We start from the raw sequence: 55294 nt of genomic DNA on the forward strand, positions 1-55294 counted from the left end.
CCCCTGTGGGAGATTCTATGGTTGAGGGGAAGCCCTCAAGCCGCTTTTGGTTGGTATTCGCTTTGCCCTTTCAGCAGAGCGAATACGATCCGGGCAAGCTTGCGAGCCAGCATTACCAACGCCTGAGTGGTAGTGAAACCGCGAGCTCTTTGCTTTTCATAGAAGCCTTTCCAAGCAGATGTGCGACTAGCCGACATGGCGGCATTGTGCAAAAGCCGGCGTACTTCCGGGTCGCCTCGTTTACTCAAGCTGCGGCGACCGTCTTTTTGTCCTGATTTCGACACTCGCAAATCCATTCCCAAGAAGGCAATGAAAGCATCTGCGTTTCTGAAGTCGCCCCGCTGAAATGCCGTAAGCAGGCGGGCTCCGGTTAGAAATCCAATGCCCTCAACTTGCAGGCAACGGTTCAACTGACCCAGCAAACCGGCATTCTTCAGATGATCCTTGATCGTCTTCTCAATCAATGTCTCAAGCCTTTGCATGGCTGCAATTTGTTCGGCGAAAGCGGTCTTCAGCAGCGGCTCGTTAGCCCAGCTTTGTACCAGGGCCACTCGAGCCTGAACCAAGGCTGCACGACGGCGGAAAAGGCTCAGCAGCTGGCGATACAGCGGGGATGGCGGGGTCCAGGGGTGAAGCTCATGCCCTTCGTTCTTCAGGTAACGAGCCAGCAACTTGGCGTCCAGCGCGTCGGTTTTGGCGCGGATTTTTACGCCTTCGCGGTAATGATGCAGTTCATAACCGCCCACCATGTAGATCTCGCAGCCAGCCTCATAGGCCAGATCAGCGAATTCCAGGTGATAGATATTGGTCGACTCAATGGCTACAGCGACGGGGCCCGGCAATGCTTTCAACCACTTTTTGATGGCCGCTTTGTTGTTGGGAATCGCCTCCAGTACATCAAGTTCGGCGTGATAGATCACCAACTCGTTCTTGGCGACATCCACGCCCACAATCGGCTTTGTGACAGAAACCGGCATTGCCATTGAAAATTCTCCGGGCTAAGGTTTGAACACTTGAAGGGTTCACCCAGAGGCGCAGGCTTGTTCCTATCGTCGGTTTAGGCCAGATGCATTCTTTATCGGCGCTTGGGTGAAAGGAGGAGGGGCGAAATCTCCCACGGTCTGTACTGCGCCTAACAGTCAGAATCGAGCCTTGTCCCTCCTCCTCCCTTCAAGTCCTACCATACAAGCGAGCCTGCTCGCGATGAGGCCCGCCCAGCCAACCACAAACCCCTTTTTTACACATTCTTTATCCCCCAACCCCTCTCTCGATCTCGTTCCTTTACACCCTCCCTGCCGACAATCACTCCACACACGGCATGACGCCGTACCACGGAGAAATCCCATGAGCCTTCTGGACGGGGTGTCGCTGTTGTTGGCAGCGGCGCTGTTCATTTATCTACTGGTTGCGCTGTTGCGCGCGGATCGGAACTAGGAGTGGTTATGCACGGTTATGACTACGGGCTGATCCTCGCCTTCTTTGCGCTGGTGCTGATCCCCGCACCGTTCCTGGGGCGTTTTTACTACCGGGTGATGGAGGGCCAGCGCACCTGGCTTTCACCTGTTCTTGGCCCGGTTGAGCGTGGTTGCTATCGCTTGGCCGGCGTCGATCCTGCTGTGGAGCAGAGCTGGCAGAAATATACCCTGGCTCTGCTCGCCTTCAACCTGGCCGGTTTTTCATTGTTGTTCGCCATCCTGCTGTTACAGGGGCATTTGCCACTCAACCCCGAAAAAGTGCCGGGTATGGAATGGACTCAGGCATTCAACACGGCGGTGAGTTTCACCACCAATACCAACTGGCAGTCCTACAGCGGTGAAGCGTCGTTGAGCTACCTGAGCCAGATGCTTGGCCTGGCCGTGCAGAACTTTGTCAGCGCTGCCACCGGCCTGGCCGTGCTGGTGGCGCTGTGTCGCGGGATCGGGCGCAAATCCGCCGCGACACTGGGTAACTTCTGGGTCGACATGACCCGCGCCACCCTCTACGGATTGTTACCACTGTGCCTGTTGCTGGCCCTGTTTCTGGTGTGGCAGGGCGTGCCGCAAACCTTCGCGCACTATGTGCACGGGGTGACGATGCAGGGCGCGGACCAGGTGATTCCATTGGGCCCGGCCGCCAGCCAGATCGCGATCAAGCAACTGGGTACCAATGGCGGCGGCTTCTTCGGCGTCAATTCGGCGCATCCCTTCGAGAACCCGACGGCCTGGAGCAACCTGTTCGAAGTCGCGTCAATCATCCTGATTCCTGCGGCGCTGGTGTTCACCTTCGGCCACTACGTCAAGGACCTGCGCCAGAGCCGGGCGATCATCGCCTGCATGCTCGCACTGTTTCTGATCGGCGGCGCCACGTCGTTGTGGGCCGAATCCCAACCCAACCCGGCGCTGAACAATGTGGCCGTGGAGCAGACCGCGCCACTGGAGGGCAAGGAGGCGCGTTTTGGTACCACGGCCACGGTGCTGTGGTCCGTCACCACCACGGCGGCATCCAACGGCTCGGTCAATGGCATGCATGACAGCCTCAACCCGCTCAGCGGCATGGTCTCGCTGGTGAACATGATGGTTGGCGAAGTCATTTTCGGCGGCGTCGGCGCGGGACTCTACGGGATGCTGCTGAACGTGCTGATCGCGGTGTTCCTGGCTGGATTGATGATCGGTCGTACCCCGGAATACCTGGGCAAGAAGCTCGCTGCCAGGGAAGTGCAACTGCTGGTGGTGACCCTGTTGGTCATGCCGGTGAGCGTGCTGGGGCTGGGGGCCATTGCTGCCAGCCTGCCCGGGCCTGCTGCAGCGGTGAGCAACCCTGGCGCCCATGGCTTCAGTCAGTTGTTGTATGCCTACACCTCGGCGGGTGCGAACAACGGTTCGGCCTTCGCCGGTTTTGGTGCCAACACACCCTTCCACAATCTGATGCTGGGCCTGGGCATGTTGATCGGTCGTTTCGGCTACATCCTGCCGGTGCTGGCCTTGGCCGGTAGCCTGGCGCTGAAGAAAACCGCGCCGATCGGCCCGAACAGCTTTCCGACCCACGGCCCGCTGTTCGTGACTCTGCTCACCGTGACCATCCTGTTGGTGGGCGGCCTGACCTTCCTGCCGACCCTGGCCCTTGGGCCGATTGCCGAACACCTGAGCCTGGGTTTCTGAGGATCTGATGATGAATATGCCAATGAGCAAAACCGTCGTCGCCAAGGCGCCGGAGCAACCGAAAACCGCGATCTCGGCCTTGTGGCGGCCAGCGCTGGTGCAAGCCTTCGTCAAGCTCGATCCGCGTCAGTTGCACCGCGCCCCGGTGATGCTGGTGGTGGAGCTGACCGCGATTCTCACCACGGTGTTGTGTTTCGTTCCGGACAGCAGCGTGCCGACTTTTGTCGCCGCGCAAATTGCCCTGTGGCTATGGTTCACGGTGCTGTTCGCCAACTTTGCTGAAGCCCTGGCCGAAGGTCGCGGCAAGGCCCGGGCAGACAGCCTCAAGGCCGGTAGCGAGGGCCTGAGCGCACGCCGCCAGACGGCCAACGGCTTTGAGGTGATACCCGCCACCCGCCTGCGAAAGGGCGACGTGGTGCGTGTCGAGGCAGGGGAGATGATCCCCGGTGACGGCGAAGTGATCGAAGGCATCGCAGCAGTGAACGAGGCGGCGATTACGGGCGAATCGGCCCCGGTCATCCGCGAATCCGGCGGCGATCGTTCAGCCGTCACCGGCAACACGCGCCTGGTTTCCGACTGGCTGCTGGTGCGTGTCACCAGTAACCCCGGCGAATCCACCCTGGACCGCATGATCGCCCTCGTCGAAGGCGCCAAACGCCAGAAGACACCCAACGAAGTGGCGCTGGATATTCTGCTGATCGGCCTGACGCTGATCTTCCTGTTGGTGGTGGTGACGCTGCAGCCGTTCGCGCATTTCGCCAACGGTAATCTGCCGCTGGTGTTTCTGGTGGCGCTGTTGGTGACGTTGATTCCCACCACCATCGGCGGGCTGTTGTCGGCCATCGGCATCGCCGGGATGGATCGACTGGTGCGCCTGAACGTGATCGCCAAGTCCGGCCGCGCCGTGGAAGCGGCGGGGGACGTGCATGTGCTGATGCTGGACAAGACCGGCACCATCACCTTCGGCAATCGTCGCTGTGCCGCGGTTCACGCCGCGCCTGGCGTGAGCGTCGAGGCGTTGAGCGAAGGTGCGCTATTCGCTTCGTTGGCCGACGACACAGCGGAGGGCAAGTCCATCGTCGAGTACCTGCGGGGTTTGCATTCGCAACCCGAGCCGGGCCTCGAACGGCTGACCGCCGTGCCGTTCAGTGCCGAAACCCGATTGTCCGGTGTCGATTATCAGGGCCGGGTGTACCGCAAGGGCGCCGTGGATTCGCTGCTGAGTTTTATCGGCCTGTCGAAAAGCGAACTGCCACCTGCCCTGGCGCGGGAGGTGGACAAGATCGCCCAGAGCGGCGGCACTCCATTGTTGGTGTGCGTCGACGGCAAGCTGCTGGGGGCGATTCATCTGAAGGACGTGGTCAAGCCCGGTATCCGCGAGCGCTTTGCCGAGCTGCGCAAGTTGGGGATTCGCACGGTGATGGTCACCGGCGACAACCCACTGACCGCCGCCGCCATTGCTGCCGAGGCCGGCGTCGATGACGTGCTGGCCGAGGCCACACCGGAGAAAAAACTGGCGCGCATCCGTCATGAGCAGAATGACGGTCGTCTGGTGGCCATGTGTGGTGACGGCGCCAACGATGCGCCGGCCCTGGCCCAGGCTGATGTGGGTATGGCGATGAACGATGGCACACAGGCGGCGCGAGAGGCAGCCAACATGGTCGATCTGGACAGCGATCCGACCAAGTTGCTGGACGTGGTGCAAATCGGCAAGGAACTGCTGGTGACCCGTGGGGCCTTGACGACGTTTTCCATCGCCAACGACATCGCCAAGTATTTCGCCATCCTGCCGGCGCTATTTGCTTCGATTTATCCACAACTGGGTGTGCTGAACGTGATGCACCTGAGCAGCCCGCAAAGCGCGATTCTGTCGGCCATTGTGTTTAACGCGTTGATCATCGTGGTGCTGATCCCGTTGGCGTTGCGTGGCGTGCGGGTGCAGGCCGCCAGCGCGGCGGCGCTGCTGCGGCGCAATCTGTTGATTTATGGGTTGGGCGGGATCGTGGTGCCGTTTGTGGGCATCAAGGCGATAGACCTGTTGCTGACGGCGTTGGGGTTGGTTTGACGTAGTGATCGAGATGCACCGCTGAAACGCCGCACCGCCCCGCTGGATGTAGGAGCTGGCGAAGCCTGCGATCTTTTGATCTTGCTCTTTCGCTTCAGGCTCAATTGGCAAGGAAAGATCGCAGCCTCGTTGCACTCGACAGCTCCTACAGGCCCAGCGGGAACGAGTTCCCTCGCCACAATGTATGCCTGGAAGTTAACTGTTTTTCGGATTCGAGGATTTTTGAGATGTCCACTCTGATACGCCCGGCCCTGAGCCTATTGCTTCTGATGACCCTGATCACCGGCGTTGCGTACCCCTTGCTGGTTACGGGCGTGGCGCAAGTCGCCTTTCCCGCCCAGGCCAACGGCAGCCTGATCGTTGATGCCGACGGCAAGGTTCGCGGCTCCCGCTTGATCGCCCAGGATTTCCAGGGCGATGCCTGGTTCCATCCACGTCCATCGGCGGGTGCTTTCGCTACGGTAGCCAGCGGCGCCAGCAACTTTTCCCCGAGCAATCCGGCCCTGGCCGCACGGGTGATCGAGGACGCCCAGGCATTGCAAGTACCCGATCAAGGCCCGGTGCCGCTGGCGCTGTTGACCACCTCGGGCAGCGGACTGGATCCGCACTTGCCACCGGCAGCGATTGCCTATCAACTGGCGCGTGTCGCCGCCGCACGCCATCTGCCGGTGTCGACCGTGCAGCAACTGCTCGACACTCACATCGAGCAACCGCTGGTGGGGCCGCCGGTGGTGAATGTGCTGGCGTTGAACCTGGCGCTGGAAAAACTGTAGACCCCTGTGGGAGTGGCACTGTGAGAGCAACGTCTGTGGGAGCAAAGCTTGCTCGCGATGAAGATAACGCGGTTCCGCAGTTGAACCGTGTCGTCCTTATCGCGAGCAAGCTTTGCTCCCACAAGGCCTGCTTTTCCACAGGGCTTGCTCCCACAAGGACTCGCTCCCACAGGGCGTTTGATCAACATATGAAAGAGAACCCGAACACATGAGCGACTCCGGCCGCGCCGACGCACTGTTAGCCAAGCTGCCCCGTAACGATCGTGGTCGGCTCAAGGTTTTCCTGGGTGCGTCGCCGGGTGTCGGCAAGACCTACGCCATGCTACAGGCGGCCCACACGCAACTGCGCCAAGGTGTCAGGGTGGTCGCCGGCGTGGTGGAGACTCACGGCCGCAGTGAGACTGAGGCGCTGCTCGGCGGTCTGGTGCAGCAGCCGCTGGTGCGTTCGGAGTATCGCGGTGTGATGCTCGAGGAAATGGACCTTGATGGTTTGCTCGCGACTCGACCGGCCTTGGTGCTGGTGGACGAACTGGCCCACAGCAACGCGCCCGGCAGCCGACACGCCAAACGCTGGCAAGACATTCAGGAGTTGCTGGCCGCCGGCATCGATGTCTACACCACCGTCAACGTCCAGCACCTGGAAAGTCTCAACGATCAGGTGCGCGGTATCACCGGCGTGCAGGTTCGCGAGACGCTGCCCGACTGGGTCCTACAAGAGGCCGATGAACTACTGTTGATTGACCTGCCACCGCGCGAGCTGCTGGAGCGCCTGCGCGATGGCAAGGTGTATGTGCCGGAACAGGCGCGCGCAGCGATCGATGCATTTTTCAGCCAGACCAACCTCACCGCATTGCGTGAGCTGGCCATGCAAACCGCCGCGGCCCAGGTGGACAACGATCTTGCCCAAGGCTATCGGCAACTGGGCCAGGCGGCTCCGGCGGTGCGGGGGCGATTGTTGGTGGGGGTCGACGGTGATGACCAGGCCGAGCGTCTGGTACGCCACGCCAGCCGTGTCGCCCAGCGTCGGCATCTTCCCTGGAGCCTGGTACACGTGGACAACGGCAGCACGCGGGACGAGCCGTCGCGTCAGCGCCTGCAAAATGCCCAGCAACTGGCCGAGCGCCTGGGCGGGGAAGTGGTGCTGCTACGGGCCGGTGAAGTCGCCAGGACCCTGATCCAGCACGCCAGCGAACGTCGCGCCACGCTGGTGCTGGTGGGACAGTCCAGACGGCGTCTGCGCCGGCGGCTGTTCGGTGGTGGCTTGGCTTCGCGTTTGCTGCGCGACGCCATGGGGCTGGAAATCAACGTCCTGGACCGCGATCAACAGCCCCCGGCGGCCCGCGTGCGTTCAAACGCCGTCCTGAGCGGTTTCGACTACGTGCTGGCGCTGTTGGCGACGGCGGCGGCCAGTGCGCTGGCTTGGGGGGTCTCCGGGCTTCTTCCCTTGCCCAACATTTCCCTGGTGTTTCTGATGGCGGTGTTGCTGGTGGCGGTTCGCAGCAGCCTCGGCCCGGCGCTGGCCTGCGCGGCGCTGTCGTTCCTGGCCTATGACTTTCTGTTCATCCCACCGAATTTTTCCTTCACCATCCAGCGTGAAGAAGACGTGCTCACCCTGGTGTTCTTCTTGCTCATGGCCGCCCTGACCGGCAATCTTGCGGCGCGCCAGCGACGTCAGTTGCAGGCGCTGCGCGAGACCCAGCAGGAAACCGGCGAGCTGCTTGACCTGTCCCGTAAATTGACCGCCGCCACCGACCGCCAGGCGGTGATCAGCGCCGCCGCGCAACACCTCAACGGTTGGCACGACCTGCAACTGTGCCTGCTCAACCGTGACGGCCAGGGCGGCTGGAAGGTCGAGACGACTGAACCGTTGACTTTCACCGAAGCTGAACGCGCGGCCGCCGATTGGGCTTGGCAACACGACCAACCGGCCGGCGCCGGCACCGGGACACTGCCGTCTGGACGCTGGTGGTGGTGGCCGTTGTCGACAGAGGAGGGCCCGCTGGCGTTGCTGGGCGTTTGCCCGAAAGAAGGCAAGCCGTTGAGCGGCCAGCGGCGTCGTCTGTTGGCGGCCCTCAGTCAGCCACTGGCGCAGGCCCTGGCTCGGGCGCAACTGGCCCAGGATCTGGAAGCAGCGCGCCTGCACGGCGAAACGGAGCAACTGCGCAGTGCGTTGTTGGCGTCGGTGTCCCACGATTTACGCACGCCGCTGACCTCCATGCGCGGCAGTATCGACAGCCTGTTGGCGTTGGGAGAGGCGATCCCGCTGGCCGATCGCCGCGAACTGCTGGAAGGCACCCGTGATGAAGCTGAGCGCCTGGATCGCTATATCCAGAACTTGCTGGACATGACTCGTCTCGGCCATGGGGCTCTGAAGCTGGCGCGGGACTGGGTATCGCCGGCCGATATCGTCGGCAGCGCGCTGAGCCGGCTGCGGGCGGTGCTGGCACCGTTGACGGTGGGCATCGAAGTGCCTGCCGAGCTGCCGTTGTTGTATGTTCACGCGGCGCTGATCGAACAGGCCTTGGTGAACGTGCTGGAGAACGCCGCACGATTTTCACCGACTCACGGGCGACTGCTGCTGAGCGCAGGGGCGACAGACAGCGAAGTGTTTTTCGCCGTGGCCGACGAGGGGCCCGGGATCCCTGAAGAAGAGCGCGAGAAAATCTTCGACATGTTCTATACCGCTGCGCGCGGGGATCGTGGTGGGCAGGGGACGGGGCTGGGGCTGGCGATCTGTCAGGGGATGGTCGGTGCCCATGGCGGGCGGATCAGCGTGGACACCGGCCTGGACGGACGCGGTACCTGCATCACCCTGCACCTGCCATTACAGACACAACCGGGCCTGGACGATGAAGCCTGAGCGGCGCTGGGTTACTCTCTTTTCATCTGATTGCCTTTCCACCTGATTGCATTGAACGGACTTCATGAGCCAGACCGCGACCCTTTTGGTCATCGATGACGAACCGCAGATCCGCAAATTCCTGCGCATCAGCCTGACCTCCCAAGGCTACAAGGTGCTCGAAGCTGGCACCGGCGCCGAAGGCCTGGCCCAGGCGGCGCTGAACAAGCCCGATTTGCTGGTGCTCGACCTGGGCCTGCCGGACATGGACGGCCAGCAGGTCCTGCGCGAGTTTCGCCAATGGTCCACGGTGCCGGTGCTGGTGCTCTCGGTGCGGGCCAGCGAAGCGCAGAAAGTCGAGGCGCTGGACAACGGCGCCAATGATTACGTCACCAAGCCGTTCGGCATTCAGGAGTTCCTGGCGCGCATTCGTGCCTTGTTGCGTCAGGCCCCGGCAGGCGAGGCGCGGGAAGCGGCGCTAACGTTCGGTCCGCTGACGGTGGACCTGGCTTATCGCCGGGTCCTGCTCGATGGCACCGAAGTGGCCCTGACCCGCAAGGAATACGCCGTGCTGGCGCAACTGGCGCGCCATCCTGGGCGCGTCATTACCCAGCAGCAATTGCTCAAGGATATTTGGGGCCCGACCCACACCGAGGACACCCATTACCTGCGAATCGTGGTCGGTCATCTGCGGCAAAAACTGGCCGACGACCCGACCCGACCCCGGTTCATTGCGACCGAGGCGGGGGTTGGGTATCGGTTGTTGGGGGAGGGTGGGCTTTGAGTTTTATGCTGGCTGAACTGTCGCCATCGCGAGCAGGCTCGCTCCCACAGGGCATTGCTTACCGCAGATCAATGTGGGAGCGAGCCTGCTCGCGATGAGGCCCGCACAGCCACCCGAGACCTTTCAATTCTGCTCATTCTCATACCGGTCCAACGTATCGCTGGCGATCTCCCGCCCAAGGGCGATCAGTTCCGGTGCCTTGTAGAACTCAAAAAACCGACACACCCGTTTCGGCACGTTGATCAGCACATCCGGTGGATACCCGGCGATCTTGTACTGGGCCAGGGACGTCTGCATCACCTCGAAACTCTGGTTGATCAAGTCCAGCAGCGAGGCCGGGCCAACGTTGTCGATGATGAACGAACCGGTCGCTGATTTCGGCGCACCTTCGGACTCCGGCGCGGCGGCCGGTTGCTGGCCCTCGGGCTCGGCGGATTCCAGCCATGGGTTGATTTCGGCGGCTTCGGCCTTTAACGCTTCCTGTTCCAGCAGCAGCAACTGCTCGGCTTGCTTGCGCCGGAACGGCAGGCGCGAGCCCAGGGAACTGACGAGGGTGTCGAAGCGACGTTTGAACGCTGCGGGGCGCTGGATGACCGGCAGTCGGTACTGTTTCTGGTTGGTGGCGTTGAGGTTGACCGCAATGATCAGATCGCAATGGCTCGACACCACTGGCACGATGGGCAACGGATTGAGCAGGCCGCCATCCACCAGCATGCGGTTGCCTTGCATCACCGGGGTGAACAGGCTGGGAATCGCCGCCGAGGCGCGCATTGCCTGATGCAGGCAGCCTTCCTGGAACCAGATTTCCTGCTGATTGGTCAGGTCGGTGGCCACGGCAGTGTAGGGAATACGCAGGTCTTCGATATTGAGTTCGCCGACGATCTTGCGAATCTGCCCGAAGACTTTCTCGCCGCGAATCGCCCCCAGGCGAAAGCTGACGTCCACCAGCCGCAGCACATCCAGGTAATCCAGGCTTTCGATCCAGTTACGGTAGTCATCGAGCTTGCCCGCGGCATAGATCCCGCCCACCACGGCGCCCATGGAGCAACCGGCAATACAGGCGATGTCATAGCCACGGCGTTCGATTTCTTCGATCACCCCGATATGGGCGTAGCCCCGGGCGCCACCCGATCCCAGTACCAATGCGACACGTTTTGTCATGACCCGACCTCTTGTCAAACAGACTTTAACAATGCACTTATCGACGGCTGGGCTCAATCGTTGTGGCACAGGTGTCGTTTTTTGATACGCCGCGCCGGCATTTGCGTATGCTCGCCCACACTTGAATTTACGCGGTCGGGCATTGGCACTTTTTGCGGGCTGGACCGTCTTACTTGCACGACTGTTGACCTGACTTGAGGTGTAATTGATGAAAGCCCGGATTTGTCTGCCCCTGGTGGCATCCTTGATGGTGTTGGCCCTGGCCGGTTGTGCCGGCAAGACCGCTTACCGCGACAGTTGCGGCAGCCAGCTCGACAGTGCCTGGCGTGAACTGGACCTGGCCAAGGCCGAAGGTTTTGCCGGCACTGTGAGTTACTCCAAGGCCTTGTCGCTGTTGACCGGCGCCAAGACTCAGCAGCAGTTCGAGGCATTTGAGGGGTGCACCAAAAAGGCCGAGAAGGCCCGTTTCTACATTCGCGAATCCCGTGCAGGACGATAAAAGCAGCGGCAAGCGCTAAGCTGCAAGCCACAAGAGGGGCATGCGACGCGCCCCTCACGTGAAGCTGTACAGCTTGACCCTCAATGCTGCGTACGGAGTACGTCCCCATGATTGATCGGCTGGTGGCCCGGATACTGGGCCTGGAAGTCCGGCTGCTGGCTTGTCAGGCTCGCCTCAATGCCCATACCGACAGTGAAGCCTTGCATGACCTGCGGACCACGGTTCGCCGTTTGCGCAGCTTGCTTCGTCCGTTGCGCGGGTTGCCCGGTGTCGAGCAACTGGAAACGGCGGCTTCGGCGGTCGGCGCGCTGACTACGCCCCTGCGTGACCGGGAAGTGCTGGCCGCCTACCTTGAGCAGCACGGCAAGATCGAAGCCGCGCGGCGGCGCCAGGTGCAAATGGCCGATGCTTATCCCGCCGTTGCCGGCAGCCCGGAGCTGGCGCAATTGCTGATGGTGCTTGATGCTTTCCCGCGCTTCATTCGCGCGGCGCAACGTCAGGACCTGCTTAAAGGTTTGCGCAAACGCATCGAAAAGCGTCTGGACAAGCAATGGAAAAAACTCGGTGAAGCCTTGGACGATCCGGCCCATGATCGCCATCGTTTGCGGCTGCTGATCAAGCGCGTGCGCTACGCCATCGAAGCCTACCCCGAACTTGACCGCCTGCCCGACGCGGCCATGCCACGGCTCAAGTCCGCCCAAGGCGCACTGGGGGACTGGCACGATTGCTGGCAATGGCTGGCCAGGGCCAAGCAGGAAAGCGACTTGCAATCCTGCGTGCCGGTCTGGCTCAGCACCATGGAAAAGGCCGAGGCCAAGTCCGATAAAGTGCTCGATAAACTCGTTGCCAGTTGCTTCAAAAAATCCTGAGTCCAGCACATACCCCTTGTGGGAGCGAGCCTGCTCGCGATAGCGCCGTGTCAGTCAACAGTTATTCAAGCTGACTCACCGCTATCGCGAGCAGGCTCGCTCCCACAGTAGATTGGCGGGGGTTGGGATGCCGCGGCCTATCTGCCAGTCTCTTTGGCCAGAATGAGCGCTGTGCCACCCGTCTGGGCTGGTTAAGATTCCTGCATCTTTTTCCCATGTTTTTGAGGTTGTCATGCGCTTTTCCGATTTGATCGATGCCGTGCGCCGTCAGCCAGAGGCTGTGACTATTGCGCCTGAATGGGGTCAGGGGCGCGCCAGTTTTGGCGGGCTGGTGGCGGCGCTGCAATATGAAGCGATGCGTGCGCGGATTCCGGCGGATCGCCCGGTGCGTTCGCTGGCGATTACCTTCGTCGGGCCGGTAGAGGCCGACGTGCCCGTCAGTTTCGAAGTCGACGTATTGCGTGAAGGCAAGGCGGTCAGCCAGGTATTGGGGCGAGCGGTACAGAACGGTCAGGTAGTGACCGTGGTACAAGGTAGCTTCGGCGCCTCACGCTCCTCCGTGGTGGCGGTCCAGGCCGACCCCGCGCCTGAGTTCAAAAGCGTGGAGCAATGCCAGGAACTGCCCTACATCAAGGGCGGTACGCCGGAATTCATGCGTCACCTGGCGCTGTGCTGGAGTGTCGGTGGCCTGCCGTTTACGGGCAACAAATCCCGCAGCATGGGGGGCTGGGTGCGCTTGCGTGGTGATGTCAAAGAGGAGCCGCTGAACGAGGGGCACATCCTGGCATTGGTCGATGCCTGGCCTCCGGCGCTGCTACCCCATCTCACCCAAATGGCACCGGGCAGCACGCTCACTTGGACCATTGAATTCGTCCAGCCACTGCTGGAACTCACGACACTGGACTGGTGTAAATACCTGGCCGAGATCGAGCATGCCCAGGACGGCTACGGCCATGTCGCCGCCAGGTTCTGGAGCGCTGATGGTCGCTTGATCGCCATGAGCCGGCAGACGGTGACAATTTTCGGCTAAGGCTCTTCATGACCGTGGCACTGCAACACGAGTGCGGCAATCATGCCGAGAGAGCCGATGGCGACATTGGCCAGGCTCAGGCTGAATACCCCCGATACCATCAGCAAAAACGCGACGATGAACAGCGGTACGGCAATCTGCTGCAACACCGGATTGCTCGGGTGACCATGATGGTCAAGGCAGGTGCGCCATTGCCAGGCCGGGAAGTGGGGGTGACGTTTGCCCATGATGCTGATCCTTGAGTTCGCTAAACCGAATAACCCAAGGGTAGGCCCAGCCGGGCAGCGCGACGAATCGCGGTTGGCTATCGACGTGATAGGTGGCCATAGCCTTTCACCGACGGACTGCTTTTTTTGTGGGGGAGGGGATTTATCCCCGCTGTGGGAGCAAGGCTTGCCCGCGATCCAGGCGCCGTGTTCCCCAGGGAGATCACATCGTCTTCATCGCGGGCAAGCCTTGCTCCCACAGATAAACCCCAGGCCGCAAGCGTTCTGCCAGGCAGCTCAACAGACTGCGGGGCCCTAAAGCTTGAGCTGCCCGATTGCCTTGTTCAACGCACCGGCCAATGTCGCCAGCTCATGGCTGGTGGTGGCCGAGTCCACCGTCTGGCGCACGGTATTTTCAGTGACGTCACGAATGCTCACGACCGCCCGGTTCATTTCTTCGGCAACCTGACTTTGCTGTTCGGCCGCCACAGCGATCTGGGTGTTGCTCTCGCGCATCTGTGCCACCGCCCCGGTGATCTGCTCCAAAGCCTCACCGGCTTCCCGGGCCTGTTGCACGCAATCGTCGGCCTTGTAGGAGCTTTCCTGCATGAAATCCACCGCGTCCCGGGTTCCGGCCTGCAAGGCCGAGACCATGGTGGTGATTTCATCCGTGGAGGTTTGTACCCGCTTGGCCAGGTTGCGTACTTCGTCGGCCACCACCGCAAACCCGCGACCCATTTCCCCGGCTCGCGCCGCCTCAATGGCCGCGTTGAGGGCCAGTAGATTGGTTTGTTCGGCGATGCTGTGGATCACGCTGACCACGCTGTTGATCTTCTGGCTGTCTTCGGCCAGGCGCTGGATCATTTCGGCGGTCTGCTGCACACCGCTGGACAGCCCGGTGATCGACTGTTGCACCCGGCTGACCACTTCGCGGCCATTGCCGGCCAGGGTATCGGCGGTTTTCGACAGGTCGCGGGTGGCGCCGGCATGTTGGGCGATGTGATAAACCGTGGCAGACATCTCGTTGATCGCCGTGGCCGCCTGATCGGTTTCGCTTTGCTGGCCGAGCATCCCGTTGCGAACATCGTTCATGCTCGATGCCAGGCGTGCTGCACCGCTGTCCAGTTGCCGGGCAGTGCTGGCAACGGTGTCAACCACACGTTGATAGCCGGCTTGCATGGCATTGAAGGCCGCCGCCATCTGGCCCACTTCGTCCTTGCAGGCCAAGGGGACGCGGGCGGACAGGTCACCGGTTTTTTCCACGTGCAGCATCACATCCTTCAGGGTGTTGAGCTGGCTGAGCAAAAACCGGATCAGCAGCTGCGATGCGCCCAGCATGGCCAGCATCAACACGAACACCGCCACGGCGTATTGGCTGAAGCGTTCCCTGAACACCTGACTCAGGCTTGCGCCTTGGGCCAGCACGGCGAGCTGTTGGCCGTCACCGGCACGGATCACGTCGGCGCCCAGCAGTGGATTGTCGCCCAACAGGGGGCTGGCCGAGAGCGCTACCCAGCCGTCTGCCTCTGCCAATGAGGGTAATGATTGATCGTTGAACATGGGGATCTGGCCACGCTGGAATGCCAGCAGGTGATCGGCCTTGGGCAATGGCTGCCCGGCAGGCCAGGCAGTGAGCAAGCGTGCCTGGGCCTGGGCGTTCGTCTGGGCCGCATGGTTGCGCGCCTGTTGTTCAAGCTGCACCGCGTAGAGTACGAGCAGCAAGGTTGTGACAAAGGCGACCGCATTGACCGCCCAGAATTTGTATTTCAGTGAGATATTGCTAAGCCAGGCACCCATGGAAGGTCTTCTCTGATAGCGGAAACAGTTTTGGCAAGGTGCCATTATTGTGCCGCTACTCAAGGCCAGGGGTGTTGATATGGGTCAACAGACAACGTCTATCTCCTGTGGGAGCGAGCCTGCTCGCGATGACGGTGGATCAGCTTGCATATAGGCTGGCTGATACACCGCCATCGCGAGCAGGCTCGCTCCCACAGGGTCTTATTGGGTCAGAGGAGGGTGGGCAAGCCGAAGAACGCGCGGGCACAGGCGGTGCTGTGGGCGGCCAGGTCTTCCTGGCTTTCGCCCCGGTGCAAGGCAACTTCGCGCAAGGTTTCTGTCAGGTAGGCCGGTTCGTTGCGACCATTCTTGGGTTTTGGGCGCAGCGTGCGAGGCAACAGGTACGGTGCATCGCTTTCAAGCATCAAGCGAGTGTGAGGAATTTCCCGTACCAATGGATGCAAATGGGTGCCCCGGCGCTCATCGCAAATCCAGCCTGTGATGCCTATATGCAAGTCCAGGTCTAGATAGCTGAACAGGGCTTTTTTTTCACCGGTAAAGCAGTGCACCACCGCTGCGGGCAATTGGTCGCGAAAATTCCGCAGGATTTCCAGCAGGCGCTGATCGGCATCACGTTCGTGAAGGAAGACCGGCAATTGCAACTCCACCGCCAGGGCGAGGTGTTCTTCCAGGACTTTTTCCTGCTGCGGGCGCGGGGAGAAGTCCCGGTTGAAATCCAGCCCGCATTCACCCACTGCGCGGACGCGGTCTTGTTTCAGCAGGTCTTTGAGATGCCGGGCGCTATCGGCGGTCCAGTCGCTGGCGCTATGAGGGTGAATACCGGCGGTGGAAAACAGCCGCTCCCCAGTGTCATCGAGGCGCTGGCACAGCTCAAACGCCTGCTCACTGCCCTCGACACTGGTACCGGTCAGGACCAGTTGGCAGACACCGGCTGCATAGGCGCGCTCAAGCACGGCCTCGTGTTTGTCGGCAAAACTGGGGTTGGTCAGGTTGACGCCGATATCGATGAGTTGCATGGTGCTACCTCGACCCAAAGGCCGCAAAGCATATCAGAGCTGTAGATTTATAAGAAAAGCCAAGAACTACAACGAGTTGAGGCTGTCTGTTGAGGCCGCCAGACCGGTTGGGTTGGTATAAACGCCAGCACTGTGCCAGTCTCTCGCACTTTTCAGCGCCCCAGGTGCTCTGTTTCTGTCGACCCCAGCTTCGATATTTCAAGGCTGCGGGCCGCGGTATCCTTTCGGAGAGTGGATGACACGTCCCCAACTGTTGCTGCTGCTGTGTTGTTCGCTGTTGCTGCCGATGCCGGTCGAGGCGCGGCTGCCCGGCCCGGTACAGGTGGTAGCGCCAACTACGGTGCGCGACCTTGCGCAAATCCGCAGCAGCCGGGTCCTGAAGGTACTGGTCAACCAGAGCCGCAACAGCTCTGGCGAAGTCAAGGGGCAACCCATTGGCGTCGAATATCATCGGTTACGTGCCTTCGAGCAATACCTCAACGGCCACGCTCGGGATGACCAGAAAATCACCCTCAAGATCATTCCCAAGGCCAAGGATCAACTGCTGGGCGCCTTGCAGCGCGGAGAAGGCGATCTGGTCGCGCCCGGCGAGTTGCTCGAGCCCCTGGCTGGCCTTGCGGTCAGCGCCAGCAATCCGATTCGCACCGACGTGCCGTTGCTCCTGGTGGGAGCCAAGGGCCAGCGGCGCTACACACGCGTAGAGCAACTGTCGGGCAAGACCCTGGCCCTGCCCAACGGTAGCGCCGCAGGGGAGGCCCTGAGTCAGATCAACCAGAAGCTGGCACTGCGTAAATTACCACCGGTGAAGATCGAGTGGGTCGACCCGACCCTGGCGGTGGAAGATGTACTGGAAATGGTTCAGGCCGGGATTTTCCACCTGACCATCGTCGAGCAGCCCATCGCCGAACGCTGGAGCAAAATCCTGCCCAAGCTGCGTTTCGACCGGCAGGTGCTCATTGGCGAGCCGGCTGACGAGTATTGGTTTGTTCGTCGTGACGCCGCCATGCTGCGAGCGAGCATCGACCGCTTCCTGACGACCTATAAGGCACCGTCCAATCAGGACGCCGCGTTTCTGCGCATCTATCGCCGCTTGTACCGGGTTCACTATCCGCTGGCCCGTGCCAATCGCCAGCGTCTTGAGAAACTGCGCCCGGTGCTGCAAAAACATGCCACGGCCCAAGGCATGGATTGGCTGAACCTAGCGGCGCTGGCGTTCAAGGAGTCTTCCCTGCAACCCAATGCCCGCAGCGGCAGCGGCCCTACGGGCCTTATGCAGATTACCCCATCAGCCGCCCAGAGGGTCGGGGTGCGCAACATCCAGAACCTGGACGCCAACGTGCAGGCTGGCGCCAAGTACCTGGCCTTGATACGCCGAAAGTTTTTCGCCAGCCCCAAGCTCAACGAGCGCGAGCGAATGGCCTTCGTCCTGGCCGCCTACAACATGGGGCCTGAGCGCGTCCAAGGCATGCGGGCCGAGGCCAGACGGCGGGGGCTCAATCCCAATCAGTGGTTCTTCCAGGTTGAACGCATCGCCATGGAGCAGGTGGGAATGGGCGCAGTAAGCTACGTTAATAGTGTGAACAAATACTATCTGGCGTTTGATCGTGAACGGGAGTCGTTGGAGCCCAGGGAGCAAAAGGTTGTTGTGCGTAAATGATCGAGTAAACTGATTGGTATTACGGATTTTTTCCGCTTTTATCATGCATTTTGTTGATTAATATAGCGGCCAACCCCACTTATCCCAAGGAATGAACCTAATGAGCACTTTCATCAACAAAGTTCTGTTTACCCGAGCTGGCTATGGCCTGACTGTCCTGCGCATTGTTGTCGGGATCATCTTTGCTGCCCACGGCGCACAGAAACTCTTCGGTCTGTTCGGTGGCTACGGCCTGACGGGAACGGCGCAGTGGATGGAAAGCATTGGCCTGACCCCCGGTTACCTGATGGCGACATTGGCCGGCGGAACCGAGTTTTTCGCCGGCTTGGCCTTGATCATCGGCCTGCTGGCCCGTCCAGCGGCGTTGGGACTGGCCTTCCTGTCGCTGGTGGCGATTTTCTCCGTGCACATTGGCAACGGTCTGTTCATGGCCAACAACGGTTATGAGTTTGCCCTGGCTTTGCTGGCAGGCAGCGTTGCTGTGCTGATCGAAGGTGCAGGCAGGCTGTCGGTCGACCAGGCCATCGCCCGCTGATTGCGACCTGAATCATCAGAGGCCCGTCTGGAACGGGCCTTTTTTGTGCGCGCAGATTCTTGACACTGCCCGGTCAGCTTCTCTAGGATGCCGCTCATGCGCCGATTTAAACAGCTACTTGCGGGGCGCCAGGTGACTCATTCAGTCACTGATAGAAGCCGGTCACACGGGGCTTCGAAATACCGCTAAAGCGCTGGTTCGGTGTTGCCTCTCACCTGCCATGCAGACTTTTGAGGCAGAGACACGACACGATGAACGCACCCAGCCCCCTTGTACGTCTTGCGCCGATCACGGCGAACCTTCTGCAACGCAATCCAAAAATCCTTCTGGGCGGTACTCACCAGCCCACGCTATTGCGCTATCTCGACGGCTGGCCGCGACGCAACCACGGGCCGGCGGCGTTCCTTATTCAGTTTGTCGAAGACGGTGAGTCGTTGGCGCGTTTTGCCGACGACAGTTTCGATCTGGCAGTCATCCAGTCGCCCAATGCGGCGGATGCCCCCGAAATGATCCGGCAATTGACCCGCGTGGCTCGGCAGGGGCTGATTACTCGCCGTTGAGGCGAGCAATCCTTGTCAGGGCCCAGCGGGTGAAGCTTTTATAGGTATTCAATGTGGGTGACATATAAAAGCTGTTCCCCGGCGGGCGTTTGAACCTTGATCTCAGCATCCAGCGCTTTACCGATCAACGCCCGCGCCAAGGGCGAGTCGATGCTGATGAGGTTCTTTTTCAGGTCCAGTTCGTCGGGGCCGACGATGCGATAGCGAGACGCTTTGCCGTCCTCATCTTCAACCGTGACCCAAGCGCCGAAATACACTTTGTTCGGGTCGCTGGGTTTTTCACTGACCACCTTGAGGGCTTCCAGGCGCTTGGTGAGGAAACGCACGCGGCTGTCGATCTCCCGCAGCATTTTTTTACCGTAGGTGTACTCGGCATTTTCCGATCGATCCCCTTGGGCCGCTGCCTCGCTGACCGCTTGGGTCACCTGAGGGCGGCGCACATGCCACAGCTCATGAAATTCGGCGCGCATCCGCGCCTCACCCTCGGGGGTGATCAGCGCAGTGCCGGCGGTGCGGGGTGGGCGATAACGGCTCATGGCAACTTCTTGTGGTGGCGAAGCCGGGAGTCTATCAACCCTCGCGCAAGACTGTCAGCGGGCTCGCGTTGAGCGCTCGACGCGTGCCGAACACACCGGCTGCCCCGATCAATAACGCTCCCACCAGCGGCAGTACCAGCAACCATGGATGCGGATGCCAGGGCAGGTCGAACGCGTAACGGTAAAGCACCAGACTCACCAGTTCCGAACCCAGGGCCGCGAGCAAGCCGCTGACCGCTCCCAGCAGCCCGAACTCGATGCGCCGGGCCTTAACCAACAAGGTTCGTTCGGCACCCAGGGCGCGGAGCAGCGCACCCTGGTGGATCCGTTCATCGAGGGTGGCTTGCAGGCCGGAGAACAGCACGGCCATTCCCGCAGCCAGTACAAACAGCAACACATATTCCACGGCCAGGGTGACCTGGGCCAGGATGCTGCGCAACTGCTCGAGCAGGGCTTCGACTTGCAGGATCGTCACCGCTGGGAAGGCCCGGGACAGGTCGACAATCTGCTGGTCGTGGCCCGCCGCCAGATAGAAGCTGGTGAGATAGGTGGCCGGTAGATCCTTCAGCGTGCCGGGTTGGAAGATCATGAAAAAGTTAGGCTGGAAGTTGTCCCAGTTGATTTCTCGCAAGCTGGTGACCTTCGCCTCGCGATTGACGCCGCCCACGTTGAAAACCAGACGGTCCCCCAGCTGGATCTTGAGGTTCTCGGCCACCTTGCCTTCTACCGAAACGCCCGGAATATCGTCCGGCGGTTGCTGCGGCCACCAGGTCCCGGCCGTGACGACGTTGCCCGCCGGCAGGTCCGCAGCCCAGGTCAGGCTCAGGTCGCGCTGCAGGGCCCGGTCACCGGCCGAGTCCTTGGTGACAAACTCCTTGGCCGGCTCGCCGTTGATACTGATCAGGCGTCCGGGTACCACGGGGTAGAGCGGCGCCGATTGCGCCGACAACGCCAGCAGCTTGTCGGTGAAGGCCTGCTTGTCGTTGGGCAGAATGTTCAGGGCGAAATAGTTCGGGGCGTTTTTCGGCAACTGGTTTTGCCAGGTGTCCAGCAACTCGCCGCGCAAGAGAGCGATCAGCGCCATGGACAATAGAATCAGGCCGAATGCCAACGCCTGGCCGGCCGCCGCCAAGGGGTGGCGCAGCAACTGGCCCAGGCCTAGCCGCCAGGGTAACGAGGCGCGGGCCAGCATCCTGCGCAGGCTCTGGAGCAGCAGCAACAGCAGGCCGCCGAGCGCCAGCGCTGCAATCACGCCGCCGCCCAGCAGGGCGAACGTCAGGACCAGGTCCAGGCTCAAGCGCCACATGATCAGGCCAAGGGCACCCAGGGCGGCCCCATAGACCACCCAGGTGCTGGAAGGAATCGGCAGCATGTCCCGGCGCAAAACGCGCAAGGGGGGGACCCGTCCCAACGCGGCCAGTGGGGGCAGGGCGAACCCGGCCAAGGCCACCATCCCGGTGCCGATCCCGGCAACGGCCGGCAGCAGGCCACCCGGTGGGACGGTGGTGGGTAACAGGTCATGTAGCAGTGCAAACAGTCCCAGTTGGGCGACCCAGCCAAGCAGCGCACCACTGAGGCTGGCCAGCAGGCCCAGCACGATCAGTTGCAGGCTGAACAGCACCATGGTTTCCCGACGCGACAAACCCAGGCAGCGCAGCAGGGCGCTGGCATCGAACCGTCGGGTGGCAAAGCGGTTGGCCGAGAGGGCGACGGCGACGCCGGACAGCAGCACCGCCACCAGGCTGGCCATGTTCAGATACCGTTCGGCCTTGCCCAGGGCGCCACCGATCTGCCGGTTGCCATCGCGTGCATCCTGCAGACGCTGATTGGGCTCCAGGCCCGGCTTGATCAGGTCGCGGTAGGTTTGCAACGCTGGCGCCGGGCCGCGCCACAGGTCGCGATAACTGACGCGGCTGCCGGGCTGCACGACGCCGGTAGCGTCCAGGTCCTTGAGGTTGATCATGACCCGGGGCGTGAGGCTATAGAAATTGCCGGCGCGATCCGGTTCGTAGGTCAAGACGCGGCTCAGGCGCAAGGGCTGGTTGCCGACGTCAATGCTGTCGCCTATTTTCAGGTCCAGTGCCGTCAGCAGCCGTGCTTCAACCCAGGCCTCGCCAGGATTTGGTCGCCCGCCGGTTTCTTCCGGGGCGAACGGGGCAGGGGCGCTTTTCAGTTCGCCGCGCAGGGGGTAGATGTCATCGACGGCCTTGACGCTGGAAAGCTGAATGCCATTGTCGGTGGCCACGACGCTGGAGAACTCTACCACCCGGGCATGTTCGAGTCCCAGATCGGTGCCACCGCGAATCTGTTCGGGGCGGGCAGGCGAGCTGCCTTCGAGCAGCAGGTCGGCGCCAAGGAATTCGGTGGCGCGCATAATCATTGCGCCGTTGAGACGGGCTCCGAAGTAGCCGATGGCGGTACTCGCCGCCACCGCCACCAGCAGGGCGAAGAACAACACCCGCAGTTCGCCGGCGCGGGCATCGCGCAGCAATTGACGGACAGCGAGACTGAACAGGCGCAACAGCGGCAAGCGTGCCATCAAGGCTCCAGAGGGGCGACCATCTGGCCGGCTTCAAGTCGAATCAGGCGCCGGCAACGATGGGCCAGGCGTTCGTCATGGGTCACCAGCACCAGGGTCGTGCCGCTTTCCTTGTTCAACTCGAACAGAAGATCGCTGATGCGCTCACCGGTGTGGCTGTCGAGGTTGCCAGTGGGTTCGTCGGCAAACAGCACGTCGGGCTCGGCCGCAAAGGCACGGGCAATCGCTACGCGTTGCTGCTCGCCGCCGGAGAGCTGGCGGGGCGAGTGGGTCAGGCGCTGGCCCAGGCCGACCCGCTGCAGCAATTCCGTAGCGCGTTCGCGGGCATCCTGGCGACCATCAAGCTCCAATGGCAGCATGACGTTCTCCAGCGCATTGAGGCTGTCGAGCAACTGGAACGACTGGAAGACAAAGCCGACATGCTCGGCGCGGATCCGGGCCCGCTGGTCTTCATCCAGAACGCTGAGGGCTTGACCTGCCAGGGTCACTTCACCGCTGCTGGGCAGGTCGAGGCCGGCCAGCAGGCCCAGGAGGGTGGATTTGCCGGAGCCGGATGCGCCGACAATGGCCAGGCTGTCGCCCTTGTTCAGTTCCAGGCTGAGTTCGTGCAGGATAGTCAGTTCACCTTCCGCGCTGGGAACCACTTTGCTAAGGTCCTTCGCGGTGAGAATGCTTGAGCCCATGGAGAATCCGATGCGTGTGTGGTTTTTGAGTGCCGGCCTGGCCTTGATGTGCATGGCCCAGAACGCAGCGGCGGGTACGGTCCTGATCGTTGGCGATAGTATCAGCGCCGCTTTCGGCCTGGATACCCGGCAAGGTTGGGTATCCTTGCTCGAACAACGGCTCAAGGCCGAAGGTTTCGACGACAAAGTGGTCAATGCTTCTATCAGTGGCGACACCAGTGCAGGCGGCCAGGCGCGGCTACCGGCGCTGCTTGCAGCCCATAAGCCGGACCTGGTGATCCTGGAACTGGGTGGCAACGATGGCCTGCGCGGACAGCCACCAACACAATTGCAACAAAACCTTGCAGCGATGATCGACAGCTCCCGCGCCAGCGGTGCCAAGGTGCTGTTGTTGGGCATGCAGTTGCCGCCCAATTATGGGCGGCGCTACACCGATGCCTTCGCCCGGGTCTACAGCACCCTGGCCGAGGAGAAAAACGTGCCGCTGGTGCCATTTTTCCTTCAGGACGTTGGCGGTGTTCCGGGGATGATGCAGGGTGATGGCTTGCACCCGTCCGTCGCGGCCCAGGGCAAGTTGCTGGAAAATGTCTGGCCGACGCTAAAACCGCTGCTGTGACGCTTTTCTACAGGCGGGCTTTCGGCTAATGTGGCGCCCCCGATTTGGAGCCCCCGATGCCGCGTCCCGCCTGGTCCCTTTTTGCCTACCAACTGATCGAGCCTGACGAACAGCTGGACCTGTTCGCCTGCCAGGAAGTGCGGGTGCATCTGGTGACACGGCAACTGGAGCTCGGTGGCTCGGCCGACCGGACCCTGTGCGGCAGCCTGCTGCCGGCCCAGCCGCGCTGGTCGGCTGTTGATCGCAAGATATTCCAGGACCATCGCCTGTGTTCATTGTGCCGGGCGATACTGGAGTCCCAGAAGCGCGGCACCTCGCCGATCTGGCCGGAACTGCGGTTCGAGTTGTAATCCCCCTGATTCCCGGCATGTCCCTTGTGGGAGCGAGCCTGCTCGCGATGGCGGCGACACATTCAATATTAATGCAAGCAGGCCCACCGCTATCGCGAGCAGGCTCGCTCCCACAGGGCTCTATTTCGGTCTCTGGAAATGCTACGCATCGGACGCCTCATTGCCGCCCTCCCCGAAATAACGGGGGCCGGTGTACAATCACAGTCTTCATACCCTCTGTTCGACCTGCAAAGGATTTCCCGGATGTTGCTGCGCTTGCCTGCCGTCACCCGCTGCCTGTCTCTTGCCGCCCTGTGCATGGCTGGTCCCGTTGCCGCCCTGGAGCTGCCTCTGCCACCGCCAGGCGAAGACATTGTCGGCCAGGTGCAGGTCATCAAGGCCAAATACGAAGACACCTTCGCCGACCTCGGCACTACCTACGACCTGGGCTACACCGAGATGGTCGCCGCCAACCCGGGCGTCGATCCCTGGTTGCCGGGTGCGGGCACCGAGGTCGTGCTGCCGACCCGTTTCATCCTGCCGCCTGGCCCGCGCGAAGGCATCGTGATCAACCTCGCCGAGTACCGCCTCTACTACTTCCCCAAGGGCCGGAATGTGGTCTACACCTTCCCGCTGGGCATTGGCCGTGAAGGTTGGGGATCGCCGATCGCCCACACCAGCATCATTGCCAAGACCCCGAATCCGACCTGGACCCCGCCGGCCTCGATCAAGGCTGAGCATGCCGCCGACGGCGATCCGTTGCCGAACGTGGTGCCGGCCGGTCCCGATAATCCCTTGGGTCCGTTCAAGTTCACCCTGGGCACCCCGGGTTACCTGATCCACGGTTCGAACAAGAAGTTCGGCATCGGCATGCGCACCAGCCACGGCTGCTTCCGCATGTTCAACAACAACGTACTGCAGATGGCTGGCATGGTGCCGGTGGGCACCTCGGTGCGAATCATCAACGACCCCTACAAGCTGGGCGTGAGCGGCGGCAAGGTTTATCTGGAAGCCCACACGCCGCTGGACGACAACGGCAACCCGTCGGTGGTGGACAAGCACACTGCGGTGATCAACACGATGCTCAAGCGTGAGGACATCACCAGCAACCTGCGCATGGACTGGGATGTGGTGCGTGATGTGGTGGCTGCCGAAGACGGCCTGCCGGTCGAGATCGCCGTTCCGAATACTTCGGCACCCATGGTTTCCAGCGCGCCGATCGATCTGCAACAGTAAAAGCTGCCATAAAGACCCGCCGGCGTTTCGCGATGTCGGCGGGTTTTTTATCGCCTGGGGAAATGCCGGGCAATAAAAAAGCCGACCCAAAAAATGGGTCGGCTCGATAACAATCCCGGGGGACTATTACTTGCGGCTAGCTTTTTCCAGCATGCGCAGAGCACGCTCGTTAGCTTCGTCAGCAGTCTGTTGTGCTTTTTGAGCAGCAGCCAGAGCTTCATCAGCTTTACGGTAAGCTTCGTCTGCACGAGCTTGGGCGCGAGCTGCTGCGTCTTCGGTAGCAGTCAGACGTGCTTCGGTTTCTTTCGATGCGCTGCTGCAACCGGTAGCCAGAACTGCGGCCAGGGCCAGAGCAGAGAATTTCAGAACGTTGTTCATCGTGTTCCCCTTCAAGGACTTTCTATTAAGTGACTGTCTCCTCACAGCGAGGAGTTAGCCGGCGTACATACTACCCATTACTTGTAGTAAGTAAACTGACGTAGCGCAAGAAGCAAAAAAATTGTAGGCGGTGATTCTTTTTCGAGCAACTTTTTGGGGTGTTGTTTAAAAAATATGCAGCCTCCGGCACCTGGCTTGAGCGCGTCATTGAGCAAAAGTTCCGTGCAGGGGAGAACTTTCCTTAAGCCGTTAACGTCGTTGTTTATTGATTCGCCTACACTTTTGAGCGTTTTTTGCTCAGCGGGGCGGCTATCTTTATTGGTGTTGGCGGTGACTTTAATAACCGGCGCTCGTCTCACGACTCAACAACTGGCGATGTTCAGCTATTGCGCCTTGGCCGACTAGCGCGTGACGGTGGCGCTCAATCGATAAACCCGACAGGGTTTTACCCCCATTGACGGGCGTGCCTTGAGCATTTGCGTCATTGGTGCCTACTATTCACGACGTGCTCGGGGTTGAGCGGTGGGTGTTGGCGCTCGGTGACCAGACAGGCACGGGGTGGCGTAGATGTTCCTTCGCCGGAAAAACATCGGTAAGGTAGGGGTCAGCATTCAGACCCGCGAGGAGTAGTGATGAGCGAGGCGTTGTCCATCCACCATGACCAGGCTGGTCATCAGTTCGAGACCAATGTGGACGGTCATCGTGCCTATCTGACTTATATGGACCTGGGCAAACAGACCCTGGATATCTATCGCACCTTCGTGCCCAACGCCTTGCGCGGACGTGGCATTGCGGCGGCGCTGACCGAAAGGGCGCTGCAATACGCCGACGAAATGGGCTACACGGTGATCCCGTCCTGCTCCTACGTGGAGCGCTACATGGAGCGTCACCAGCGCCACGCGGCCAAGCTCTGACACGATGGATTCTCCAAAAAAACGCCGGGCTGATGAGCCCGGCGTTTTTTTATGCCTTGAAGAAAGTAAAAGATCGCAGGCTTCGCCAGCTCCTACATCCCCGCTCCAAATATGTGTAGGCGCAGTGTAGGAGCTGTCGAGTGCAACGAGGCTGCGATCCTTTCTTCAGCCACGCTGACGTTTAGGCAACACATCCTTGAGCTTGGCATGCATGCTGCGCAGGGTGTTCTCGGTGGCGCTCCAGTCGATGCAGGCGTCGGTGATGGACACGCCGTACTGCAAGTCGGCCAGATCCTTGGGGATTGCCTGGCAGCCCCAATTCAAATGGCTTTCGACCATCAGGCCGATGATCGACTGGTTGCCTTCCAGGATCTGGTTGGCGACGTTCTCCATCACCAGCGGTTGCAGCGCCGGATCCTTGTTGGAGTTGGCGTGGCTGCAGTCGACCATGATATTCGGCTTGATCTTGGCCTTGTTCAGTGCCTGCTCACATAGCGCGACGCTGACCGAATCGTAGTTCGGTTTGCCGTTGCCGCCGCGCAGCACCACATGACCGTAGGCGTTGCCCTTGGTGGTGACGATCGACACGCCACCCTCCTGGTTGATACCCAGGAAACGGTGAGGGCTGGAAACCGACTGCAAGGCGTTGATCGCCACGGTGAGGCCGCCGTCGGTACCATTCTTGAAGCCCACGGCCGAGGACAAACCGGAGGCCATTTCACGGTGAGTCTGGGATTCGGTGGTCCGTGCGCCGATGGCCGACCAACTGATCAGGTCCTGCAAGTATTGCGGGGAGATCGGGTCCAGGGCTTCGGTGGCTGTAGGCAGGCCCATTTCGGCCAGGTCCAGCAGCAACTGGCGACCGATGTGCAGGCCATCCTGGATCTTGAAGGAGTCGTCCAGGTACGGATCGTTGATCAGGCCTTTCCAGCCGACGGTGGTGCGTGGCTTTTCGAAATACACCCGCATCACCAGGTAGAGGGTGTCGGAGACTTCCGCCGCCAGCACTTTCAGGCGCTCGGCATATTCGTGGGCGGCCTTGATGTCATGGATCGAGCAGGGCCCGATGACCACGAACAGGCGATGGTCGGTGCCGTCGAGAATGTTGCGAATGACTTCCCGGCCCTTGGTCACGGTGCGCAGTGCAGCGTCGCTCAGGGGGATATCGCGCTTGAGCTGGTCAGGCGTGATGAGGGTCTCGTTGGAGGCGACGTTAAGGTCATTGATCGGTAAATCAGCCATCGTGTTACTCGTCAGGTCACGGGTGCCGGCCGCCAGCGATCCCCGCGCGGCGGTGCACAGCGAATTTAAGCGCGTCGGGGAGCGGAACCTTAGCGCGTTACGAGGTGGCTCGACAATGGGCAGGCACGGGTTAATTGTGGCAGGGGCGCTTGCTCCCACTGGACTCGTAGGCGCTGTCGAGGGAAGTGAGGCTGCGATCTTTCCACAGCCGAGTGAGTCGAGCGCGAAAGAGCAAAAGATCGCAGGCTGGCCAGCTCCTACAGAACCAGGCTGTGTAATGATGTACAGGGGCTTTTTACCAGGAGAGTGGCAACGATGCAGGCAGGCGTTAAACCGCGGATCGGGATGATCGGCACGGGGGCGATCGGTGGGTTCTATGGCGTGATGCTGGCTCGCGCCGGTTTTGATGTGCATTTTTTACTGCGCAACGAATTTGCCGCGGTGGCCGAAGCCGGTTTGCGAATCGACAGCGCGGTTCACGGCACGTTGACCCTCGACCCCGTCCAGGCCTATCGCTCGGCAGCCGATATGCCACCCTGCGACTGGCTACTGGTCGGTGCCAAGACCACCAGCAATGCCGACCTGGCCCCGGCCATCATTCAAGCTGCCGCTAATGGGGCCAAGGTCCTGTTGCTACAAAATGGCCTTGATGTTGAAGACGACCTCCGACCGTTGCTGCCCGATTCGCTGCATCTGCTGGGCGGACTGTGTCTGATTTGCGTACATCGCGTCGGTCCCGGCGTCATCGCTCACCAGGCCCTCGGTGCAGTCAACATTGGTTACCACAGCGGTCCTTGCCACGATCAGGCGCAACGCATGGCGATTGTCGAGCAGGGGGCCGGTCTGTTCCGTGCCGCTGGCCTGGATTCCCAAGCCATGCCCGACCTGCGGCAGGCGCGCTGGCAGAAACTAGTGTGGAACGTGCCCTACAACGGCCTTTCGGTTCTGTTAGGCGCCAGTACCACGCCGTTGATGGCCGACAGTGACAGCCGAGGATTGATCCAGGCTTTGATGGCGGAGGTGGTGCAAGGCGCTCAAGCGTGTGGTCACCACGTTGCGCCGGGTTACGCCGAGTATCTGTTTGCGATGACCGAAAAGATGCCCGACTACTGGCCGAGCATGTATCACGATTATTCCCACCAGCGTGCGCTGGAGCTGGAAGCTATTTACAGCCGACCACTGGCGGCGGCGAAAAGGGCCGGTTGTGAGCTGCCGAAAATCGAAGCCTTGTATCAGGCGTTGGCATTTATGGACCGACGAAACCGCTGATCAGGCGAAAGGGGAGCGACATGGCAAACAACATCGATGACAAACTGGTGCTGGCGATTTCCTCGCGTGCGCTGTTCGATCTGAGTGAAAGCCATAAGGTGTATCTGTCGGGCGGCGTCGAGGCTTACCGGCAATATCAGATCGAGCATGAGGACGAAGTCCTTGAGCCCGGTGACGCCTTCGCGCTCGTACAAAAGCTGCTGAGCCTCAACGCGCATCTGGGACGTGCGCGGGTCGAGGTGGTTCTGGTTTCGCGCAACAGCGCCGACACCGGCCTGCGAGTGTTCAACTCGATTCATCATTATGGGCTGGCGATTTCCCGCGCGGCGTTCGTCGGCGGTCGCAGCCCTTACCCTTATCTGAAGGCGTTCGGCTGTGATCTTTTTCTGTCCACCCACGCTGAGGATGTGCGCAGCGCCCTGGACGCCGGATTTGCCGCGGCGACCATTCTGTCGGGCGGTGCCAGCCGCGCCGCCAGTGAGGAGCTGCGTATTGCTTTCGACGGCGATGCGGTGCTGTTTTCCGACGAATCCGAGCGTGTCTATCAGAGCGGCGGCCTGGCGGCGTTTCAGGCCAGTGAGCGGCAGGCCGCGCGTGAGCCGCTGCGAGGCGGGCCGTTCAAGGGCTTTCTGGCGGCGCTCAATGCATTGCAACGCGAATTCCCCGAAGACGCCTGTCCGATTCGCACGGCGCTGGTCACTGCCCGTTCGGCACCGGCCCACGAGCGCGTCATCCGGACGTTGCGCGAATGGGATATTCGTCTGGATGAGTCGCTGTTTCTTGGCGGCCTGACCAAATCGGCGTTTCTCGAAGCCTTTGCCGCCGACGTCTTTTTCGACGACCAGACCGGCCACTGCGAACTGGCTCGCGAGGTGGTCGCCACGGGTCATGTGCCTCACGGCATCAGCAATGAAGTGAAGCTCTGACTGCCCGTTGTTTAGGGCGTTACGCTGGACGTCGTACTCCTCAAGGCGCTGCTAAGCTGAATCCATCTCCGCCATTCTGGCACGCGAGGAGGTCACATGATTCGTTCGATGCTGTACGCCACAGACCTGGGACTTTACGCCCCTTATGTGATGCAGCATGCCTTGGCGTTGGCACGGACGTTCGAAGCCGAGTTGTATGTGGTGCACGCGGTAGAGCCGATGGGGCTGTTCGCGGAGTCGGTGTTGCAAAGTTATCTCGATGAGCAAGCGCTGAACGAATTTCATCGGCAGGGTCTGAATACGGTGATGGCCAACATTGAGCAGCGGGTGCTTGACAGCTTTCGCGAAGAGTTAGGGGAGGGGCAGCAGGACTTGAAGCTGATCAAGTCGGTGCGGGTTTTCCAGGGCGATCCATCCCAGGTCATTCTCGAACAGGCTGCGAAACTCTCTGTCGATTTGCTGATCGTAGGCAGTCACTGCCAAGGGGCGAGCGGTGAAACACCGCTGGGCAGGACCGCTGCGCGGGTATTGCAGTTATCCCGGGTACCGGTCTACCTGGTGCCGTTGGTGCAGCGGCGACGTCAGGGGGAGGCTTGAGGCAAAGTAGTGGCTTTTTTATAAAAAGTTCTAGATTAATTAATACAACCATTCATATAGTTATATACCGTCGCTGATGCCCGTGGCGTCCAACTGCTTTGAGGGATACATATGAAGCTTCAACAACTGCGCTACATCTGGGAAGTGGCGCACCACGACCTCAACGTTTCCGCTACTGCCCAAAGCCTCTACACGTCGCAACCTGGCATCAGCAAGCAGATCCGCCTGTTGGAGGATGAGCTGGGTGTCGAAGTGTTCGCCCGCAGCGGCAAGCACCTGACCCGCGTGACCCCGGCCGGTGAGCGCATCATCACCACGGCCGGGGAGATCCTGCGCAAGGTCGAAAGCATCAAGCAGATTGCCCAGGAATTTTCCAACGAGAAAAAAGGCACGCTGTCGATTGCCACCACCCACACCCAGGCCCGTTATGCACTGCCGCCGGTGATCAGCAATTTCATCAAGCAATACCCGGACGTGGCCCTGCACATGCACCAGGGCTCGCCGATGCAGATCGCCGAAATGGCCGCTGATGGCACCGTGGATTTCGCCATCGCCACCGAGGCTCTGGAACTGTTCGGCGATCTGGTGATGATGCCGTGCTACCGCTGGAACCGCTGCGTGGTCGTGCCTCAGGGCCATCCGCTGACCAAGCTGCCGAAGCTGACGCTCGAAGCCCTGGCTGAATACCCCATCGTGACTTATGTGTTCGGTTTCACCGGCCGTTCGAAACTCGACGAAGCCTTCAGCCATCGCGGCTTGACCCCGAAAGTGGTGTTCACCGCCGCCGACGCCGACGTCATCAAAACCTATGTACGCCTTGGCCTGGGCGTGGGCATCGTGGCGAAAATGGCCGTCGATACCAAGCTCGATGGCGACCTGGTGGTGCTGGATGCCAGCGAGTTGTTCGAGTCCAGCGTGACCAAGATCGGTTTCCGGCGCGGCACCTTCCTGCGTGGTTTCATGTGCGACTTCATCGAAAAATTCGCGCCACACCTGACCCGGGAAGTCATGGCCAAGGCCATCCAGTGCCACAACAAGCAGGAGCTCGAAGAGCTGTTCGACGGTGTGGAATTACCGGTGCACTGAACAGTGAGTGCTAGATCGCCTCGGTAACAGCGAACTGTTGCCGGGCGCCTGCGACGACGATCTCTACTTCATCCCCTTCGAATTTGCCCAGCAGGCTTCGTCCCAGCGGCGAGCGAGGGGTGATGACGGTAATCGGCTGGCCCACCAGTGACACTTTCAACCCCGCGGCATCCGGCCCCAGAAACAGCCATTGCTGGCGGTCATCCTCATCTGCCAGCCCGATCAACGTGCCAATCTGAATGCCGCGCTGTTCGTCGTAGGGCCTGAGTATCAGGTTCTGGCAGAGGGCGAGGGCCTGGCGGATTTCTTCGACACGCCTGGCTTGCCCGGCGGCGAGGTAAGACGCTTCAAGGCCCAGGGTGTCGTATTTGTTCTCGGCGATGTTTTCCTCGTGGGTCGCGGTTTCGTAGGCCGTCTGCGCGGCGCGCTCGGCGACATCCAGGTCAATTTTGAGTTTGTCGAGAATCAGTTGGTGGACGATCTGTTTGTTCATGATCAATCGCAAAATTGCAAAACGTTGGCCCGGCTCTTTTCACTGGGCGCATTCTGGTCCTGTTGCAGCCAGAACTGACACTTGGGGTTGGACAGGTTGCGAGGATCGCTGCGGGCTTGATCCAGGGCCTGTCGTTGCTCGTTTCGTTGCAGATTTTGTTGGTATTGCTCGAACATGGGGGTTGGCGGTTCCGGGGCCGGTTGCACCGCCGGCGGTTGCCCCAGTTGCTGCACGGCGGCGGCCACTGGAGCCAGTTGTTCGTTGAACAGGAATCTGGACAGCAGCCAACCGGTCAACACGATGGCGAGGAACCCCAGCCACAGACCCAAGGCGATGCTGACGGTCAATTGCAAGGCTGTAAGGCGTGGCGCTGGTGGGTGATCGGACATGGTTGCTTCCTGGCAATGAACACGTGATAGGCGGCGATTGTCGCATGAAGATTAATCGCCGTCGGCTCTTCTGCATCATCGGTTTAATGCGGGACAATCGGGCCTTTGCCACAGGGAGTCGGGAATGACCGTGCGCTGGGATATTTTTTGCACCGTCGTCGATAACTTTGGCGACATCGGCGTCACTTGGCGCCTGGCTCGGCAATTGGTGGCCGAGCATCAATGTGCGGTGCGGCTATGGGTCGATGACCTGCGAGCCTTTGAACGACTGTGCCCGCAAATCGACATCACGCTTGGCGAGCAATGGCAGCAGGGTGTGCAAGTCTGCCATTGGCCTGAGATCTGGCCGTCCACCGACGCTGCCGATGTGGTAATCGCCGCGTTTGCCTGTCAGTTGCCGAGCGCCTACATGGACGCGATGGCCGAGCGGCAGACCACGCCGTTGTGGATGAACCTCGATTATCTGAGTGCGGAGGATTGGGTGATCGGCTGCCACGGATTACCGTCGGTCAAATACAGGCACGTGCAGAAGTATTTCTTTTTTCCGGGTTTTCGGGAGGGAACGGGAGGCCTGTTGCGTGAAGCCGGCCTTCTGGAGCAGCGCCAACAGTTTCAGCAGGATGCCCAGGCGCAACGGCTTTTCCTGGAGGCGCTGGGAGTGGAACGGGCGCCGGACTCACGGCTGATTTCGCTGTTTGCCTACGAAAACGCCGGGCTGGCGAGTTGGTTTGATGCCATGGTGGCCGATTCCCGCGCCTCGCATGTGCTGATTCCCGAAGGGCGGGTCCTTGGCGATGTTCAGCGTTGGCTGGGCATCGATGGCCTGAAGGCCGGTGCGGTACACCGACGTGGCGCCCTGACGGTTCAGGTGCTGCCGTTCGTCCGCCAGGATCAGTACGATCAACTGTTATGGTGCTGCGATTTCAACGCCGTGCGGGGTGAAGACTCCTTCGTGCGCGCCCAATGGGCGGGTCGGCCGCTGCTCTGGCATATCTACCAACAGGAAGAAGACGTTCATCTGGAAAAGCTCGAGGCCTTTCTCCGGTTGTACACCCACGGTCTTTCGCAGCCGGCTGAAAAAGCGATCAGCGGTCTCTGGCGGTCCTGGAATGCTGGCCTGGACATGGCCGAACACTGGAAAATGGTCGATCAACAGCAGCAGGAACTGCTCGAACATGCCCAGGCATGGTGTCTGGAACAGGCCTCGCGACCCGATCTTGCCGCAGCGCTGGTGAAGTTTTATGTAAATTGGATATGATACGCGGCCTAGATTTTTGTAAATCCCATCCAAATTCGGATATTCGCAATGAAAACTGGTAAAGAACTGAAACCCGGGACCGTGATCCGTCTCGAAAACGATCCTTGGCTGGTTCAGAAAGCTGAGTTCACCAAGTCGGGTCGTAACAGCGCGATCATGAAGACCAAGCTGAAGAACCTGCTGACCGGTTACAAAACCGAGATCGTCTACAGCGCCGATGACAAACTGGACGACGTGATCCTCGACCGCAAAGAAGCGACCCTGTCCTTCATCAGCGGCGACACCTACACGTTCATGGACACCACTGACTACACCATGTACGAGCTGAACGCCGAAGACATCGAAAGCGTTCTGCCGTTCATCGAAGAAGGCATGACCGACGTCTGCGAAGCCGTGTTCTTCGAAGAGCGCCTGGTCTCCGTAGAACTGCCGACCACCATCGTGCGTCAGGTTGACTACACCGAAGGGTCCGCTCGCGGTGACACTTCCGGCAAGGTCATGAAGCCTGCCAAACTGAAGAACGGTACCGAACTGTCGGTCGCTGACTTCATCGAAATCGGCGACATGATCGAGATCGATACCCGCGAAGGCGGTTCCTACAAAGGCCGCGCTAAATAAGCGAAGTCTTGTGTATGAAAAAGCCCGACCATTGAGTCGGGCTTTTTTATTTCAAACTTACATCATCCCCTGTGGCGAGGGAGCTTGCTCCCGCTGGGCTCTGTAGGAGCTGGCGAAGCCTGCGATCTTTTGATCTTTCACTTTGGATTCAAGTGTCAGGAAAAAATCGCAGCCTCGCTTCGCTCGACAGCTCCTACGGAGCTGAGCGGGAGCAAGCTCCCTCGCCACTGGCTCCACATCACTTCAGGTGCTGCTTGAGTTCTTCGGACACCTGCAACATCGCCGAACGCACCGCTGGCACCTGGCTCACCACATTGAGCAAACCATAATCGTGAATCATGCCGTTGTAGCGTACCGCCGTGACCGGCACGCCAGCGGCGTCCAGTTTGCGGGCGTAGGCTTCACCTTCATCGCGCAGAACATCGGCCTCGGCAGTCTGTACCAGCGCGGGTGGCAGGCCCTTGAGTTGTGCAGTGGTTGCCCGCAGCGGCGAGGCATAAATCTCGTTACGTTGCCCGGCATCGGTGGTGTAGTTGTCCCAGAACCACTTCATCATGTTGCGGGTGAGGAAGTGTCCTTCGGCGAACTGCTTATAGGATGCGCTCTCGAAGCTGGCGTCGGTCACCGGCCATAACAAGGCCTGGAATTTGATCGCCGGGGTACCTTTGTCCTTGGCCATCAGCGCCACGACAGCGGCCATGTTACCCCCCACGCTGTTGCCCACCACCGCCAGGCGTTTGCCGTCGACGTTGAGCTGCTTGCCGTGTTCGGCCACCCATTTCGTGGCCGCGTAGGCCTGGTTGATCGCTACCGGGTAGTGCGCTTCCGGAGAGGGTGTGTAGTTGACGAACACCGCGACGGCACCTGATCCGGCCACCAGATCGCGAACCAACCGTTCGTGGGTTGGGAAGTCTCCCAATACCCAACCACCGCCGTGGAAGAACATGAACACCGGCAGCTCACCCTTGACCCCGGCCGGCCGGACGATAGTCAGGCTGATCGGCTGGCCATCGACCTCAATGGTCTTCTCGCTGACGTCGGCCTTGGGCAAGCTCAGCTTCACCCCTGCCTGGGCGCCAACCAGTACCGCGCGGGCGTCCTTGGGCGACAGTTGCTCCAGTGGCTTGCCGGTGCCGGCATTCAGCGCATTGAGAAACGCTTGGGTGTTGTGTTCCACGATGCCGTCGGCGAACGCGCTGCCGACGCTCAGTGCCAGAAGGGTGCCGGTCAAAATTTTGCTGAAGGTGTTCATGTGCATCTCCTTGAGTACAGGTCGCGAGAGGTTGGTTAAACGGTGACGTGCAAGCGCACATCGACGTTGCCGCGGGTGGCGTTGGAGTACGGGCAGACTTGGTGAGCCGCATCCACCAGGCTTTGTGCATCGGCCTGGTCCAGGCCCGGCAAGCTGATGTGCAGGTCGATGTCGAGGCCGAAACCACCGGGAATCTGGCCGATACCGACATGGGCGGTGATCGAGGCGTCATCCGGGATTTTGCGTTTGCTCGTGCTGGCAACAAATTTCAGGGCGCCAATGAAGCAGGCTGAGTAGCCGGCAGCGAAGAGCTGCTCAGGATTGGTTGCCGCGCCACCTGCGCCGCCGAGTTCTTTGGGGGTGGCGAGTTTGACGTCCAGGATGTTGTCGCTGGAGATGGCACGACCATCACGGCCGCCGGTGGAAGTTGCGATTGCGGTGTAGAGCGTTTGCATGGTGAGAGCCTCGTTTCGGGTTGCTGTTACAGCGCTAAATGTTTGCGCGCTAAGTAGATGTGAGGCAAATGTATAGCGCCAATATTTTGCGCGCAAGATAAATTTTTAAAGAAAATTGAATTTCGCTCGCTCAAACGGCGTGGATCCCTTGAGCTAGAGCGTTTTCATCAGCTGAAATTTTTTTCCAGGGAGGGGCGAGGGGTCAGGAGGTGATCGGACTGGCGCCATCGCGAGCAGGCTCGCTCCCACATTTTGATCCTTGGTGGACGCACTTTTTGTGTTCAACACAGATCGTTGTGGGAGCGAGCCTGCTCGCGATAGCGGTGGGGCAGTTGACGCTGCTGCTGGAGAGGCTGCGTTTCAGAGGCTGTCTTGCAGGTTGCTGCGCAACGCTTGCAGGTCAAGTTGCAGCTTCTTCAACTGCTCCAGGGTCTGGCCGCTGGCGCCGAGAATGCATTGGGGAATGTCGAGGGCTTTTTCCCGCAGGGCACGCCCCTGTTCGGTGAGCTCGACGATGACCACGCGTTCATCTTCGCGACTACGGGTGCGGCTCAGTAAACCCTCGGCCTCCAGGCGTTTGAGCAACGGGGTCAGTGAGCCCGGATCGGTGAGCAAGCGGTTGCTGATTTCACCGACAGTCAGGCCGTCCTTTTCCCACAGCACCATCATCGCCAGGTACTGCGGATAAGTCAGGCCCAGGGCTTGCAGCAGCGGCTTGTAGACTTTGGTCATCAGCAGCGACGTGGAGTGCAGGGCGAAGCACACCTGATTGTCGAGCAACAGGGCTTCGCAGGGTTCGGGGGTAACGCGCTGGGTGCTCATGGCAGAACCTTCAATCAATGATGGCTACGAATCTAGCGGGCGAACCTTTAATGCGCCAGATAATTCTGACGTTCTGATCAGATGTTGCGTTCCCCCGCGAGCGCCGACTGCGTAGGATAAGCGCCCTGATCAAGGGGGAATCGGCTGTGATCGAAGGTTTGATGTATCTGGCGTTCGGTGCCGCATTGGGCACTTTGGGGGGATTGTTCGGAATTGGTGGCGGGTTGATTGCCATTCCGGTGCTGGGCCTGTTGTTCGGTCTCGATCAGCAGATCGCCCAAGGGACGGCCCTGGTGATGGTCGTGCCAAACGTAATGCTCGCCTTGTGGCGCTACCACCAGCGCAACCGCATTGAAATGCGTCATGTACTGCCACTGGCCTCCATGGGTTTTTGCTTTGCCTGGCTTGGCTCGATCTGGGCCGTGGGCATCGACGCGCAAAGCATGCGACTCGGCTTCGTGGCCTTTCTGGTCGTCCTGGCGGCCTACAACTTGATCCGCATGTTCGCCGCCAGCGCGCCGGCTTCGGCGCAGATGCGTTATGGCTGGCCGTGGCTCGCCGTGCTGGGGGCGGCGTCGGGGACCATGGGCGGATTGTTCGGTGTCGGCGGGGCGGTCGTCGCAACGCCGTTCCTGACCAGCGTGTTCGGCACCAGTCAGGTGGTCGCCCAGGGATTGTCTCTCTCGTTGGCCTTGCCCAGTACCGGCGTGACCCTAGCCACGTATGCGGTGCATCATCAAGTGGACTGGTGGATCGGCCTGCCGCTGGCCGCCGGGGGTCTGCTGAGTATCAGTTGGGGGGTAAAGGTTGCCCACGCCATGCCGGAGCGGCTGCTGCGCGGGCTGTTCTGCGGCTTCCTGGTGCTGTGCGCGATCTTGCTCGCCTTTAAAGTTTGAACCCTTCGACGATGTGCTCGGCCAGGCACTCGGTGATCGGCGACGGATTATGCAGGTTGCGGATCAGCATGATGCTGGCCTCGGGCAACTCCGGCAGGTTTTCCGCCTCGCCCAGCACGCGCATGTCGGGTGTCAGCAGGCTTTCCAGCTGCGCGGTGATCGCCAGGCCCGCGCCAACCACCGCCATGAGCGCCGACAGGCTGGAGCTGTTGTAGGCCACGCGATAATCGCGGCCCATGGCATCCAGCGCATTGCAGGCCCATTGCCGACAGAAGCAATCACTATTGAACATCGCCAGCGGCAACGGTGTTTGTTCATGGACGTTGAAGCACGCCGCTTCGGCCCAGACAAAGCGTTCCTTGCGCAATAACTGGCCGATTTCGTCCCCCGGTTTGCGGGTGACGATGGACAGGTCCAGATCCTGGCGCAGCAGCAACTGTTTGGATGACTCGCAGTGCACTTCAATTTCGATCAAGGGGTAGAACTGGGCGAAGCGCTGCAGAATCCCTGGCAAAAAACGCATCACATAATCGTCCGGGGTGCCAATGCGCACCGTGCCGACCATGTGCGGTTCACGCAGAGTGTTGAACACTTCGCTGTGCAGCTTGAGGATCCGCCGGGCGTAGCCCAGCAACACCTGGCCTTCGGCGGTCAGCTTGACCTGGCGCCCGTCACGCTCGAACAGCCGCCGCTGCAAGACATCTTCTTCCAGTCGTTTCATTTGCATGCTGACGGCGGACTGAGTGCGATTGACCAGCTCACCGGCACGGGTGAAACCACCCTGGTCAGCGATCGCGACAAAGGTTCGCAGCACTTCCGTATCGATGCTCGGGTAACTCGACAATTGATCAATCTCCGAGATGTATTGCATAAGAAACATTCGTTGGATTGATCTTAGCGTTGGCGCGAGACTTGAGCCATCCCCAACGGAGGACATCACGATGAAAGGTCAAAAAGGTTATCTACTGATAGAAAAATTATCCCACGGCTTTTCCATCAGCGCTCTGCTGCACAAGTTTAGCCGCTGGTACGAATTGCACCACGAACGTGAACTGCTTGCCGGAATGAGCGATGAGGCGCTCAAGGACATCGGCGTCAGCCGTGCCGACGTCGAAAAAGAAGTGGTTCGGCCATTCTGGGATGACCCGATGCACAAATGAGCCATCCTTCCCTACACAAACCGCTTAATGGTGAGGTAGGTTGCGAGCAGACAAGGAGATCTTCATGCCCGCGACTCTGTCCTTTACCCTCAAACAGGCCCGGCGTCTGGCGTTGGCCGCCCAAGGATTCGATGGGCGGTCAACGTCAGCTTCGGTGCAACCGGCGCGCCTGAACCGCCTGATTGAACGCCTCGGCGTCCTGCAGATAGATTCAGTCAATGCATTGGTGCGTTCGCACTACCTTCCGCTGTTTTCCCGTCTCGGTCACTACACCCCCGATTTGCTCGATCAGGCAGCCTGGAGCCAGGGCCGTCGTCGTACGCTGTTCGAATACTGGGGACACGAAGCCTCGCTGCTGCCGCTGGCGATGTATCCGCTGATGCGCTGGCGCATGGATCGTGCTGCCCGCGGTGAGGGCATTTATCGACAGTTGGCGCAGTTCGGTCAGGAGCGCCAGGACGTCATTCGTCGCGTCTTGGCTTCGGTCCGTGAGCAAGGTGCTGTGGGTGCGGGTAGTTTGTCCACGCGTCAGGAAAAGGCCGGACCCTGGTGGGACTGGAGCGCCGAGAAGCATGCGCTGGAGTGGCTGTTCGCGGCGGGTGAAGTGACGGTGGCGGGGCGGCGGGGTTTCGAGCGGCTTTACGACTTGCCGGAACGCGTGCTCCCGCCCTCGATCCTGCAACAACCCCTGCCGGACGAGCCCCAGGCTCAGCGTGCCTTGTTGCTGCATGCCGCCGAGGCCTTGGGCGTGGGCACGGAGAAAGACTTGCGCGACTATTTTCGTCTCGATCCGGCCGATAGCCGCGAGCGCCTGGCCGAGTTGGAGGAGGCCGGTGAGCTGGTGCGCTGTCAGGTGCAAGGCTGGAAGCAACCGGCCTGGTGCCGACCCAGCGTGAAAATCCCCCGCAAGGTGGCGGTCAGCGCGCTGTTGTCGCCGTTCGATTCGCTGGTCTGGGAGCGCAGCCGTACCGAGCGGCTGTTCGACTTTCGTTATCGGCTGGAGATTTATACCCCGGCTCACAAGCGGGTGTATGGCTATTACGTGTTGCCGTTCCTGCACCACGAACGCATTGCGGCGCGGGTCGACCTGCGGGCGGAGCGGGCTTTGGGTCGATTAGCGGTGCATGCCGTGCACGAGGAAGAGCCGGGACTGGACGAGGAGGGGCTGCAGGCATTGGCGGTGAATCTGCGACGCCTGGCCGACTGGCTGGGGTTGGCGCGGGTCCAGCTCAATTGCGCTCGGGCGGGCGGGGTTCGGTTGGCGGGGGCGTTGGCTGAGGTGGGTGTTGACTGAACTGGCCCCATCGCGAGCAGGTTCGCTCCCACACTTGACCTTTGATGTACGCCGTTTTTGTGAAGGGCGCGGTCAATGTGGGAGCGAGCCTGCTCGCGATAGCAATCTAACAAGCGACGAGGACTTACTGACTCACCGCCTCACCTGCTTCAACGTCTCGGCAATCAGAAACGCCAGTTCCAGCGACTGATCGGCATTCATCCGCGGATCGCAATGCGTGTGGTAACGGTCCGACAGCCCGTCTTCGGTGATCGGCCGCGCACCGCCAATGCATTCGGTGACGTTCTGCCCGGTCATTTCGATGTGAATGCCGCCGGCATACGTGCCTTCAGCTTCGTGAACCTGGAAGAACTGCTTCACCTCGCCGAGGATTTGCGCGAAGTCCCGGGTCTTGTAACCGCTGCTGGCCTTGATGGTGTTGCCGTGCATCGGGTCTGAACTCCACAGCACCTGCTTGCCTTCTCGCTGCACGGCGCGTAACAGCTGTGGCAGGTGATCGCCGACCTTGTTCGCGCCCATTCGCGCGATCAGGTTCAGTCGCCCCGGATCATTGTCCGGATTGAGCACGTCGATCAGGCGGATCAAGTCGTCGGGGTTCATGCTCGGGCCGACCTTGACGCCGATCGGGTTGTTCACCCCGCGCAGGAATTCGACATGGGCACCGTCCAGCTGACGGGTGCGGTCACCGATCCACAGCATGTGGGCCGAGCAGTCGTAGTAATCGTTGGTCAGGCTGTCGCGACGCACGAACGCTTCTTCGTAATTGAGCAGCAGGGCTTCGTGGGCGGTGAAGAAACTGGTTTCGCGCAATTGCGGCGAGCTGTCCATGCCACAGGCGCGCATGAAGGCCAGGGTTTCGTCGATACGGTCGGCCAAGTGGCTGTACTTCTCAGCCAGGGCAGAGTTGGCGATGAAGTCCAGGTTCCACTTGTGCACCTGATGCAGATCTGCGAACCCACCCTGGGCGAAGGCCCGTAGCAGGTTCAAGGTGGCGGTGGACTGGTGGTAGGACTGCAGCAGCCGCTCCGGGTCCGGCACGCGGCTTTTTTCGTCGAAGCCGATACCGTTGACGATGTCGCCGCGATAGGCCGGCAGGGTTACACCGCCAATCGTCTCATCGTTGGCCGAGCGCGGCTTGGCGAACTGCCCGGCCATGCGGCCGACCTTGACCACCGGGCAACCGGCGGCGAAGGTCATGACGATCGCCATTTGCAGCAACACTTTGAAGGTGTCGCGGATCTTCGCCGCCGAGAACTCGGCAAAACTCTCGGCGCAGTCGCCGCCTTGCAGCAGGAAGGCCCGACCTTGGGTGACTTCGGCGAACTGACGGCGCAACTCCCGGGCTTCACCGGCAAACACCAGCGGCGGATAACTGGCCAGGGTCTGCTCGACCTGCAGCAAATGCGCCGCGTCGGGGTATCGGGGTTGCTGCTGGATCGGCAGGGCGCGCCAGCTGTCAGGGCTCCAGGGTTGGCTCATCATGATCTCTAGGTGGTTTACGCTCGGGCTGCCATGTTATCAGCAAATTAGTGCGTGACCTGTTTGCGTCGCTTCGCGGACAATCGCGCTTTTGCCCCGGTTATGTTCAGGGTCAGCGTAGCCACAGGAGATGAAATGACAGAGGAGCGCGTCGAGCATTTGCTCGCCGAAGTGCATGACCAGTTCGGTGTTATCCGGGTTCTCGAAGTGGCGGACTACCGTTTCCTGGAGTTTGGCGACGCCATCGAACAGAGTTGCGTGTTCACGGCTGACCCGAGCTGGCTCGAATATGATTACACCCGCGCCATGTTGATTGGCGCGTTGTGTCACGAGCAGCCGGAAAGCGCGCTGTTCCTGGGGCTGGGCGCCGGGACGCTGACCCAGGCCTGCCTCAAGTTCCTGCCGCTGGAAGACGTCGAAGCCATCGAACTGCGTCCCGATGTGCCGCGCCTGGCTATCCAATACCTGGGGCTGGACGACGATCCGCGGCTGTACATCCGCGTTGGCGATGCTTTGGAACTGCTGGAAACCGCTGAGCCGGCGGACCTGATCTTTGTCGACCTCTATACCGACGTCGGCCCCGGCGTCGGGCACCTGGCCTGGGGTTTTCTGGAAAACTGCCAGAAACGCCTCAATCCGGGCGGCTGGCTGGTGATCAACCAATGGGCCACCGACGACGGCAAACCATTGGGCGCGGCCCTGCTGCGCGGCTTGTACCACCGGCATTACTGGGAGCTGCCGGTGAAAGAAGGCAATGTCATCCTGATCGTGCCAGCGGATCTGGACCAGACGCTGGACTTGGATGGCCTGGTGGCTCGGGCTGAAGGGCTGGCGCCGCAATTGGGTTATTCGCTGTTGCCGCTGATCAAGGCGATCCGCCCGGCGACCTGAGAGGCGAGGGAACTTGCTCCCGCAGGGCTGCACCTGTAGGAGCTGCCGAAGGCTCGGGCCGCGTTCGGACGATCTTTTGATCTTGATCTTGATCTTGATCTTTCGCTTGCGACTCAACTGTCTGGGACAAGATCGCAGCCTCGTTGCACTCGACAGCTCCTACAGGTGCAGCCGCCTCAGGCGTGTTCTACGATAAAAAATCTCCCTTTTCGGGCGATTTCCGGTATAGTGCGCGCCGGCCTTTAGCCGGGCCGCGTCAAGGTAGCGCAATTCCCCGAAGCCAGCTTCGGTTGCATGTCCGCACAACGGATGCTTCCACGACGTTCTTTTTCATTCATTCGTTTTCGCAAATCCCCGCCGACAAAGCAGCCAGGGCGACTCTTGAGTCTCAACACGGCACGCGCAGCTTTGGAGCATGGGTCTTTGCGGATGCACTTAGAGGCAGACCCATGACCCAGGAAACCGGCGGCTTCGTCGCTTTTAATCTTAATCCGAACATTCTTGCAGCCGTCATTGCGACCGGCTACGAAGAACCTTCGGCTATTCAGCAGCAATCGATCCCGATCATCATGGCCGGTCACGACATGATTGGTCAGGCGCAAACCGGTACGGGTAAAACCGCCGCGTTCGCCCTGCCGATCCTGCATCGCATCGATCCTGCTAAGCGCGAACCGCAAGCCCTGATCCTGGCGCCAACTCGTGAGTTGGCGCTGCAAGTAGCAACCGCTTTTGAAACCTACTCCAAGCAAATGCCTGGTGTAACCGTTGTGGCTGTCTACGGCGGCGCTCCGATGGGCCCGCAACTGAAAGCCATCCGTAACGGCGCGCAGATTGTTGTCGCCACTCCGGGCCGTCTGTGCGACCACCTGCGTCGTGACGAAAAAGTCCTGGCCACCGTGAACCACCTGGTTCTCGATGAAGCCGACGAAATGCTCAAGCTGGGTTTCATGGATGACCTGGAAGTCATCTTCAAGGCCCTGCCAGCGACCCGTCAGACTGTATTGTTCTCGGCCACTCTGCCGCAGTCGATCCGCGCCATTGCCGAGCGCCACCTGCGCGATCCGCAACACGTAAAGATCCAGACCAAGACCCAGACCGTCACCGCGATCGAACAGGCCCACCTGTTGGTTCACGCCGACCAGAAGACCTCGGCCGTGCTGAGCCTGCTGGAAGTCGAGGATTTCGACGCCCTGATCATGTTCGTACGCACCAAGCAAGCGACCCTGGACCTGGCCAGTGCCCTGGAAGCCAAAGGCTACAAAGCCGCTGCGCTGAACGGCGACATTGCCCAGAACCAGCGTGAGCGCGTGATCGATTCCCTCAAGGATGGCCGTCTGGACATCGTTGTGGCGACTGACGTTGCCGCCCGTGGCCTGGACGTTCCGCGCATCACCCACGTGTTCAACGTGGACATGCCGTACGATCCGGAATCTTACGTTCACCGTATCGGCCGTACCGGCCGTGCCGGTCGCGAAGGTCGTGCACTGCTGCTGGTCACCCCGCGTGAGCGCCGCATGCTGCAAGTGATTGAGCGTGTAACCGGTCAGAAGGTTGCCGAGGTTCGTCTGCCGGACGCCCAGGCGGTGCTTGATGCCCGCATCAAGAAACTCACCAACAGCCTGTCGCCTCTGGTGGCTGACGCCGAATCGACCCACGGTGATCTGCTCGATCGCCTGACCGCCGACATCGGTTGCACCCCACGTGCCCTGGCCGCTGCTCTGCTGCGCAAGGCCACCAATGGTCAGGCGCTGACCCTCGCTGCGATCGAGAAGGAGCGTCCACTGGTGCCGAACAACGCACCGCGTGGCGATCGTCCAGAGCGTAGCGGTGATCGTCCGGACCGTGGTGATCGCGAGCGTCGCGCACCGATCCCGCTGGCCGAAGGCCGTGCGCGCTGCCGTACCGCGCTGGGTGCCCGTGACGGCATCGCGGCCAAGAACCTGCTGGGCGCCATTCTCAACGAAGGCGGCCTGGCTCGTGAGGCCATCGGTCGCATCCAGGTACGTGACAGCTTCAGCCTGGTAGAGCTGCCGGAAGATGGTCTGGAGAAGTTGTTGACCAAACTGAAGGACACTCGTGTCGCCGGCAAGCAGCTCAAACTGCGTCGCTATCGCGAAGATTGATCCGCTCTCGGGCTGATTGATCGAACATAAAAAATCCCCGACTGGTTCGGGGATTTTTTTTGCCTGTTGGTTTGTGTTCATTCAGGTTGAGCGGCATTGTCCCATTCGCGAGCAAGCCCGCTCCCACAGGGAATTGCAGTGAACACAGCATTTGAGGGCCCTGCGATCCAGTGTGGGAGCGGGCTTGCTCGCGAATGGAGCGACTCGGTCTATCTGTCAGTCAAACCGATAGATGTCCATTCCCAAAGCCCCCATGGTGAACCCCTGGTGGGCAACGCTGAATTCATCCCCTGCACCCCGGGCAAAATACAGTGGCAACAAGTGCTCATCACTGGGATGGCTGCGCACGGCGTGGGGTGCCTGGCGACGGTAATCATGCAGCGCGGTTTCGTCATCCGCTGCCAGTTTCTCCACCATCCAGTCACGAAAAGCCTTGGCCCAGGGCTCAATGCTTTCGGGGCCGGCGTTCCAGTCCAGTTCGCGCAGGTTATGGGTGATGCTGCCGGAGCCGATTAGCAACACGCCTTGCTGACGCAGGCTTGCCAAGGCCTGGCCGACCTGCGTCTGCAACGCGGGTCCCTGGCGACTGGGCAAGGAAACCTGCACCACCGGGATGTCCGCCGTGGGGTACATCAAGGACAGCGGCACCCAGACGCCATGATCGGATGGCCGCCCTGTGTCGAGGCGCGCCGGCAGGTGCGCGGCATTGAGCAGGTCCGCCACGTGCGCCGCCAGTTGCGGATCGCCTGGCGCCGGATATTGCACCTCGTACAGAGCCGGCGGGAAGCCGCCGAAGTCGTGCCAGGTGCGTGGATGCGGATTGGCGCTGACCAGCAGTTCAGTGCTTTCCCAGTGCGCGGACACGATGACGATCGCTTTCGGGGTGGGCAGTTGCGCGGCGAGGCGAGCCAGTGCCGGGCCGCTGTCGCCGGGTTCCAGGGCCAACATCGGTGAGCCATGGGAGATAAACAGGCTGGGCAGCATGAGCGGACTCCTGAGCGTTAAGATGTTGCCATCTTCTGTCAGGTCTATGATCTAAATCTAATATAAGTTTTAGCCCGTTTTAATCGGTTTTTTTGGGAGTGAGAGATGGAGCCTGAGTTTTGGCACAAGCGTTGGTCAACGAATCAGATCGGTTTTCACTTGCCAGAGGTGAACCCCTATCTGCAACGTTTCTGGCCGCAACTGGGATTGGCGCAGGGCAGTCGAGTGCTGGTGCCCCTGTGCGGGAAAACCCTGGATTTGTTGTGGCTCGCCCATCAGGGGTATTCGGTGCTGGGTGTGGAACTGTCTGAAAAAGCCGCAGTGGATTTCTTCCTTGAGCATCATCTTGAACCGAGCGTGAGTGAAGAGGGCGCGTTCAAGGTGTTCCGGGCCGCTGACATTGAAATCCGCTGCGGTGATTTTTTTGCCCTGAGCCCGGAGGATGTGAGCGATTGCTCGGCGCTGTACGATCGCGCCGCATTGATCGCTTTGCCTGGGCCGATGCGGGAGCGGTATGCGGCTCATCTGCAGACGATTCTGCCGCAGTGTGTCGGATTGCTCATTACTCTGGATTACGCTCAGGATGAGATGTCCGGCCCACCGTTTTCCGTAGGGGATGACGAAGTGCAGAGGTTGCTGGGTGAAGGCTGGAGGCTGGAGGTTCTACAGGAGCAGGATGTGCTGGGGGAAAGCTGGAAGTTCTTGCAGGCTGGCGTCAAAAGACTGGATGAGCGGGTGTATCGGGTTTCCAGTCGTTGATGTGGCGTGCCCGCTGGCCTTATCGCGAGAGCAAGCTCGCTCCCACAGTTGATCCGTTGCGAACTGTGAATTGGCGTTCGCCGAAGCCCCCTGTGGGAGCGAGCCTGCTCGCGATGGGGCCAGACCAGACAACTCATAAATCAGACAGAAAAAAGCCCGCATCGCTGCGGGCTTTTTCTTGAAGCTTGAACCTGTCAGCCGCGACGACGCAGTGCGTCGATACGCTCTTCCAGTGGCGGGTGGCTCATGAACATGCGAGCCAGGCCTTGCTTGATGCCACCGTTGATGCCAAAGGCATTGAGGGTGTCGGGCATGTGTACGGGCAAGCCTTGCTCGGCCCGCAGGCGTTGCAGGGCGCCGATCATGGCGCTGGTGCCAGCCAGGCGTGCGCCGGCATCATCTGCGCGGAACTCACGTTTGCGCGAGAACCACATGACGATGGCGCTGGCGAGGATGCCCAATACCAGCTCGGCGAAAATGGTCGCGACGTAGTAGGCGATGCCCTGGCCTTCTTCATTCTTGAAGATCACCTTGTCGACGAAGTTGCCGATGATGCGGGCAAAGAACATGACGAAGGTGTTCACGACGCCCTGGATCAACGCCAGCGTCACCATGTCGCCGTTGGCGACGTGACCGATCTCATGGGCCAGCACGGCCTTGACTTCATCCGGTGAAAACCGCTCGAGCAAGCCCTGGCTGACGGCGACCAGCGCATCGTTCTTGTTCCAGCCGGTGGCGAAGGCGTTGGCTTCGTAGGCTGGGAAGATGCCCACTTCCGGCATCTTGATGCCGGCCTCGCGGGACAGCTGCTCGACGGTTTGCAGCAGCCATTGTTCGTGGCGAGTGCGCGGCTGAGTGATGATTTGGGTGCTGGTGCTCATCTTCGCCATCCACTTGGAGATGAACAGCGAGAACAGGGAACCGGCGAAACCGAACACCGCACAGAAGATCAGCAGCTGACTGAGGTTGAGGTCAACCCCGTTGGCCGCCATGAACCCGTTGAAGCCAAAAAGGCTCAGGGTGATGCTGGCAATCAGCACGACCGCCAGGTTAGTGGCCAAAAACAGCAGGATGCGCATCATGGTTGTGGAAATCTCCTCATGCTAAAGATGTAGCGTTATGCGGGGTATATAAGGTGCCGCCGCAGGCTATTCAACATGCCGACTATTTCAAACTGTGTCCTACAGGCGTCGCAAATGTTTGAAAGACTTTTCTGAAAGTGACCGCAGAAAAGAAAAGGAGCGCCCGTACCCCGTGAACGTTGAGTCTCGCTGCGCACCGTTTGCCGCGCCTTCAGTGTAGAAGGCCTGCCGAAGCGGGCGAAACGGATGTGTTGCTGAATCAAACAGCGTGCGAGTCGACCCCTCGCACGCCACCTGGATTACTGGCGGTACGACTTGAGGAAGTTACCGATCCGGCCAATGGCCTGGTCCAGGTCGTCGACCCGCGGCAGGGTCACGACGCGGAAGTGATCTGGCCATGGCCAGTTGAACGCCGTGCCCTGGACCACCAGCAGCTTTTCGGACAGCAGAAGGTCGAGGACGAATTTCTCATCGTTGTGGATCGGGCAGACCTTCGGGTCGATCCGCGGAAAGGCGTACAGCGCACCCATTGGCTTGACGCAACTGACACCAGGAATGTCATTGAGCAATTCCCAGGTGCGGTTGCGCTGCTCCAGCAGCCGGCCCTGGGGCAAGACCAGGTCATTGATGCTCTGGTAGCCGCCCAGCGCTGTCTGGATCGCGTGCTGGCTCGGCACGTTGGCGCACAGGCGCATGTTGGCCAGCATGTCGATGCCCTCGATGTAGCTTTGGGCGTGATGCTTGGGGCCGGAGATGGCGATCCAGCCGGAGCGGAAACCCGCCACCCGGTAGGATTTGGACAGGCCGTTGAAGGTCAGGCAAAGCAGGTCCGGCGCCAGTGAGGCGGTGCAGATGTGCACGGCATCGTCGTACAGGATCTTGTCGTAGATCTCGTCGGAAAACACCACCAGGTTATGCTGGCGAGCCAGTTCCAGCATGCCCAGCAGGACCTCCCTGGAGTACACCGCGCCAGTGGGGTTGTTCGGGTTGATGATCACCAGTGCTTTGGTGTTCGGGGTGATCTTGGCCTTGATGTCCGCCAGATCGGGGAACCAATTGGCCTGTTCATCGCACAGGTAATGCACCGGATTGCCGCCCGACAGGCTTACGGCGGCGGTCCACAATGGGTAGTCCGGGGCCGGCACCAGCACCTCATCGCCGTTGTTGAGCAAGGCTTGCATCGACATCACGATCAGTTCGGACACGCCGTTGCCCAGGTAGATGTCTTCGATGCCGACACCTTCGACCTGTTTCTGCTGGTAGTACTGCATCACCGCCTTGCGGGCGCTGAACAGGCCCTTGGAGTCGCTGTAGCCCTGGGCAGTCGGCAGGTTGCGGATAACGTCCTGGAGGATTTCATCGGGTGCTTCGAAACCAAAGGGCGCCGGGTTGCCGATGTTCAGCTTGAGGATGCGATGGCCTTCCTCTTCCAGACGCTTGGCGTGCTTGAGCACCGGGCCGCGAATGTCGTAGCAGACGTTGGCGAGCTTGTTCGATTTGCTGACCTGCATGGCGATGTGTTCCCGAAAATGAACGATCCAGGCGGCGAGTGAACTACCGTACTGGGGATCCTGCGTCTGTGCCCAGGCTTGACGCGGTACATGCGTGACAATCCGTTTGAATGCGCATGGCGTGACTGCCAGACTGGCGCCTGACGAGGCGCAATCATACGTGCCGCCCGATCTGCGGAAAAGCGTCGGATCGGGCTTTTTCAATTGCCGAGGTAGGACGATGGAAAAGTTGCAGAAAACCCTTGAAGAATGGCGCGCCATGCTTGACCCGGAGCAGTACAACGTCTGTCGGCTGAAGGGCACCGAACGGCCATTTTCCGGTAAGTACAACGACACCAAGACTGACGGCGTATACCACTGCGTTTGCTGCAACGAGCCACTGTTCGATTCGCGGACCAAGTTCGATTCCGGTTGCGGTTGGCCAAGTTTCTACGCGCCGATCGAAGGCAGCGCGGTTGTGGAAGTGCGCGATGTCAGCCACGGCATGATCCGCACTGAAGTGGTCTGCGCCCAGTGTGACGCCCACCTGGGCCATGTCTTCCCTGACGGCCCGCCACCCACCGGCTTGCGTTATTGCATCAATTCGGTGTGCCTGGATCTCGGACCCCGAGGGTAAACCGTGTGCAGTCCTTTGTGGTGAGGGGATTTATCCCCGCTGGGTCGCGAAGCGACCCCAAACAGGTTCAATGCAATCAGCCTGGCACAGCCAAGTGATAGCCATTGGGCTGCTGCGTAGTCCTGCGGGGATAAATCCCCTCGCCACAAGTTCGTCCGGCGGAGCCCTTGTGTTGCGAGCGGGTTCGGATAATTAAATTGCATGCAATTTAATTGATCGCTATCTTCTGTCCTCTTCTTCCCATCTGGAGCCTTGCCATGAGCGACAACCTGCTGAGCATCCCGTGCACCACGATCAAGGGGGAGCAAAAGACCCTCGCCGATTTCGCCGGCAAGGCTGTGCTGGTGGTCAATACCGCCAGTCAGTGTGGCTTCACTCCGCAGTACAAGGGGCTTGAGGCGCTGTGGCAGACCTACAAGGACCAGGGCCTGGTGGTGCTGGGCTTTCCCTGCAATCAGTTTGGCAAGCAGGAACCGGGCAACGAGGGGACGATTTCCGAGTTCTGCGAGCTGAACTTCGGTGTGAGTTTTCCGCTGTTCAAGAAAATCGAGGTCAACGGCGCCAATGCCCATCCGCTGTTTGTCCAGCTCAAGCAGCGGGCGCCCGGCGTACTGGGGTCCAAGGGCATCAAGTGGAATTTCACCAAGTTCCTGATCGGTAAGGACGGGCAGGTGGTCAAGCGTTTTGCCCCAACCACCAAACCTCAGGACCTGACCGCTGAGATCGAAGCCTTACTCAAATGAATGATCTGTCAGTCGATGCGCTGAAACTCGACAGCCAGTTGTGCTTCAAACTGTACGCCGCGTCGCGGGCGGTCATTCGCGGCTACAAGCCCATGCTCGATCAGCTCGGCCTGACTTATCCGCAGTACCTGGCGATGCTGGTGCTGTGGGAGTGGCAGGAAGATGCGCCGGAACAACCCACGGTCAAGGCTCTGGGCGAGCGGCTACTGCTGGATTCGGGCACGCTGACGCCGTTGCTCAAGCGCCTGGAACAACTGAGCCTGGTTCAGCGACAGCGTTCGGCCCGCGATGAGCGGGAGGTGCATCTGAGCCTTACGCAAACAGGCTGGCAATTGCGTGAGCAGGTCGGTCCACTCAAGGCCCGCCTGTTATGCGACAGCGGGCTTGACCTGGACCGCCTGGGGGCGTTGCGAGACGGTCTTGATCATCTATTGGGGCAGATCAAAGCGCTGACGTAAGCGGCACCCACTGGTCCAGCAACGCCGCCAGCTCTTCGCGCCGAAACGGCTTGGACAGGTAGTCATTCATGCCGGCGGCCCGGCATCGCTCACGTTCCTCAGGCATGGCGTTGGCTGTCAGTGCGACAATCGGCAGATCCGGCCAGCGCCCGCTGCGACGGATCTGGCGACTGGCTTCGTAACCGTCCATGACCGGCATGTTGCAATCCATCAGGACCAGATTGAAATCCCTCTGTTCGAGCAGGTCCAGGGCTTCGGCGCCATGGGCCGCGACGATGACTTCGCAGCCCAGCTTTACCAGCATGCCCTTGGCCACCAGTTGGTTGACCGGATTGTCTTCCACCAGCAAGACCCGCCCGCGTTTGGACGGCGCCAGGGTTTCGATCTGAGCATCATTGATGGTGGTGGCGTCGCTTTGCAAAGCGCGACGCAGGATCTGATAGAGGGCATGGCGCGCCAGGGGCCGGGCCTGCTGTAACAAAGGGGCAAGGACGGAGGCTTCTTCACTGGGCAGAAAACTGCCATATGCGGTGACCAGCAGGATGGGCGCGTCGAAAGTGGGACGCATATTGAACAGGCATTCCGGGCAGTCAGTAATCAGGACATCAGGCTTGAGGCCCAGCAATCCGTCATCCACTGAACGTCTTTCATAGTCCAGCCCCCAGCCGGGCAGTAGCATGTTGAGCAATTCGGCCAGGCCGCTGCTGCGATCGGTGATGGCCACGACATTGCCGTGCAAGGGCTCGACGGGCATCGCGGCGGTATGGCAGGGCAGGGGCAGGTCAGCGCAGAACTGGCTACCGAAACCGGCTTCGGAGGTGATCGTCAACTGGCCTTGCATGGCTTCACAGAGGTTGTAGGTCAGCGCCAGGCCCAGCCCGGTGCCACCGAACTGACGGGTAATGCCAACACCGGCCTGGGTGAACGGCTGGAGAATGCGCGCCTGTGCTTCCTGGGGGATGCCGATGCCGGTGTCACAGATCTCGATTCGCACGCCGTCTTCATGTGGACTCAAACGTACGTCGACCCGGCCGAAGCGAGTGAATTTCAGCGCATTGGACAGCAGGTTGCTGACGATCTGGCGCACCCGGGTCGGGTCACCCAGGACCTGTGCTGGAAACGCAGGATCGATCAGGCAGGCCAGTTCGACACTGGGAGCGGCGTTCTGGGAAAGCAGGTTGGCGGTGTCTTCGACCAGCGAGCCAAGGTCGAACGGGATGCGTTCGAGTTCCAGTTGACCGGCGTCGAATTTCGACAGATCAAGGATGTCGTTGAGCAGTTCAACCAGCACCTTGCCCGAGTCATGGGCGATCGATAGCTGTTGCTGTTGTTCGGCCGTCAGGGGCCCATCCAGTGACAGCGCGATCATTCCCAGCAGACCGTTGAGCGGCGTGCGGATCTCATGGCTCATGTTGGCCAGAAAGACGGAGCGGGCTTCGGCCATATCCAGGGCGGTGCGCCGGGCTACTTCCAACTCCTCGTTGGACTGGCTGAGGCGGGCATTGATGGCTTTGAGTTCGGCGGTACGGGCCGAAACGATGTTTTCCAACTGCGCCAGGTAATCGGTGAGGCGATTTTCGGCGGTGCGCCGTTGCTGAATCTCGGTGGCAATATTTTCGAACTGCTGGTTGGCCACCGAGACCAGTACACCGATCTCGTCCTGTTGGTGGCCGGAGGGGCATTCCAGGCGACTCTGCTCGCCGCTACTGGGGTCGCGGCTGCTCAGTTCGCGGATGACCCGGACCAGGGGCTTGGTCAGCATCACATAAAACAACGCCAGCAGCAGACCGGTCAGGATCAGGCTGCGGGCGAAACCGTTGAGCAGCGTCACTTCGGCGCGGCGCAGGAACCGGCTGCCGAAAGCATAGGTGTCAACCTCCAGCCGCAGCACGCCCAGGGACTCGGCCGGCAGGTGGTCCAGATAGAGGCGATCTTCGAACTGGCGCTGGGCACCGAAGAGAAAGTCGCTGATGAACCGGTAACTGCTCTGCAGTTCGGGGCGTTTGACGCTGGCCAGCACGGTGTTGTTGTTATCGATCAGTTGGGCACCGATGATGGCCGGTGAGCGCAACAGGCCCAAGGACAGCTCCTGGGCGAGTTCGGCATCGATGTTATAGGCGATGCGCGATGCCGGGTTGTGGCTGATTTCCAGCAGCGACAGGATTTCACGGTTGATCGACGCGTCTTCGCTGGCATAATCGATGCCGATCTGCATCAGGCTGAGCAAAGTACCCAGCACGAAACCCACCAGAACGGTCAGCCGGGCCTGCTTGTAGGACAGCCGTTGGGTGAATCTGATGTCCATGGAATGATGAACCACTTACGTTTCCCTTCGCCGCTCAAGCATAGCTGATCATCTCTGGATACCGATGCAGCCGGTTTATGTTGTGTGGGATAGACCCGCCATTGGGTACGGCGTTTCGTCGCTGTTGCGCCATCATCACTGTGAACCTGTCCGAGGAGAAGACGTGGACTCTCGATTGAATGCTTTTCTTGAGCGTGCCGATGCGGTGCTGGCTCGCATAGAGCCCTTGTTGCCCGCTCCACGGCCGACTATCGACTGGACCCGGACGCTGGCGGCCCGTTGGCAGCGCGACGGGCGCAGTGGTTACCTGCTGCCGCTTGAAGTCAGCCTCGACATGCGTCTGTCGGACCTGATTGGCGTGGATCGTCAGGTTGAACAGCTGGGTCGCAACACCCAGCAGTTCATCGACGGCTTGCCGGCCAACCATGCGTTGCTGTGGGGCTCGCGTGGCACTGGCAAGTCGTCTCTGGTGCGCGCGTTGCTGGCCGAACATGCCCAGCATGGCTTGCGGTTGATCGAGATCGAGCGCGATCACCTGGCCGATCTGCCGCGGGTGGTCGAACAAATCGCAAAACTGCCACAGCGCTTTGTGCTGTTCTGCGATGACCTGTCGTTCGAATCCGGGGAGGGCGATTACCGCGTTCTTAAAAGCGTGTTGGACGGGTCTCTGGAACAGGCACCGGACAACGTGCTGTTGTACGCCACCTCTAACCGCCGTCACCTGGTGCCGGAAAAGGAAAGCGACAACGAGAACTGGAAGCGGGTCGATGGCGAGCTTCACCCCAGCGAGGCCGTGGAGGACAAGATTGCATTGTCTGACCGTTTCGGGTTGTGGCTGTCGTTTTATCCGTTTACCCAGGAGCATTTCCTCAACGTGGTGGAGCACTGGATCGGCGAGCTGGCGGCCAAGGCCGGGCTGGCCTGGCAGCGTGATGAAGCGCTGGATGTGCAGGCAGTGCGTTGGGCCACCGGGCGCGGCAACCGCAACGGACGTTGCGCTTATCAGTTTGCCCGATATTGGGTGGGCCTCAAACTTCTGGAGAGTAAGGCATGATCGATTTGAAAGGTACGGGCGAAGGTCTCGACGGCTACGGCTTGTTAGCGGCACAGCTTGAGTCCTTGTTGGCCGATGAGCGGGACTTCATCGCCAATGCCGCGCAGTTTTCGGCCTTTCTGTTCAGTCAGCTGGACGACTTGAACTGGGCAGGCTTTTACCTCAATCGCAACGAAGAACTGGTGCTGGGCCCATTCCAGGGACAGATCGCCTGCGTGCGAATTCCCTTTGGCCGTGGTGTGTGCGGGACAGCGGCGGCGACCCGCCAGACCCAGCGTGTCGAAGACGTCCACGCCTTTGCCGGGCACATCGCCTGCGACAGCGCATCGAACAGCGAACTGGTGGTGCCGCTGGTCAAGGGCGGGCGCCTGATCGGCGTGCTCGACCTGGACAGTCCGAAACTGGCACGATTTACTGAGCATGATCGGGCCGGTATTGAACAACTGGCCGAGATTTTCCTGCGCCTGACAGACTGCTGACCCGCTTCCTGCAGGAGCTGGCGAAGGCTCGGGCCGCGTTCGGACGATCTTTTGATCTTTCGCGTGAGATTCAAACGTCAGCAGAAAGATCGCAGCCTCGCTTGGCTCGGCAGCTCCTACAGGGATAGCTTTCATGCTTTGAGCCCCGCTTTGGCCAGCAGGCTGTCCGGGTCGACTTCATCGATCTGGCGCGGATCGAGAAACTGGTTGGCGTAGCTCAGGTAGATCTTTTCATCGATGAACAGCCCGAACAGCTCTGGATCGATGTGGGCGTCACGGCACATGGTGGCCATGATGCCCAGGGCTTCACTCAGTTTCTTGGCCTTCTTGTAAGGGCGATCGGCAGCCGTCAGCGCTTCGAATATGTCCGCAATCGCCATCATGCGCGCAGGCAGGCTCATTTCCTCGCGTTTGAGCCGCTTGGGGTATCCCGTGCCGTCCATCTTCTCGTGATGCCCGCCGGCGATCTCCGCCACGTTGTCCAAATGGCTGGGAAAGGGTAACTGGCTGAGCATCAGGATTGTTTGCACCATGTGATGATTGATGACGTAACGCTCTTCTCGAGTCAGCGTGCCCCGTCTGATGCTGAGGTTGTACAGTTCGCCGCGGTTGTATTTCCAGGGCGGCACATCGAGCTGGAAACCCCATGGGTTGTCCGCCGGGATCAGCTCGGCTTCGAGCCGCTCCAGCAAGTGTTCGGGCTTGTCCGCCAGCAACCGTTCAGTCACTGGAAGCGTAGGCTTGGGGGTACGTGCCTGGCGGCGGTTCTCTTCCCAGGAAACCCCCAGGCGGTCATCCAGGGTCCGGGTCCAGGGGCGTTGGGCGATATCTTGCAAGCGTTGTAGGTCGGCGTCGGCCATGGCCTCTGAGCCGAGGTTGCAGCGGGCGACGAAG

Annotated in this window: 54 protein-coding genes and 1 pseudogene (1 of these 55 cut by a window edge); 33 read left to right on the forward strand and 22 right to left on the reverse strand. The window is 60.5% G+C overall.

Annotated elements, in window-relative coordinates; all coding sequences use genetic code 11:
* Nucleotides 1-35 precede the first annotated feature (35 nt).
* Nucleotides 36-983, reverse strand: a complete 948-nt coding sequence (locus BM132_RS22680; RefSeq protein ID WP_092455084.1) for an IS110 family RNA-guided transposase — start codon at nt 981-983, stop codon at nt 36-38.
* A gap of 361 nt (nt 984-1344) precedes the next feature.
* On the opposite strand from BM132_RS22680, the gene kdpF reads away from it, so the two are divergent.
* The 6 genes from kdpF (at nt 1345) to BM132_RS22710 (ending at nt 9598) form a co-directional block, all read left to right on the forward strand.
* Nucleotides 1345-1434, forward strand: coding sequence for a K(+)-transporting ATPase subunit F (gene kdpF, locus BM132_RS22685; protein ID WP_092397685.1), 90 nt, complete (start codon nt 1345-1347; stop codon nt 1432-1434).
* Between the two features lie 8 nt (nt 1435-1442).
* Entirely contained in the window at nt 1443-3137 is a 1695-nt protein-coding gene (gene kdpA, locus BM132_RS22690) for a potassium-transporting ATPase subunit KdpA (RefSeq protein WP_092458897.1), read from the forward strand.
* Nucleotides 3138-3147: 10 nt separating this feature from the next.
* On the forward strand, nt 3148-5202 hold the full coding sequence (kdpB, locus tag BM132_RS22695) for a potassium-transporting ATPase subunit KdpB (RefSeq protein ID WP_092458899.1): 2055 nt from the start codon (nt 3148-3150) through the stop codon (nt 5200-5202).
* A gap of 227 nt (nt 5203-5429) precedes the next feature.
* On the forward strand, nt 5430-5975 hold the full coding sequence (kdpC, locus tag BM132_RS22700) for a potassium-transporting ATPase subunit KdpC (protein ID WP_092458901.1): 546 nt from the start codon (nt 5430-5432) through the stop codon (nt 5973-5975).
* A 208-nt stretch (nt 5976-6183) separates the two neighbouring features.
* Complete coding sequence (locus BM132_RS22705) at nt 6184-8835, forward strand: sensor histidine kinase (RefSeq protein WP_092458903.1); 2652 nt, start codon at nt 6184-6186, stop codon at nt 8833-8835.
* A gap of 64 nt (nt 8836-8899) precedes the next feature.
* Entirely contained in the window at nt 8900-9598 is a 699-nt protein-coding gene (locus BM132_RS22710) for a response regulator (RefSeq protein WP_047226338.1), read from the forward strand.
* 123 nt (nt 9599-9721) lie between these two features.
* Here the strand turns inward: BM132_RS22710 and BM132_RS22715 are convergent, their stop codons facing one another.
* On the reverse strand, nt 9722-10759 hold the full coding sequence (locus tag BM132_RS22715; protein WP_047226339.1) for a patatin-like phospholipase family protein: 1038 nt from the start codon (nt 10757-10759) through the stop codon (nt 9722-9724).
* A gap of 208 nt (nt 10760-10967) precedes the next feature.
* On the opposite strand from BM132_RS22715, the gene BM132_RS22720 reads away from it, so the two are divergent.
* From BM132_RS22720 to BM132_RS22730, 3 genes are all read left to right on the forward strand, one after another.
* Nucleotides 10968-11258, forward strand: a complete 291-nt coding sequence (locus BM132_RS22720) for a hypothetical protein (RefSeq protein WP_039588883.1) — start codon at nt 10968-10970, stop codon at nt 11256-11258.
* A 107-nt stretch (nt 11259-11365) separates the two neighbouring features.
* Nucleotides 11366-12127 (forward strand): CHAD domain-containing protein, encoded by a 762-nt coding sequence (locus tag BM132_RS22725; protein WP_092458905.1) that lies wholly within the window; start codon nt 11366-11368, stop codon nt 12125-12127.
* A 232-nt stretch (nt 12128-12359) separates the two neighbouring features.
* Entirely contained in the window at nt 12360-13157 is a 798-nt protein-coding gene (locus tag BM132_RS22730) for an acyl-CoA thioesterase (protein ID WP_092458907.1), read from the forward strand.
* A gap of 8 nt (nt 13158-13165) precedes the next feature.
* Here the strand turns inward: BM132_RS22730 and BM132_RS22735 are convergent.
* From BM132_RS22735 to BM132_RS22745, 3 genes and pseudogenes are all read right to left on the reverse strand, one after another.
* Nucleotides 13166-13384 (reverse strand): annotated as a pseudogene (locus BM132_RS22735) (terminase); the annotation flags it as partial.
* A gap of 294 nt (nt 13385-13678) precedes the next feature.
* Nucleotides 13679-15160, reverse strand: a complete 1482-nt coding sequence (locus BM132_RS22740) for a methyl-accepting chemotaxis protein (RefSeq protein WP_092458909.1) — start codon at nt 15158-15160, stop codon at nt 13679-13681.
* 209 nt (nt 15161-15369) lie between these two features.
* The gene (locus BM132_RS22745; protein ID WP_092458911.1) at nt 15370-16176 is read right to left on the reverse strand and encodes a TatD family hydrolase; all 807 of its coding nucleotides are present in this window, start codon (nt 16174-16176) and stop codon (nt 15370-15372) included.
* Between the two features lie 235 nt (nt 16177-16411).
* Between BM132_RS22745 and BM132_RS22750 the strand changes: the two genes are divergently transcribed.
* The 3 genes from BM132_RS22750 (at nt 16412) to BM132_RS22760 (ending at nt 18928) form a co-directional block, all read left to right on the forward strand.
* Nucleotides 16412-17833 carry an MltF family protein gene (locus tag BM132_RS22750; protein WP_092458913.1) on the forward strand — a complete coding sequence of 474 codons (1422 nt, stop codon included), beginning with the start codon at nt 16412-16414 and terminating at the stop codon, nt 17831-17833.
* A gap of 100 nt (nt 17834-17933) precedes the next feature.
* Entirely contained in the window at nt 17934-18368 is a 435-nt protein-coding gene (locus tag BM132_RS22755) for a DoxX family protein (protein ID WP_092397707.1), read from the forward strand.
* Nucleotides 18369-18619: 251 nt separating this feature from the next.
* Complete coding sequence (locus BM132_RS22760) at nt 18620-18928, forward strand: hypothetical protein (RefSeq protein WP_092458915.1); 309 nt, start codon at nt 18620-18622, stop codon at nt 18926-18928.
* A gap of 38 nt (nt 18929-18966) precedes the next feature.
* Here BM132_RS22760 and greB read toward each other — a convergent pair whose 3' ends face one another.
* Genes greB through BM132_RS22775 form a run of 3 tightly spaced genes read right to left on the reverse strand, consistent with a single transcriptional unit; the run spans nt 18967 to nt 22686 of the window.
* A complete protein-coding gene (greB, locus tag BM132_RS22765) occupies nt 18967-19464 on the reverse strand; it encodes a transcription elongation factor GreB (RefSeq protein WP_092458917.1) in 498 nt (165 codons plus the stop codon).
* Between the two features lie 34 nt (nt 19465-19498).
* On the reverse strand, nt 19499-22003 hold the full coding sequence (locus tag BM132_RS22770) for an ABC transporter permease (protein WP_092458919.1): 2505 nt from the start codon (nt 22001-22003) through the stop codon (nt 19499-19501).
* Entirely contained in the window at nt 22003-22686 is a 684-nt protein-coding gene (locus BM132_RS22775) for an ABC transporter ATP-binding protein (RefSeq protein ID WP_092397715.1), read from the reverse strand. The genes BM132_RS22770 and BM132_RS22775 overlap by 1 nt, the downstream gene beginning before the upstream one ends.
* A gap of 10 nt (nt 22687-22696) precedes the next feature.
* Between BM132_RS22775 and BM132_RS22780 the strand changes: the two genes are divergently transcribed.
* From BM132_RS22780 to BM132_RS22790, 3 genes are all read left to right on the forward strand, one after another.
* Nucleotides 22697-23302, forward strand: coding sequence for an arylesterase (locus BM132_RS22780; protein ID WP_092397717.1), 606 nt, complete (start codon nt 22697-22699; stop codon nt 23300-23302).
* A gap of 56 nt (nt 23303-23358) precedes the next feature.
* A complete protein-coding gene (locus BM132_RS22785) occupies nt 23359-23652 on the forward strand; it encodes a hypothetical protein (RefSeq protein ID WP_047226351.1) in 294 nt (97 codons plus the stop codon).
* A gap of 243 nt (nt 23653-23895) precedes the next feature.
* Nucleotides 23896-24867 (forward strand): L,D-transpeptidase family protein, encoded by a 972-nt coding sequence (locus BM132_RS22790; RefSeq protein WP_047226352.1) that lies wholly within the window; start codon nt 23896-23898, stop codon nt 24865-24867.
* A 126-nt stretch (nt 24868-24993) separates the two neighbouring features.
* On the opposite strand, the gene oprI is transcribed toward BM132_RS22790, so the two are convergent.
* Complete coding sequence (gene oprI / locus BM132_RS22795) at nt 24994-25245, reverse strand: outer membrane lipoprotei OprI (protein WP_011335311.1); 252 nt, start codon at nt 25243-25245, stop codon at nt 24994-24996.
* A 632-nt stretch (nt 25246-25877) separates the two neighbouring features.
* On the opposite strand from oprI, the gene BM132_RS22800 reads away from it, so the two are divergent.
* On the forward strand, nt 25878-26159 hold the full coding sequence (locus BM132_RS22800) for a GNAT family N-acetyltransferase (RefSeq protein WP_047226353.1): 282 nt from the start codon (nt 25878-25880) through the stop codon (nt 26157-26159).
* Nucleotides 26160-26324: 165 nt separating this feature from the next.
* On the opposite strand, the gene BM132_RS22805 is transcribed toward BM132_RS22800, so the two are convergent.
* Nucleotides 26325-27401, reverse strand: coding sequence for a 3-deoxy-7-phosphoheptulonate synthase (locus BM132_RS22805; RefSeq protein ID WP_003199364.1), 1077 nt, complete (start codon nt 27399-27401; stop codon nt 26325-26327).
* Nucleotides 27402-27716: 315 nt separating this feature from the next.
* Between BM132_RS22805 and BM132_RS22810 the strand changes: the two genes are divergently transcribed.
* The 4 genes from BM132_RS22810 (at nt 27717) to cysB (ending at nt 31279) form a co-directional block, all read left to right on the forward strand.
* A complete protein-coding gene (locus BM132_RS22810; protein WP_092458921.1) occupies nt 27717-28670 on the forward strand; it encodes a putative 2-dehydropantoate 2-reductase in 954 nt (317 codons plus the stop codon).
* 20 nt (nt 28671-28690) lie between these two features.
* Nucleotides 28691-29596: a 5'-nucleotidase gene (locus tag BM132_RS22815; RefSeq protein WP_092458923.1), complete on the forward strand. Its 906-nt coding sequence runs from the start codon at nt 28691-28693 to the stop codon at nt 29594-29596.
* A gap of 96 nt (nt 29597-29692) precedes the next feature.
* Nucleotides 29693-30193, forward strand: a complete 501-nt coding sequence (locus tag BM132_RS22820) for a universal stress protein (RefSeq protein WP_092397725.1) — start codon at nt 29693-29695, stop codon at nt 30191-30193.
* 111 nt (nt 30194-30304) lie between these two features.
* Entirely contained in the window at nt 30305-31279 is a 975-nt protein-coding gene (gene cysB / locus BM132_RS22825; protein WP_018603112.1) for an HTH-type transcriptional regulator CysB, read from the forward strand.
* A gap of 10 nt (nt 31280-31289) precedes the next feature.
* On the opposite strand, the gene BM132_RS22830 is transcribed toward cysB, so the two are convergent.
* Both BM132_RS22830 and BM132_RS22835 read right to left on the reverse strand, forming a co-directional pair.
* The gene (locus BM132_RS22830) at nt 31290-31772 is read right to left on the reverse strand and encodes a GreA/GreB family elongation factor (protein ID WP_092458925.1); all 483 of its coding nucleotides are present in this window, start codon (nt 31770-31772) and stop codon (nt 31290-31292) included.
* Nucleotides 31773-31774: 2 nt separating this feature from the next.
* Nucleotides 31775-32161, reverse strand: a complete 387-nt coding sequence (locus tag BM132_RS22835; protein ID WP_092458927.1) for a cytochrome b family protein — start codon at nt 32159-32161, stop codon at nt 31775-31777.
* Between the two features lie 124 nt (nt 32162-32285).
* Between BM132_RS22835 and earP the strand changes: the two genes are divergently transcribed.
* Nucleotides 32286-33419 (forward strand): elongation factor P maturation arginine rhamnosyltransferase EarP, encoded by a 1134-nt coding sequence (gene earP, locus BM132_RS22840; protein ID WP_092458929.1) that lies wholly within the window; start codon nt 32286-32288, stop codon nt 33417-33419.
* 48 nt (nt 33420-33467) lie between these two features.
* Entirely contained in the window at nt 33468-34037 is a 570-nt protein-coding gene (locus BM132_RS22845; RefSeq protein WP_003199385.1) for an elongation factor P, read from the forward strand.
* Nucleotides 34038-34275: 238 nt separating this feature from the next.
* Here BM132_RS22845 and BM132_RS22850 read toward each other — a convergent pair whose 3' ends face one another.
* From BM132_RS22850 to BM132_RS22860, 3 genes are all read right to left on the reverse strand, one after another.
* Nucleotides 34276-35289: an alpha/beta hydrolase gene (locus BM132_RS22850; protein ID WP_092458931.1), complete on the reverse strand. Its 1014-nt coding sequence runs from the start codon at nt 35287-35289 to the stop codon at nt 34276-34278.
* 35 nt (nt 35290-35324) lie between these two features.
* Nucleotides 35325-35744, reverse strand: a complete 420-nt coding sequence (locus tag BM132_RS22855; protein WP_092397735.1) for an organic hydroperoxide resistance protein — start codon at nt 35742-35744, stop codon at nt 35325-35327.
* A gap of 360 nt (nt 35745-36104) precedes the next feature.
* Nucleotides 36105-36566, reverse strand: coding sequence for a MarR family winged helix-turn-helix transcriptional regulator (locus tag BM132_RS22860; RefSeq protein ID WP_092458933.1), 462 nt, complete (start codon nt 36564-36566; stop codon nt 36105-36107).
* Nucleotides 36567-36727: 161 nt separating this feature from the next.
* Between BM132_RS22860 and BM132_RS22865 the strand changes: the two genes are divergently transcribed.
* Nucleotides 36728-37462, forward strand: a complete 735-nt coding sequence (locus BM132_RS22865; protein WP_177218209.1) for a sulfite exporter TauE/SafE family protein — start codon at nt 36728-36730, stop codon at nt 37460-37462.
* Here BM132_RS22865 and BM132_RS22870 read toward each other — a convergent pair.
* Complete coding sequence (locus tag BM132_RS22870; RefSeq protein ID WP_030141879.1) at nt 37452-38306, reverse strand: LysR substrate-binding domain-containing protein; 855 nt, start codon at nt 38304-38306, stop codon at nt 37452-37454. The genes BM132_RS22865 and BM132_RS22870 overlap by 11 nt on opposite strands.
* 97 nt (nt 38307-38403) lie before the next feature.
* Between BM132_RS22870 and BM132_RS22875 the strand changes: the two genes are divergently transcribed.
* Both BM132_RS22875 and BM132_RS22880 read left to right on the forward strand, forming a co-directional pair.
* Nucleotides 38404-38622, forward strand: a complete 219-nt coding sequence (locus BM132_RS22875; RefSeq protein ID WP_092458937.1) for a DUF1127 domain-containing protein — start codon at nt 38404-38406, stop codon at nt 38620-38622.
* Nucleotides 38623-38686: 64 nt separating this feature from the next.
* Nucleotides 38687-39916: a winged helix-turn-helix domain-containing protein gene (locus tag BM132_RS22880; RefSeq protein WP_092458939.1), complete on the forward strand. Its 1230-nt coding sequence runs from the start codon at nt 38687-38689 to the stop codon at nt 39914-39916.
* A 132-nt stretch (nt 39917-40048) separates the two neighbouring features.
* Here BM132_RS22880 and BM132_RS22885 read toward each other — a convergent pair whose 3' ends face one another.
* On the reverse strand, nt 40049-41395 hold the full coding sequence (locus BM132_RS22885; protein WP_092401922.1) for a class II 3-deoxy-7-phosphoheptulonate synthase: 1347 nt from the start codon (nt 41393-41395) through the stop codon (nt 40049-40051).
* A 135-nt stretch (nt 41396-41530) separates the two neighbouring features.
* Here BM132_RS22885 and BM132_RS22890 point away from each other — a divergent pair, with 135 nt between their 5' ends.
* Complete coding sequence (locus tag BM132_RS22890; RefSeq protein ID WP_092458941.1) at nt 41531-42286, forward strand: spermidine synthase; 756 nt, start codon at nt 41531-41533, stop codon at nt 42284-42286.
* A 449-nt stretch (nt 42287-42735) separates the two neighbouring features.
* Complete coding sequence (locus BM132_RS22900; RefSeq protein WP_047226368.1) at nt 42736-44409, forward strand: DEAD/DEAH box helicase; 1674 nt, start codon at nt 42736-42738, stop codon at nt 44407-44409.
* Between the two features lie 216 nt (nt 44410-44625).
* On the opposite strand, the gene BM132_RS22905 is transcribed toward BM132_RS22900, so the two are convergent.
* Nucleotides 44626-45393: a DODA-type extradiol aromatic ring-opening family dioxygenase gene (locus BM132_RS22905; protein ID WP_092458943.1), complete on the reverse strand. Its 768-nt coding sequence runs from the start codon at nt 45391-45393 to the stop codon at nt 44626-44628.
* Nucleotides 45394-45498: 105 nt separating this feature from the next.
* On the opposite strand from BM132_RS22905, the gene BM132_RS22910 reads away from it, so the two are divergent.
* Nucleotides 45499-46152, forward strand: coding sequence for a thiopurine S-methyltransferase (locus BM132_RS22910; protein ID WP_092458945.1), 654 nt, complete (start codon nt 45499-45501; stop codon nt 46150-46152).
* Nucleotides 46153-46346: 194 nt separating this feature from the next.
* Here the strand turns inward: BM132_RS22910 and htpX are convergent, their stop codons facing one another.
* On the reverse strand, nt 46347-47234 hold the full coding sequence (gene htpX, locus BM132_RS22915) for a protease HtpX (RefSeq protein ID WP_047226371.1): 888 nt from the start codon (nt 47232-47234) through the stop codon (nt 46347-46349).
* A 299-nt stretch (nt 47235-47533) separates the two neighbouring features.
* On the reverse strand, nt 47534-48745 hold the full coding sequence (locus BM132_RS22920; RefSeq protein WP_092458947.1) for a pyridoxal phosphate-dependent aminotransferase: 1212 nt from the start codon (nt 48743-48745) through the stop codon (nt 47534-47536).
* A gap of 220 nt (nt 48746-48965) precedes the next feature.
* Between BM132_RS22920 and msrB the strand changes: the two genes are divergently transcribed.
* From msrB to BM132_RS22935, 3 genes are all read left to right on the forward strand, one after another.
* Nucleotides 48966-49361 (forward strand): peptide-methionine (R)-S-oxide reductase MsrB, encoded by a 396-nt coding sequence (gene msrB / locus BM132_RS22925; RefSeq protein WP_092401907.1) that lies wholly within the window; start codon nt 48966-48968, stop codon nt 49359-49361.
* Between the two features lie 257 nt (nt 49362-49618).
* Nucleotides 49619-50104, forward strand: a complete 486-nt coding sequence (locus BM132_RS22930; RefSeq protein WP_092458949.1) for a glutathione peroxidase — start codon at nt 49619-49621, stop codon at nt 50102-50104.
* The gene (locus tag BM132_RS22935; protein ID WP_092458951.1) at nt 50101-50562 is read left to right on the forward strand and encodes a MarR family winged helix-turn-helix transcriptional regulator; all 462 of its coding nucleotides are present in this window, start codon (nt 50101-50103) and stop codon (nt 50560-50562) included. The genes BM132_RS22930 and BM132_RS22935 overlap by 4 nt, the downstream gene beginning before the upstream one ends.
* Here the strand turns inward: BM132_RS22935 and BM132_RS22940 are convergent.
* Nucleotides 50546-52867 (reverse strand): hybrid sensor histidine kinase/response regulator, encoded by a 2322-nt coding sequence (locus BM132_RS22940; protein ID WP_092458953.1) that lies wholly within the window; start codon nt 52865-52867, stop codon nt 50546-50548. The genes BM132_RS22935 and BM132_RS22940 overlap by 17 nt on opposite strands.
* Nucleotides 52868-53030: 163 nt before the next feature.
* Here BM132_RS22940 and BM132_RS22945 point away from each other — a divergent pair, with 163 nt between their 5' ends.
* Together BM132_RS22945 and BM132_RS22950 are read left to right on the forward strand one after the other, a co-directional pair.
* Nucleotides 53031-53921, forward strand: a complete 891-nt coding sequence (locus BM132_RS22945) for an ATP-binding protein (protein WP_092401895.1) — start codon at nt 53031-53033, stop codon at nt 53919-53921.
* Entirely contained in the window at nt 53918-54400 is a 483-nt protein-coding gene (locus tag BM132_RS22950; protein ID WP_092401892.1) for a GAF domain-containing protein, read from the forward strand. Before BM132_RS22945 ends, BM132_RS22950 begins: the two co-directional genes overlap by 4 nt.
* Before the next feature lie 131 nt (nt 54401-54531).
* Here the strand turns inward: BM132_RS22950 and BM132_RS22955 are convergent, their stop codons facing one another.
* Nucleotides 54532-55294, reverse strand: the final stretch of a protein-coding gene (locus BM132_RS22955; RefSeq protein WP_092458955.1) for an HD domain-containing phosphohydrolase. Its footprint extends 2186 nt past the window's final position; the window shows 763 of its 2949 coding nt (coding positions 2187-2949); its start codon lies off the right edge, out of view; it ends in the stop codon at nt 54532-54534.

The organism is Pseudomonas sp. NFACC45, from assembly GCF_900113505.1.
Taxonomy (GTDB): Bacteria; Pseudomonadota; Gammaproteobacteria; order Pseudomonadales; family Pseudomonadaceae; genus Aquipseudomonas; species Aquipseudomonas tehranensis.

Bases quoted from the DNA above. Each gene is read 5' to 3' on its own strand.
- BM132_RS22680 (WP_092455084.1), bottom strand. From the start codon at position 983: ATGGCAATGCCGGTTTCTGTCACAAAGCCGATTGTGGGCGTGGATGTC.
- kdpF (WP_092397685.1), top strand. From the start codon at position 1,345: ATGAGCCTTCTGGACGGGGTGTCGCTGTTGTTGGCAGCGGCGCTGTTC.
- kdpA (WP_092458897.1), top strand. From the start codon at position 1,443: ATGCACGGTTATGACTACGGGCTGATCCTCGCCTTCTTTGCGCTGGTG.
- kdpB (WP_092458899.1), top strand. From the start codon at position 3,148: ATGAATATGCCAATGAGCAAAACCGTCGTCGCCAAGGCGCCGGAGCAA.
- kdpC (WP_092458901.1), top strand. From the start codon at position 5,430: ATGTCCACTCTGATACGCCCGGCCCTGAGCCTATTGCTTCTGATGACC.
- BM132_RS22705 (WP_092458903.1), top strand. From the start codon at position 6,184: ATGAGCGACTCCGGCCGCGCCGACGCACTGTTAGCCAAGCTGCCCCGT.
- BM132_RS22710 (WP_047226338.1), top strand. From the start codon at position 8,900: ATGAGCCAGACCGCGACCCTTTTGGTCATCGATGACGAACCGCAGATC.
- BM132_RS22715 (WP_047226339.1), bottom strand. From the start codon at position 10,759: ATGACAAAACGTGTCGCATTGGTACTGGGATCGGGTGGCGCCCGGGGC.
- BM132_RS22720 (WP_039588883.1), top strand. From the start codon at position 10,968: ATGAAAGCCCGGATTTGTCTGCCCCTGGTGGCATCCTTGATGGTGTTG.
- BM132_RS22725 (WP_092458905.1), top strand. From the start codon at position 11,366: ATGATTGATCGGCTGGTGGCCCGGATACTGGGCCTGGAAGTCCGGCTG.
- BM132_RS22730 (WP_092458907.1), top strand. From the start codon at position 12,360: ATGCGCTTTTCCGATTTGATCGATGCCGTGCGCCGTCAGCCAGAGGCT.
- BM132_RS22740 (WP_092458909.1), bottom strand. From the start codon at position 15,160: ATGGGTGCCTGGCTTAGCAATATCTCACTGAAATACAAATTCTGGGCG.
- BM132_RS22745 (WP_092458911.1), bottom strand. From the start codon at position 16,176: ATGCAACTCATCGATATCGGCGTCAACCTGACCAACCCCAGTTTTGCC.
- BM132_RS22750 (WP_092458913.1), top strand. From the start codon at position 16,412: ATGACACGTCCCCAACTGTTGCTGCTGCTGTGTTGTTCGCTGTTGCTG.
- BM132_RS22755 (WP_092397707.1), top strand. From the start codon at position 17,934: ATGAGCACTTTCATCAACAAAGTTCTGTTTACCCGAGCTGGCTATGGC.
- BM132_RS22760 (WP_092458915.1), top strand. From the start codon at position 18,620: ATGAACGCACCCAGCCCCCTTGTACGTCTTGCGCCGATCACGGCGAAC.
- greB (WP_092458917.1), bottom strand. From the start codon at position 19,464: ATGAGCCGTTATCGCCCACCCCGCACCGCCGGCACTGCGCTGATCACC.
- BM132_RS22770 (WP_092458919.1), bottom strand. From the start codon at position 22,003: ATGGCACGCTTGCCGCTGTTGCGCCTGTTCAGTCTCGCTGTCCGTCAA.
- BM132_RS22775 (WP_092397715.1), bottom strand. From the start codon at position 22,686: ATGGGCTCAAGCATTCTCACCGCGAAGGACCTTAGCAAAGTGGTTCCC.
- BM132_RS22780 (WP_092397717.1), top strand. From the start codon at position 22,697: ATGCGTGTGTGGTTTTTGAGTGCCGGCCTGGCCTTGATGTGCATGGCC.
- BM132_RS22785 (WP_047226351.1), top strand. From the start codon at position 23,359: ATGCCGCGTCCCGCCTGGTCCCTTTTTGCCTACCAACTGATCGAGCCT.
- BM132_RS22790 (WP_047226352.1), top strand. From the start codon at position 23,896: ATGTTGCTGCGCTTGCCTGCCGTCACCCGCTGCCTGTCTCTTGCCGCC.
- oprI (WP_011335311.1), bottom strand. From the start codon at position 25,245: ATGAACAACGTTCTGAAATTCTCTGCTCTGGCCCTGGCCGCAGTTCTG.
- BM132_RS22800 (WP_047226353.1), top strand. From the start codon at position 25,878: ATGAGCGAGGCGTTGTCCATCCACCATGACCAGGCTGGTCATCAGTTC.
- BM132_RS22805 (WP_003199364.1), bottom strand. From the start codon at position 27,401: ATGGCTGATTTACCGATCAATGACCTTAACGTCGCCTCCAACGAGACC.
- BM132_RS22810 (WP_092458921.1), top strand. From the start codon at position 27,717: ATGCAGGCAGGCGTTAAACCGCGGATCGGGATGATCGGCACGGGGGCG.
- BM132_RS22815 (WP_092458923.1), top strand. From the start codon at position 28,691: ATGGCAAACAACATCGATGACAAACTGGTGCTGGCGATTTCCTCGCGT.
- BM132_RS22820 (WP_092397725.1), top strand. From the start codon at position 29,693: ATGATTCGTTCGATGCTGTACGCCACAGACCTGGGACTTTACGCCCCT.
- cysB (WP_018603112.1), top strand. From the start codon at position 30,305: ATGAAGCTTCAACAACTGCGCTACATCTGGGAAGTGGCGCACCACGAC.
- BM132_RS22830 (WP_092458925.1), bottom strand. From the start codon at position 31,772: ATGAACAAACAGATCGTCCACCAACTGATTCTCGACAAACTCAAAATT.
- BM132_RS22835 (WP_092458927.1), bottom strand. From the start codon at position 32,161: ATGTCCGATCACCCACCAGCGCCACGCCTTACAGCCTTGCAATTGACC.
- earP (WP_092458929.1), top strand. From the start codon at position 32,286: ATGACCGTGCGCTGGGATATTTTTTGCACCGTCGTCGATAACTTTGGC.
- BM132_RS22845 (WP_003199385.1), top strand. From the start codon at position 33,468: ATGAAAACTGGTAAAGAACTGAAACCCGGGACCGTGATCCGTCTCGAA.
- BM132_RS22850 (WP_092458931.1), bottom strand. From the start codon at position 35,289: ATGAACACCTTCAGCAAAATTTTGACCGGCACCCTTCTGGCACTGAGC.
- BM132_RS22855 (WP_092397735.1), bottom strand. From the start codon at position 35,744: ATGCAAACGCTCTACACCGCAATCGCAACTTCCACCGGCGGCCGTGAT.
- BM132_RS22860 (WP_092458933.1), bottom strand. From the start codon at position 36,566: ATGAGCACCCAGCGCGTTACCCCCGAACCCTGCGAAGCCCTGTTGCTC.
- BM132_RS22865 (WP_177218209.1), top strand. From the start codon at position 36,728: ATGTATCTGGCGTTCGGTGCCGCATTGGGCACTTTGGGGGGATTGTTC.
- BM132_RS22875 (WP_092458937.1), top strand. From the start codon at position 38,404: ATGAAAGGTCAAAAAGGTTATCTACTGATAGAAAAATTATCCCACGGC.
- BM132_RS22880 (WP_092458939.1), top strand. From the start codon at position 38,687: ATGCCCGCGACTCTGTCCTTTACCCTCAAACAGGCCCGGCGTCTGGCG.
- BM132_RS22885 (WP_092401922.1), bottom strand. From the start codon at position 41,395: ATGAGCCAACCCTGGAGCCCTGACAGCTGGCGCGCCCTGCCGATCCAG.
- BM132_RS22890 (WP_092458941.1), top strand. From the start codon at position 41,531: ATGACAGAGGAGCGCGTCGAGCATTTGCTCGCCGAAGTGCATGACCAG.
- BM132_RS22900 (WP_047226368.1), top strand. From the start codon at position 42,736: ATGACCCAGGAAACCGGCGGCTTCGTCGCTTTTAATCTTAATCCGAAC.
- BM132_RS22905 (WP_092458943.1), bottom strand. From the start codon at position 45,393: ATGCTGCCCAGCCTGTTTATCTCCCATGGCTCACCGATGTTGGCCCTG.
- BM132_RS22910 (WP_092458945.1), top strand. From the start codon at position 45,499: ATGGAGCCTGAGTTTTGGCACAAGCGTTGGTCAACGAATCAGATCGGT.
- htpX (WP_047226371.1), bottom strand. From the start codon at position 47,234: ATGATGCGCATCCTGCTGTTTTTGGCCACTAACCTGGCGGTCGTGCTG.
- BM132_RS22920 (WP_092458947.1), bottom strand. From the start codon at position 48,745: ATGCAGGTCAGCAAATCGAACAAGCTCGCCAACGTCTGCTACGACATT.
- msrB (WP_092401907.1), top strand. From the start codon at position 48,966: ATGGAAAAGTTGCAGAAAACCCTTGAAGAATGGCGCGCCATGCTTGAC.
- BM132_RS22930 (WP_092458949.1), top strand. From the start codon at position 49,619: ATGAGCGACAACCTGCTGAGCATCCCGTGCACCACGATCAAGGGGGAG.
- BM132_RS22935 (WP_092458951.1), top strand. From the start codon at position 50,101: ATGAATGATCTGTCAGTCGATGCGCTGAAACTCGACAGCCAGTTGTGC.
- BM132_RS22940 (WP_092458953.1), bottom strand. From the start codon at position 52,867: ATGGACATCAGATTCACCCAACGGCTGTCCTACAAGCAGGCCCGGCTG.
- BM132_RS22950 (WP_092401892.1), top strand. From the start codon at position 53,918: ATGATCGATTTGAAAGGTACGGGCGAAGGTCTCGACGGCTACGGCTTG.